Origin of the sequence: Streptomyces sp. NPDC020875 (assembly GCF_040641415.1) — a bacterium.
In the GTDB taxonomy this organism is placed as follows: domain Bacteria; phylum Actinomycetota; class Actinomycetes; order Streptomycetales; family Streptomycetaceae; genus Streptomyces.
The window spans coordinates 57672-112843 of sequence record NZ_JBFADP010000020.1; the positions used below are offsets into that span (position 1 = coordinate 57672).

General features: G+C 71.6%; 55 protein-coding genes and 4 tRNA genes (2 of these 59 cut by a window edge). 40 read left to right on the plus strand and 19 right to left on the minus strand.

What is annotated here, in order from left to right:
* From AB0G74_RS13915 to AB0G74_RS13935, 5 genes are all read left to right on the plus strand, one after another.
* A protein-coding gene (locus tag AB0G74_RS13915) for a polyprenyl synthetase family protein (RefSeq protein ID WP_361144882.1) crosses the window boundary here: on the plus strand, window positions 1–141 show its 3' portion. The gene continues 870 nt to the left of window position 1, outside the view; the window shows 141 of its 1011 coding nt (coding positions 871–1011); its start codon lies beyond the left edge, outside the window; it ends in the stop codon at window positions 139–141.
* Between the two features lie 6 nt (window positions 142–147).
* A complete protein-coding gene (locus AB0G74_RS13920; RefSeq protein WP_361144885.1) occupies window positions 148–969 on the plus strand; it encodes a nucleotidyltransferase domain-containing protein in 822 nt (273 codons plus the stop codon).
* Between the two features lie 160 nt (window positions 970–1129).
* Window positions 1130–2470: a DUF2092 domain-containing protein gene (locus AB0G74_RS13925; RefSeq protein ID WP_361144888.1), complete on the plus strand. Its 1341-nt coding sequence runs from the start codon at window positions 1130–1132 to the stop codon at window positions 2468–2470.
* Between the two features lie 217 nt (window positions 2471–2687).
* The gene (locus tag AB0G74_RS13930; protein WP_361144891.1) at window positions 2688–3647 is read left to right on the plus strand and encodes an ABC transporter ATP-binding protein; all 960 of its coding nucleotides are present in this window, start codon (window positions 2688–2690) and stop codon (window positions 3645–3647) included.
* Complete coding sequence (locus AB0G74_RS13935) at window positions 3634–4626, plus strand: ABC transporter permease subunit (protein WP_361144894.1); 993 nt, start codon at window positions 3634–3636, stop codon at window positions 4624–4626. Before AB0G74_RS13930 ends, AB0G74_RS13935 begins: the two co-directional genes overlap by 14 nt.
* 284 nt (window positions 4627–4910) lie before the next feature.
* Here AB0G74_RS13935 and AB0G74_RS13940 read toward each other — a convergent pair whose 3' ends face one another.
* A complete protein-coding gene (locus AB0G74_RS13940; protein WP_361144896.1) occupies window positions 4911–6278 on the minus strand; it encodes a M28 family metallopeptidase in 1368 nt (455 codons plus the stop codon).
* A 419-nt stretch (window positions 6279–6697) separates the two neighbouring features.
* Window positions 6698–7153, minus strand: coding sequence for a VOC family protein (locus AB0G74_RS13945; protein WP_361144899.1), 456 nt, complete (start codon window positions 7151–7153; stop codon window positions 6698–6700).
* Between the two features lie 21 nt (window positions 7154–7174).
* Here AB0G74_RS13945 and AB0G74_RS13950 point away from each other — a divergent pair, with 21 nt between their 5' ends.
* The gene (locus AB0G74_RS13950) at window positions 7175–7786 is read left to right on the plus strand and encodes an ABATE domain-containing protein (RefSeq protein WP_361144902.1); all 612 of its coding nucleotides are present in this window, start codon (window positions 7175–7177) and stop codon (window positions 7784–7786) included.
* 92 nt (window positions 7787–7878) lie between these two features.
* On the opposite strand, the gene AB0G74_RS13955 is transcribed toward AB0G74_RS13950, so the two are convergent.
* Complete coding sequence (locus AB0G74_RS13955; RefSeq protein ID WP_361144904.1) at window positions 7879–8676, minus strand: DeoR/GlpR family DNA-binding transcription regulator; 798 nt, start codon at window positions 8674–8676, stop codon at window positions 7879–7881.
* Window positions 8677–8986: 310 nt separating this feature from the next.
* On the opposite strand from AB0G74_RS13955, the gene AB0G74_RS13960 reads away from it, so the two are divergent.
* Both AB0G74_RS13960 and AB0G74_RS13965 read left to right on the plus strand, forming a co-directional pair.
* Entirely contained in the window at window positions 8987–9958 is a 972-nt protein-coding gene (locus AB0G74_RS13960; protein ID WP_361144907.1) for a sugar isomerase, read from the plus strand.
* A gap of 306 nt (window positions 9959–10264) precedes the next feature.
* Window positions 10265–11101: a class II fructose-bisphosphate aldolase gene (locus tag AB0G74_RS13965; RefSeq protein ID WP_361144910.1), complete on the plus strand. Its 837-nt coding sequence runs from the start codon at window positions 10265–10267 to the stop codon at window positions 11099–11101.
* A gap of 124 nt (window positions 11102–11225) precedes the next feature.
* Here AB0G74_RS13965 and AB0G74_RS13970 read toward each other — a convergent pair whose 3' ends face one another.
* Entirely contained in the window at window positions 11226–11669 is a 444-nt protein-coding gene (locus AB0G74_RS13970; protein WP_361145032.1) for a helix-turn-helix domain-containing protein, read from the minus strand.
* A gap of 318 nt (window positions 11670–11987) precedes the next feature.
* Here AB0G74_RS13970 and AB0G74_RS13975 point away from each other — a divergent pair, with 318 nt between their 5' ends.
* Window positions 11988–13490: an MFS transporter gene (locus tag AB0G74_RS13975; RefSeq protein ID WP_361145035.1), complete on the plus strand. Its 1503-nt coding sequence runs from the start codon at window positions 11988–11990 to the stop codon at window positions 13488–13490.
* A gap of 179 nt (window positions 13491–13669) precedes the next feature.
* Entirely contained in the window at window positions 13670–14062 is a 393-nt protein-coding gene (locus AB0G74_RS13980) for a DUF6401 family natural product biosynthesis protein (RefSeq protein ID WP_361144912.1), read from the plus strand.
* Between the two features lie 103 nt (window positions 14063–14165).
* Here AB0G74_RS13980 and AB0G74_RS13985 read toward each other — a convergent pair whose 3' ends face one another.
* The gene (locus AB0G74_RS13985) at window positions 14166–15011 is read right to left on the minus strand and encodes a hypothetical protein (protein WP_361144915.1); all 846 of its coding nucleotides are present in this window, start codon (window positions 15009–15011) and stop codon (window positions 14166–14168) included.
* Window positions 15012–15216: 205 nt separating this feature from the next.
* Window positions 15217–16245 carry an EamA family transporter RarD gene (gene rarD, locus AB0G74_RS13990; RefSeq protein WP_361144918.1) on the minus strand — a complete coding sequence of 343 codons (1029 nt, stop codon included), beginning with the start codon at window positions 16243–16245 and terminating at the stop codon, window positions 15217–15219.
* 95 nt (window positions 16246–16340) lie between these two features.
* On the opposite strand from rarD, the gene AB0G74_RS13995 reads away from it, so the two are divergent.
* Entirely contained in the window at window positions 16341–16562 is a 222-nt protein-coding gene (locus AB0G74_RS13995; protein ID WP_361144921.1) for a hypothetical protein, read from the plus strand.
* Here AB0G74_RS13995 and AB0G74_RS14000 read toward each other — a convergent pair whose 3' ends face one another.
* From AB0G74_RS14000 to AB0G74_RS14020, 5 genes are all read right to left on the minus strand, one after another.
* Window positions 16563–17651, minus strand: coding sequence for a 2-oxoacid:ferredoxin oxidoreductase subunit beta (locus AB0G74_RS14000; protein WP_361144924.1), 1089 nt, complete (start codon window positions 17649–17651; stop codon window positions 16563–16565).
* Window positions 17644–19644 carry a 2-oxoacid:acceptor oxidoreductase subunit alpha gene (locus AB0G74_RS14005; RefSeq protein WP_361144927.1) on the minus strand — a complete coding sequence of 667 codons (2001 nt, stop codon included), beginning with the start codon at window positions 19642–19644 and terminating at the stop codon, window positions 17644–17646. The genes AB0G74_RS14000 and AB0G74_RS14005 overlap by 8 nt, the downstream gene beginning before the upstream one ends.
* Before the next feature lie 260 nt (window positions 19645–19904).
* Window positions 19905–20564 carry a response regulator transcription factor gene (locus AB0G74_RS14010; protein WP_361145038.1) on the minus strand — a complete coding sequence of 220 codons (660 nt, stop codon included), beginning with the start codon at window positions 20562–20564 and terminating at the stop codon, window positions 19905–19907.
* Window positions 20565–20983: 419 nt separating this feature from the next.
* The gene (locus AB0G74_RS14015) at window positions 20984–22315 is read right to left on the minus strand and encodes a sensor domain-containing protein (protein WP_361144930.1); all 1332 of its coding nucleotides are present in this window, start codon (window positions 22313–22315) and stop codon (window positions 20984–20986) included.
* Between the two features lie 474 nt (window positions 22316–22789).
* Window positions 22790–24082, minus strand: a complete 1293-nt coding sequence (locus AB0G74_RS14020) for a sensor domain-containing protein (protein ID WP_361144932.1) — start codon at window positions 24080–24082, stop codon at window positions 22790–22792.
* 201 nt (window positions 24083–24283) lie between these two features.
* On the opposite strand from AB0G74_RS14020, the gene AB0G74_RS14025 reads away from it, so the two are divergent.
* The 13 genes from AB0G74_RS14025 (at window position 24284) to AB0G74_RS14085 (ending at window position 36622) form a co-directional block, all read left to right on the plus strand.
* A complete protein-coding gene (locus AB0G74_RS14025; RefSeq protein WP_358824386.1) occupies window positions 24284–24694 on the plus strand; it encodes an NADH-quinone oxidoreductase subunit A in 411 nt (136 codons plus the stop codon).
* Window positions 24685–25398, plus strand: coding sequence for an NADH-quinone oxidoreductase subunit B family protein (locus AB0G74_RS14030; protein WP_361144935.1), 714 nt, complete (start codon window positions 24685–24687; stop codon window positions 25396–25398). Before AB0G74_RS14025 ends, AB0G74_RS14030 begins: the two co-directional genes overlap by 10 nt.
* Complete coding sequence (locus tag AB0G74_RS14035; protein WP_361144938.1) at window positions 25395–26810, plus strand: NADH-quinone oxidoreductase subunit C; 1416 nt, start codon at window positions 25395–25397, stop codon at window positions 26808–26810. Before AB0G74_RS14030 ends, AB0G74_RS14035 begins: the two co-directional genes overlap by 4 nt.
* Window positions 26807–27772, plus strand: coding sequence for a complex I subunit 1 family protein (locus tag AB0G74_RS14040; protein ID WP_361144941.1), 966 nt, complete (start codon window positions 26807–26809; stop codon window positions 27770–27772). Before AB0G74_RS14035 ends, AB0G74_RS14040 begins: the two co-directional genes overlap by 4 nt.
* A gap of 2 nt (window positions 27773–27774) precedes the next feature.
* A complete protein-coding gene (locus AB0G74_RS14045; RefSeq protein WP_361144944.1) occupies window positions 27775–28473 on the plus strand; it encodes a 4Fe-4S binding protein in 699 nt (232 codons plus the stop codon).
* Window positions 28470–29066, plus strand: a complete 597-nt coding sequence (locus tag AB0G74_RS14050; protein WP_358824391.1) for an NADH-quinone oxidoreductase subunit J — start codon at window positions 28470–28472, stop codon at window positions 29064–29066. The genes AB0G74_RS14045 and AB0G74_RS14050 overlap by 4 nt, the downstream gene beginning before the upstream one ends.
* Window positions 29066–29467 carry an NADH-quinone oxidoreductase subunit NuoK gene (gene nuoK / locus AB0G74_RS14055; RefSeq protein WP_361144947.1) on the plus strand — a complete coding sequence of 134 codons (402 nt, stop codon included), beginning with the start codon at window positions 29066–29068 and terminating at the stop codon, window positions 29465–29467. Before AB0G74_RS14050 ends, nuoK begins: the two co-directional genes overlap by 1 nt.
* Window positions 29464–31476: an NADH-quinone oxidoreductase subunit L gene (locus AB0G74_RS14060; RefSeq protein WP_361144950.1), complete on the plus strand. Its 2013-nt coding sequence runs from the start codon at window positions 29464–29466 to the stop codon at window positions 31474–31476. The genes nuoK and AB0G74_RS14060 overlap by 4 nt, the downstream gene beginning before the upstream one ends.
* 3 nt (window positions 31477–31479) lie before the next feature.
* Window positions 31480–33063, plus strand: coding sequence for an NADH-quinone oxidoreductase subunit M (locus AB0G74_RS14065; RefSeq protein ID WP_361144953.1), 1584 nt, complete (start codon window positions 31480–31482; stop codon window positions 33061–33063).
* Window positions 33060–34667 (plus strand): NADH-quinone oxidoreductase subunit N, encoded by a 1608-nt coding sequence (locus tag AB0G74_RS14070; RefSeq protein ID WP_361144955.1) that lies wholly within the window; start codon window positions 33060–33062, stop codon window positions 34665–34667. The genes AB0G74_RS14065 and AB0G74_RS14070 overlap by 4 nt, the downstream gene beginning before the upstream one ends.
* Window positions 34668–34830: 163 nt before the next feature.
* The gene (gene htpX, locus AB0G74_RS14075; RefSeq protein ID WP_361144958.1) at window positions 34831–35688 is read left to right on the plus strand and encodes a zinc metalloprotease HtpX; all 858 of its coding nucleotides are present in this window, start codon (window positions 34831–34833) and stop codon (window positions 35686–35688) included.
* Window positions 35685–36077 (plus strand): YccF domain-containing protein, encoded by a 393-nt coding sequence (locus AB0G74_RS14080; protein WP_361144961.1) that lies wholly within the window; start codon window positions 35685–35687, stop codon window positions 36075–36077. Before htpX ends, AB0G74_RS14080 begins: the two co-directional genes overlap by 4 nt.
* Before the next feature lie 275 nt (window positions 36078–36352).
* Window positions 36353–36622, plus strand: a complete 270-nt coding sequence (locus tag AB0G74_RS14085; RefSeq protein WP_361144964.1) for a GlsB/YeaQ/YmgE family stress response membrane protein — start codon at window positions 36353–36355, stop codon at window positions 36620–36622.
* 41 nt (window positions 36623–36663) lie between these two features.
* On the opposite strand, the gene AB0G74_RS14090 is transcribed toward AB0G74_RS14085, so the two are convergent.
* The 3 genes from AB0G74_RS14090 to AB0G74_RS14100 all read right to left on the minus strand — a co-directional run bounded on the left by AB0G74_RS14090 (window position 36664) and on the right by AB0G74_RS14100 (window position 38676).
* Window positions 36664–37419, minus strand: coding sequence for an alpha-ketoglutarate-dependent dioxygenase AlkB (locus AB0G74_RS14090; protein WP_361144966.1), 756 nt, complete (start codon window positions 37417–37419; stop codon window positions 36664–36666).
* A complete protein-coding gene (locus tag AB0G74_RS14095) occupies window positions 37416–37982 on the minus strand; it encodes a methylated-DNA--[protein]-cysteine S-methyltransferase (protein ID WP_361144969.1) in 567 nt (188 codons plus the stop codon). The genes AB0G74_RS14090 and AB0G74_RS14095 overlap by 4 nt, the downstream gene beginning before the upstream one ends.
* Before the next feature lie 205 nt (window positions 37983–38187).
* Window positions 38188–38676, minus strand: a complete 489-nt coding sequence (locus tag AB0G74_RS14100) for a YajQ family cyclic di-GMP-binding protein (RefSeq protein ID WP_361144972.1) — start codon at window positions 38674–38676, stop codon at window positions 38188–38190.
* A gap of 212 nt (window positions 38677–38888) precedes the next feature.
* On the opposite strand from AB0G74_RS14100, the gene AB0G74_RS14105 reads away from it, so the two are divergent.
* Window positions 38889–38970, plus strand: a tRNA-Tyr gene (locus AB0G74_RS14105).
* Between the two features lie 80 nt (window positions 38971–39050).
* On the opposite strand, the gene AB0G74_RS14110 is transcribed toward AB0G74_RS14105, so the two are convergent.
* From AB0G74_RS14110 to AB0G74_RS14120, 3 genes are all read right to left on the minus strand, one after another.
* Window positions 39051–39635: a GyrI-like domain-containing protein gene (locus AB0G74_RS14110; RefSeq protein ID WP_361144974.1), complete on the minus strand. Its 585-nt coding sequence runs from the start codon at window positions 39633–39635 to the stop codon at window positions 39051–39053.
* 85 nt (window positions 39636–39720) lie between these two features.
* Window positions 39721–40377, minus strand: coding sequence for an SDR family oxidoreductase (locus AB0G74_RS14115; RefSeq protein WP_361144976.1), 657 nt, complete (start codon window positions 40375–40377; stop codon window positions 39721–39723).
* A 229-nt stretch (window positions 40378–40606) separates the two neighbouring features.
* On the minus strand, window positions 40607–41827 hold the full coding sequence (locus tag AB0G74_RS14120) for a hydrolase (protein WP_361144978.1): 1221 nt from the start codon (window positions 41825–41827) through the stop codon (window positions 40607–40609).
* A gap of 465 nt (window positions 41828–42292) precedes the next feature.
* Between AB0G74_RS14120 and AB0G74_RS14125 the strand changes: the two genes are divergently transcribed.
* From AB0G74_RS14125 to AB0G74_RS14160, 8 genes are all read left to right on the plus strand, one after another.
* Window positions 42293–42365, plus strand: a tRNA-Thr gene (locus AB0G74_RS14125).
* Between the two features lie 51 nt (window positions 42366–42416).
* Window positions 42417–42489, plus strand: a tRNA-Met gene (locus AB0G74_RS14130).
* A 98-nt stretch (window positions 42490–42587) separates the two neighbouring features.
* Window positions 42588–42752 (plus strand): 50S ribosomal protein L33, encoded by a 165-nt coding sequence (rpmG, locus tag AB0G74_RS14135; protein WP_006347275.1) that lies wholly within the window; start codon window positions 42588–42590, stop codon window positions 42750–42752.
* 136 nt (window positions 42753–42888) lie between these two features.
* On the plus strand, window positions 42889–43341 hold the full coding sequence (locus tag AB0G74_RS14140) for a MaoC family dehydratase N-terminal domain-containing protein (protein WP_361144981.1): 453 nt from the start codon (window positions 42889–42891) through the stop codon (window positions 43339–43341).
* The gene (locus AB0G74_RS14145) at window positions 43341–43769 is read left to right on the plus strand and encodes a MaoC family dehydratase (protein WP_361144984.1); all 429 of its coding nucleotides are present in this window, start codon (window positions 43341–43343) and stop codon (window positions 43767–43769) included. The genes AB0G74_RS14140 and AB0G74_RS14145 overlap by 1 nt, the downstream gene beginning before the upstream one ends.
* Before the next feature lie 185 nt (window positions 43770–43954).
* On the plus strand, window positions 43955–44533 hold the full coding sequence (locus tag AB0G74_RS14150; RefSeq protein WP_361144986.1) for a TetR/AcrR family transcriptional regulator: 579 nt from the start codon (window positions 43955–43957) through the stop codon (window positions 44531–44533).
* Between the two features lie 187 nt (window positions 44534–44720).
* A complete protein-coding gene (locus AB0G74_RS14155; protein WP_361144989.1) occupies window positions 44721–46217 on the plus strand; it encodes a DHA2 family efflux MFS transporter permease subunit in 1497 nt (498 codons plus the stop codon).
* A gap of 111 nt (window positions 46218–46328) precedes the next feature.
* Complete coding sequence (locus tag AB0G74_RS14160; protein WP_361144992.1) at window positions 46329–47384, plus strand: UDP-N-acetylmuramate dehydrogenase; 1056 nt, start codon at window positions 46329–46331, stop codon at window positions 47382–47384.
* Window positions 47385–47541: 157 nt separating this feature from the next.
* Here AB0G74_RS14160 and AB0G74_RS14165 read toward each other — a convergent pair whose 3' ends face one another.
* The gene (locus AB0G74_RS14165; protein ID WP_361144995.1) at window positions 47542–48567 is read right to left on the minus strand and encodes an adenosine deaminase; all 1026 of its coding nucleotides are present in this window, start codon (window positions 48565–48567) and stop codon (window positions 47542–47544) included.
* 129 nt (window positions 48568–48696) lie between these two features.
* On the minus strand, window positions 48697–49923 hold the full coding sequence (locus tag AB0G74_RS14170) for a pyridoxal phosphate-dependent aminotransferase (protein WP_361144998.1): 1227 nt from the start codon (window positions 49921–49923) through the stop codon (window positions 48697–48699).
* A 345-nt stretch (window positions 49924–50268) separates the two neighbouring features.
* Between AB0G74_RS14170 and AB0G74_RS14175 the strand changes: the two genes are divergently transcribed.
* The 7 genes from AB0G74_RS14175 to rplJ all read left to right on the plus strand — a co-directional run.
* A tRNA-Trp gene (locus AB0G74_RS14175) sits at window positions 50269–50341 on the plus strand.
* Between the two features lie 111 nt (window positions 50342–50452).
* Complete coding sequence (gene secE / locus AB0G74_RS14180) at window positions 50453–50734, plus strand: preprotein translocase subunit SecE (RefSeq protein WP_361145000.1); 282 nt, start codon at window positions 50453–50455, stop codon at window positions 50732–50734.
* A gap of 93 nt (window positions 50735–50827) precedes the next feature.
* A complete protein-coding gene (nusG, locus tag AB0G74_RS14185; protein ID WP_361145002.1) occupies window positions 50828–51739 on the plus strand; it encodes a transcription termination/antitermination protein NusG in 912 nt (303 codons plus the stop codon).
* Window positions 51740–51897: 158 nt separating this feature from the next.
* Window positions 51898–52332 (plus strand): 50S ribosomal protein L11, encoded by a 435-nt coding sequence (gene rplK / locus AB0G74_RS14190; protein ID WP_109295530.1) that lies wholly within the window; start codon window positions 51898–51900, stop codon window positions 52330–52332.
* Between the two features lie 168 nt (window positions 52333–52500).
* Window positions 52501–53223 (plus strand): 50S ribosomal protein L1, encoded by a 723-nt coding sequence (rplA, locus tag AB0G74_RS14195; protein WP_361145006.1) that lies wholly within the window; start codon window positions 52501–52503, stop codon window positions 53221–53223.
* Window positions 53224–53386: 163 nt separating this feature from the next.
* Complete coding sequence (locus AB0G74_RS14200) at window positions 53387–54337, plus strand: hypothetical protein (RefSeq protein WP_361145009.1); 951 nt, start codon at window positions 53387–53389, stop codon at window positions 54335–54337.
* A 323-nt stretch (window positions 54338–54660) separates the two neighbouring features.
* Window positions 54661–55172 carry the 5' portion of a 50S ribosomal protein L10 gene (gene rplJ, locus AB0G74_RS14205; protein ID WP_361145011.1) on the plus strand. The gene runs 19 nt beyond the window's last position, so 512 of the gene's 531 nt are visible here — the first part of the coding sequence; its start codon is at window positions 54661–54663; its stop codon lies off the right edge, out of view.

A 55172-nucleotide genomic window follows, 5' to 3' on the forward strand; every position in this document is an offset into this window, starting at 1 on the left:
CATCCGGCGCTGGAACAGGCCCGGAAGGACACCATCCGGTACGCCGAGGAGGCCCGCTCCATGCTGGGCCCGCTGCCCGAGTGCTATGCGAAGGCCGCACTCGAAGAACTCTGCGACGCCGTCGTGCACCGCGCGGGCTGACCGCCGATGACCGCCGAACACGCCCCGGGGCCTGGCCCGGCAGCCGACCCGGAGACCGAGCGGATACTCGCCCGCTACGCCGCCGAGCTGCCGGAGCCCGTACCGCTGATCGCCCTCTGGGTGCACGGCTCGATCGCGGAGGGGACCGACTACCGGCCGGGCCGCTCCGACCTCGATCTGATCGCCGTCCTCGAACGGCCCTGCGCCCCGGCGGAGGAGGAGCGGCTGGCCGGACTGCACCGGCGGCTGGCCGGCGACGAGCCCCTCGCGGCCCGGCTGCACTGCTCCTTCATGTCGGCGACGGAGCTGGCCGACCCCGGGCACGACCATCTGACCTGGGCCTTCAACGAACTCTTCCGGCGGCCGGTGAGCCCGGTGACCCGGGCCGAACTGCACCGGTTCGGCCGAGTCCTGTACGGCCGCCCGGTCGGGGGACTGCTCCCCGGGATGACGGACCGACAACTGAGGGAGTACGTCCACGGACAGCTCCGGGACGAGCTGCTGCCGCGCTGCGCCGACGAGGAGCTGTTCCGGCAGGACACCTGGGTCGACTACGCGATGCTGGCCCTGCCGAGGGCCGCCGTCACCCTCGCGGACGGGCGGCTGATCACCAAGGCCGAGGCATTCGGGGTGCTGGCCGAACTCGGGGCTCCCGCCGAGGTCGTGGCGGATGTCCGACGACGGCGGTACGGGGCACCGGGCGACGGCGAAGACCCTGGACCCGGCCCGGAGGGCGACGCCCCGTGGCTCACCCGGCGGGCCCGTCTGACGACGGACTTCCTGCGGTCCCGCGCGGAGACCCTGATCGCCGCCTACCACCCGGGATGACAAAGGTCTCGACGAGGTGTCACCGAATGGGGGAGCGTGTCGGGGGAACCCTCATCCCACAGTCGTACACCCATTTGCTCCCGGGGATTGACGCCCGGACGACGGTGATTTGGTCAGATGGATGCACTGCTCCTGACCGACCACGGAGGTAGTCCACACCATGGCACCGAACGACGACAGCGCACAGACCAACCAGGAGACGGGCGCGGTCACCGCGCGCCGCCGCCGCGCGGCGCGTTACGCCCTTCCGGTCGCGGTGGCAGGCGTGGCGGCGGCGACCATCGGTCTGGTCCCGGCCCTCGCCGCCTCCGGTGACCCCGATCTGCCCGACATCAGCGCGCAGGAGCTGGTCGAGCGGATCGCGGCCTCCGACACCGAGCGACTCTCGGGCACCATCAAGATCAGTACGGATCTGGGGCTCCCCGACTTCGGGGGCCTCGGCGAGTCCTTCCTGTCGGGCGCAGCCGCGGGCGCCGCGGAGGGCGGCGAGGAGACGGGGTCGTCGGCGGCCCCGGACGCCAAGCTGATGGAGCTGGCGACCGGCTCGCACACGCTGCGGGTCGCGGTCGACGGCCCCGACCGGCAGAAGATCTCGATCGTCGAGAAGACCTCCGAGTACAGCCTCATCCGCAACGGGGACGAGCTGTGGGCGTACGACAGCGCGTCGAACGAGGTCTTCCACCAGAAGGACGCCGGACCCGGCACCGCCGACGCCGGCAAGGACGGCAAGAGCGGCAAGGCCGCCGGGGCCCTCCCGGGACTGGCGGACGCGGGGACGGAGGCGCCGACGCCCCGGGAGCTGGCACAGGAGGTGCTGAAGGCCGCCGACGAGACCACGTCGGTCACCGTCGACGGCACCGCCCGGGTCGCCGGACGTACGGCCTACCAGCTGGTGGTCAAGCCCAAGCAGAACGACTCCACCATCGGCTCGGTGCGGATCGCGGTCGACTCCCGCACCGGGACGCCGCTGAAGTTCACCGTTGTGCCGTCCTCCGGCGGCAAGGCCGCGATCGACATCGGCTTCACCAAGGTGGACTTCGGCAAGCCCGCCGCCTCGACCTTCGACTTCACCCCGCCCAAGGGCGCCAAGGTGACGGGCCCCGAAGAGCTGCGCGCGGAGGCCGAGAAGGCCGGTGAGTCCCTGGAGCGGGAAGGCAAGGCGCTCGGGGAGGAGCTGGAGAAGGAGCTGAAGGGCGGGGCGAAGGACGGCAAGGGGCTGACCGGTCCCGAGGGCGTGAATGTGATCGGCGAGGGCTGGACCACGATCGTCAGGACCGGCCCCGCCGAGGGCGCGGGCGCCGTGGCCGGGGCCGAGGGCGGACTGCCGTCGGAGGTCGGCGATCTCCTGGGCGGGATGACCGACTCGGTGAAGGGCGACTTCGGTACGGGCACGGTCTTCAAGACCCGCCTGGTGAACGCGCTGATCACCGACGACGGCAGGGTTTACGCGGGCGCCGTCACCAAGGACGCGCTGGTCAAGGCCGCCAACGCCGACAAGTGACTCGGCCCGGGCCGCCGACGGGCGGCCCATGGTTCTGACGGGGGGCAAGGACGCCGGGGCCGCCGGGACGCCCGGGCCGCCGACGGGCGGACCGCTTCCCCACCGGGTCGCCGCGCCGACGGGCGGCCCGGTGGACGGGGGAGCGTCGCGGGCCGGGAGATCCGGGGACGCGAGGACCCGGGGGACCCGGAGTCCGAGGGAGAGGGTGGGGAAGAGGATGACAACTGCCGGGCCGGAGGCCGTGATCGAGACGAGCGGGCTCACCAAGCGGTATCGCGGTGGGCAGCTCGCCGTCGACCGGCTCGATCTCACCGTGCCCGCGGGCAGTGTCTTCGGCTTCCTCGGCCCCAACGGCTCCGGCAAGACCACCACCATCCGGATGCTGATGGGGCTGATCGAACCCACGGCCGGACGGGCGACCGTACTCGGCGGACCGATGCCCGGCGCGGCCCGGACCGTACTGCCGCAGGTGGGCGCCCTGATCGAGGGCCCGGCGCTCTACGGCTTCCTCAGCGGACGGGACAATCTGCTGCGGTTCGACGCCGCGGACCCCACCGCCGACCCCCGGACCCGCCGGGACCGGGTCGGTACGGCCCTGGAGCGGGTCGGGCTGACCTCGGCGGCCGGGAAGCGGGCCAGGGCGTACTCCCTGGGTATGAAGCAGCGGCTGGGGCTGGCCGCCGCCCTGCTCCGCCCCCGTCGGCTGCTCGTCCTGGACGAGCCGACCAACGGCCTCGACCCCCAGGGCATGCGGGAGATCCGGGCCCTGGTGCGGGAGCTGGCCGCCGACGGGACGACGGTCTTCCTCTCCTCCCATCTGCTGGACGAGATCGAGCAAGTCTGTACCCACGCGGCGGTGATGGCCCGGGGCAGACTGCTGACACAGGGGCCCGTCGCGGAGCTGGCCGCCCGGGCCCGGGGGAGGCTGACCGTCATCACCCCGGACACGGACGAGGCGGCCCGGCTGCTCAAGGAGCGGGGGATCACCGAGGTCGCCGTCGAACCGGACGGCGGCCGGGTCACCGGCGATCCGCCGGGACCGGAGACGGAGCTGGCCGAGCTGACCGCCGCGCTGGTCACCGCCGGGGTCCGGGTCCGCGGCTTCGGGGTGGAGCGGGCGTCGCTGGAGGACGCGTTCATGGCGCTGACGGGGGAGGGGTTCGATGTCGCGGGCTGAGCCGGAGACGGGCGCCGCGGCGGAAGCCGCGGAAGCCGTGGAGCCCGCGGCGTCAGGTGCCGTGGCGGAGCCCGCCGTGGCCGTGGCGGCTTCGGAGTCCGTGGCCTCCGGCGCGCCGGGGCGGGACGCCGGACCGGGCGCCGTAGCGGCGGCGCTGTCGCTCTTCCGGTCCGAGTTGGTGGTGACCCTGCTCCGCTGGCGGACGATCGCCCTGCTCGGGGTGTTGGCGGCGGTGCCGCTGCTGATCGGTATCGCCGTACGGATCGAGACCGGGGACGGCGGCCGGGTCGGCGGCGGGGCCGAGGAGGGCCCCGCGTTCATCTCCCAGATCACCAACAACGGACTGTTCCTGGTCTTCGCCGCGCTCGCCGCCACGCTGCCGGTCTTCCTGCCGATGGCGGTCGGGGTCGTCGCGGGCGACGCGATCGCCGGGGAGTCGGCGGCCGGAACCCTGAGATATCTGCTGGTGGCCCCCGCCGGAAGGACCCGGCTGCTGCTGGTCAAATACGCGACGACGCTGGTGTTCTGTCTGCTGGCGACCCTGGTCGTGGCGGTCTCCGCCCTGGCAGTGGGGGCCGTGCTCTTCCCGCTCGGCGACATCACCACGATCTCGGGGACCCGGATCTCCTTCGGGGACGGACTGATACGGGCCGCCCTGGTCGCCCTGGTCGTCGCGCTCTCCCTGGCCGGGCTCGCCGCGCTCGGGCTCTTCGTATCCACCCTCACCGGCAGCGGGATCGCGGCGATGGCCACCACGGTCGGTCTGCTGATCACGGTCCAGATCCTCGGCACCATTCCGCAGCTGGACGCGATCCACCCCTATCTCTTCCCGCACCACTGGCTGTCGTTCTCGGATCTGCTGCGGGAGCCGGTCCAGTGGGACGGGATCCAGCAGAACCTGGGGCTCCAGGCGCTTTACGCGGCGGTGTTCGGGTCGGCCGCCTGGGCGCGGTTCACCACCAAGGACATCACCGCCTGACGGTCGCCGCCGCGCGCCTGCCGCCGAGTGCCTTGTGCCGGGGCGGCGGGCGTCGAGGCCGGGCGTGGGGTGTGCCGTACGGCTCCGGAGCCGTACCCGGACATGGCTGCATGCGTGTGCGGTGGAGGCACACGCATGCAGCCGGTGGGGGGTGGCGGTTCCGAAGCGGCTCTCGGCGTCACAGCCGGGACGGTGCGGATCGCGGATCGTACGGATGGCGCGGGGCGGTGGTGCGGGGTGGTGGTGCGGGTGGCGGCACCCGGGTCACGGAGGCCGCCACCCGGTCAGAAGGTGAGCTTCCAGCTGTTGATGTAGCCGGTGTCCTGCGGTCCGACGTCCTGGACGCGTAGCTTCCAGTCGCCGTTGGCGGGCTCGGTGGAGGCGTTGACGGTATAGGTCGCGATGACGTCGTCCGCCGAGTCGTTGCCGCTGGAGTTCTTCAGCCGGTAGGCCGTACCGTCCGGCGCCAGCAGATCGATCACCAGATCGCCGCGCCAGGTGTGCCGGATGTCGACCCCGACGGAGAGGGTCGGCGGGGCGTTCCCGGTCCGGCCGGAGACGGTGACGGTCGAGGTGACGGCGGCGCCGTTGTCCGGGATCGCCACATCGGCGGTGTTCTCATAGCTGTCGCCCGGCGGGACGCTCCCGGCGCCCAGGGTCCAGATGGCGTGGGCGACCGCGTCGCTGTTGCGGTCGAGGGCGGTGTCGTTGATGTTCGCCGTGGTGTCGCAGGAGGAGTGGTAGCAGCGGTCGAACGCCTGGCCCGCCGTACCGCCCCACTTCTGGGCCTGGGCGGCGGTCTTCGTCCGGCCCGCGCCGGTGAACAGCCCGCCGACCCGGATGCCCGCGTTCTTGAAGGAGGCGTGGTCGGAGCGGCCGTCGCCCTCGGTCTCGATCTCGGTGGGGACCCCGAGCCCGGCGAAGTAGTCCTTGAAGACCTTCTCCAGCTGGACGTCGTCGTCATAGACGAAGTAGCCGGGGTTCGGGGAGCCGATCATGTCGAAGTTGAGATAGCCGGAGAACTTCGAACGCTCGGCGGCCGGAAGGTTGTTGACGTAGTACCGGGAGCCGACCAGGCCCTGCTCCTCGGCGCCCCACCAGCCGAACCGCAGATGCTTCCCGGACTGGAACCCGGTCCTGGAGACCGCGAGGGCCGTCTCCAGGACGGCGGCGGAGCCCGAGCCGTTGTCGTTGATCCCGGCGCCGGAGGAGACGGAGTCCAGATGCGCACCCGCCATGAGCACCTGGTTCGGGTCGCCGCCGGGCCAGTCGGCGATCAGGTTGTAGCCGGTGGCGCCGCCGTAGCTGAAGCTCTGGACCGAGGTGGTGTATCCGGCGGCGTCCAGCTTCGCCTTCAGATAGTCGAGGGACGCGCGGTAGCCGGGGCGGCCGTGGGCCCGGTTGCCGCCGTTCGCCGAGGCGATCGACTGGAGCTGGGTCAGATGCGCCTTCACATTGGCGAGGGGTATGTCGGGCGGGGCGAGTGCCGCCGCCGGGGAGACGGCCGCCGTCGCGGCGGTCGATGGCGCGGCCGGCGCGGGTGCCGTCGCCGCGGGTGCGGCGGTCGCCACCAGCCCGGCCAGGGCTATCGCCGCTCCGGCGATGCCCCGTCTGGGGAGACGGGGGAGCTGACGGGAAACGGAGAGTCTCATAGGGGGGCTCCGGAATTCCGTACGGGGACAGGACGGAACGAACGGGCCGCCCCGGAATGGCGGGTTCCAGGGCGCTGGAGCAGTGGTGCGCGGTGCTCAGAGTCCGGGAGAGCGTGATGGACCGTCAAGGGCGGAAATCGGTCAGCTGTGTTCGCATACAGAACAGAAGTGCCGACGAAGGCGGTTCTGGAACGATCGCTTCCGTGTCATTTTCCGTCGGAAGCGGACAGCAGGGCGCCCGCCTCCCGGTCGCTGTGACCGGTGGCGGGCGTTGTGGCGGGTCCCGGCGGCCGGGTGGTCTGCCGGGCCGACAGCGGGACGGTCGGGCCGGCAGCGGGGCGGCGGATCGGCGGGGCGACGGATCGGCGGGGCGGCGGGGTGGCTGGGCGGTCGGGTGGGGGAGGGCCGTCGGCGGGCCGTCACTCCACGCAGAACTCATTGCCCTCGGGGTCGGCCATCGTCGTCCAGACGCCCATCGGCTGCCGCTGCTCGTAGAGCACGGTGGCGCCGAGTCCGCGCAGCCGCTCGACCTCCGCCGGGATCCGTTCCGCTCCCACATGCAGATCGAGGTGGAGCCGGTTCTTCGCGGTCTTGGCCTCCGGGACCCGCTGGAACAGCAGCCGACGGCCCAGGCCCAGGTCCTTGTACTCGTCGAACGGGTCGTCCGGATGGCGGACGGCGGCCAGATCGAGCCAGACGTCCCGGCCGTACCGCTCGGTCGTCGCCCCCTCCGGCAGATGGCCCGCCTCGCGCAGTCCGGCGATCAGTCTGCTGTGGTCCTCGACCCGGTAGCCGAGGGCGGCGGCCCAGAAGTCGGCCTGGGCCAAGGGGTCGGCGGCGTCGATGGTGAGCTTCCAGTGGAGTGGCGCAGTCATGTAACCGTTTATAGTGGTTACATGGTTGATGTTGCAAGAGGATTCCTCCTCAGTCCCCCGTCCGGCGGCTCCTTCCGCTTCGACGCCGGGACGCTCTGTCTGGAGCTGCTGCTCACCGGCGGCCCCGGCGAACTGGCCCGGTGGGAGTCGCTCTACGCCCCCGCCGACCTGGTGGAATGGGCCGGGCGGAGCAGGCTTCCGGACGGGCTCGCCCCCCGGGTCGTCCCGGCGGAGGTGACGGCCGCCCGGGCGCTGCGGGACGCGGTGTACCGGCTGGCGTCCGCGCGGATCCACGACCGGGAGCCGGACGCGGCGGACCTCGCGACCGTCGACGCCGCCGCCGCGCAGCCGCCGCCGGTACCCCGGTTCGGACCCGCCGGTACCCGGGCGTGGGCGCCCGGCGCGACCGGCGCCCAACTGCTGTCGGCGGTGGCGCGGGACGCCCTGGACCTCTTCACCGGCCCCTACGCCGACCGGATCCGGGAGTGCGGCGCGGACGACTGCCAACTGGTGTTCGTGGACGCGTCCCGCCCGGGCCGCCGCCGCTGGTGCTCGATGGAGCGCTGCGGCAACCGGCACAAGGTCCGGGCGCACCGGTCCCGCCGCCCCGAGGAGGCCGAGGGGGACGGCTGAGACATGTGCTGAATTGTGGGGGCGGCGACCCGGGGCGGCCGGGGCTGCGGGGGCGCCGCGGGTAACGGGGGGCAGCGGCGCCGTAGCCGTGTCTAGACGGTCAGTACCCGGATGCCGAGGTCCCCGAGGCGGGCGACCGTGTCCGCCGGTGCCGTCGAGTCGGTGACGATGATGTCGACCCGGTCCAGTCCGCAGATCCGGGCGAAGGCCCGTCTGCCCAGCTTCGAGGCGTCGGCGACCACGACGACCCGCTGGGCGCGCTCGGCGAACAGTCGGCTGATGCTCGCCTCCTCCTCCTGGTGGGTCATCAGGCCCAGTTCGGGGTCGAGACCGTCGACCCCCAGTACGGCGACGTCGAGGACGACCTCCTTCAGTACCCCGGCAGCCAGCGGGCCCACCAGTTCGTACGTCTGGGGGCGGGCCACTCCGCCGGTGGCCACGATCTTGATCTGGGGCCGTACGGCCAGCTCGCCCGCGATATTGAGGGCGTTGGTGACGACGGTGTACATCGGTGCCGTGGCCTCGGTACCGCCGTGCCGCCCACCGGCGGTCCGCAGGGCCAGGGCGCGCGCCACCTCGGTCGTGGTCGTCCCCCCGTTGAGGCCGACGACCTCGCCCTCGCCGATGAGTTCGACGGCCGCGGCGGCGATGCGCTGTTTCTCCGTGGCGCGCCGGGACGACTTGTACCGGAGGGGCAGTTCGTACGAGACCCCGTGCGCGACGGCCCCGCCCCGGGTCCGGACGAGCATCTGCTGCTCCGCCAGTTCGTCGAGGTCCCGGCGGACGGTGGCGGGCGAGACCCGCAGCTCCGCGGCCGTCTCGTCGACCTCCAGCCGGCCCTTGGCCGCCAGCAGCTCCAGCAGTCGGCTCCACCGCTGATGTTTGGACATGCTCCGGACTCCCTGGACGTCGATCCGCGCGCGCGGGTCGTGGGGTGCCCCGGTGTTCCTTCGCGGGGGCGCCCCGTTCGAAGAGCGTAGCCGGTGGGACGGAGGGCTCCCGAGCCGAGCCGGGCCCGGCCGGGTGGGGAGTGGGCGGGGGTGGGGCGAGATCCGGACAGGGGTGGAGGCCGGCGGTTCGCGAGCATATTTCCTGCAAGATTTTGCTTGAAGATGCTCGAACCGACTCGCTAGTGTGCAGATTAATGCATCCGGTGAGTCTGCGGGTGTACGGCCCGATCGACTGAAGGAGCCCTTCGGTATGTCCGCCTCAGCCTCGTCCCGTACCGCCGCCCCGTCCCGTACCGCCGTCGAGATCGCCTCACAGCCCGACAACTGGCTGCGGGCCCGGGATTCCCTGGAGTCGTACCGCGATGTCCTGCCCCGCCGGGGCGAGCGGGTCGCCGTCGTCGGCTGCGGCACCTCCTGGTTCATGGCCCGGGCGTACGCCTCCCTCCGCGAGCTGGGCGGACACGGCGAGACCGACGCCTGGGCGGCCTCGGAGTTCCCGTACGGCCGCCGCTACGACCGGATCCTCGCCATCACCCGGTCCGGTACGACGACCGAGGTCCTCGACCTGATCACCCGGGTGAAGGGTGCCGTACCGGTCGGAGCGATCACGGCCGTCGCCGGGACTCCCGTCCCCCGGGAGGCCGACGGCGCCGCCGTACTCGGCTTCGCCGACGAGGAGTCGGTGGTCCAGACCCGCTTCGCCACCACCGTGCTGGCGCTGCTGCGCGCCCAGCTGGAGGCGGAGGGCGCGCTTCCGGCAGGCGTGCGCCCGCTGGAACAGGCGATCTCGGACGCGCGGCAGGCGGTCGTCCGGGAGTTGGCCCCCGGGGTGCCCGCCGCCGGGCAGTTCACCTTCCTCGGCAGTGGATGGACCTGCGGCCTGGCGCTGGAGGCCGCCCTCAAACTGCGCGAGGCCGCCGGGGCGTGGACCGAGGCGTACCCCGCGATGGAGTACCGGCACGGGCCGATCAGCGTCACCGGCCCCGGCCGGGTCGTCTGGATCTTCGGCCCGACGCCCCCGGGGCTGGCCGACGACGTCGCCCGGGTCGGCGGGACGCTCGTCGCGAACTCGGACGGCGGGCTTTCCACCGGCCTCGACCCGCTGGCCGATCTCGTGCTGGCCCAGCGGCTGGCCGTGGCGCTGGCGGAGGCGCGGGGCTGCGACCCCGACCGCCCGCGCAATCTGACCCGTTCCGTGATCCTGACGAGCGGCCAGATGTGAGAAACCCCGGCGGGCGACCGCAGGATCGCCCTGGGCATGGGCACGACGTACGGGCAGCCGGGGCCGCCGAGTTCCTGCTCGACGCGGGCCGGGGGCCCGACGCTGCCCGGGACGCCCGGGACACCTGGTTCGTCCCCATCGGCACGTACATCACCGCAGGGCTCCGCACCGACGGGCCGTTGCCGGTCGCCCCGCGGGAGGCCCGTGGCGCTCCCGGCGGCGGCCGTACCCCGCCCCGTGGCCGGTGACTTCGACGCCGACCTCTCTACCGCCAGTTCCGTACCACCGTCTCCGTGGAGAGCATCGATGCCTCTTTCGACCACCGACGAGATCATGGCTCCCGCCTACCGGGACCTGTCCGGCGTCGGGGCGTTCAACGTGGTCCAGATCGAACACGCCCACGCCGTCGTCGCCGGAGCGGAGGCGGCCGGCCTCCCCGTCATCCTCCAGATCAGTGAGAACACCGTCCGCTACCACGGATCGCTCGCCCCGATCGGCCTCGCGTCACTCGCCGTCGCCCGGGCCGCGAGCGTCCCCGTGTCGGTCCATCTCGACCACGCGACCTCGCCCGAACTGATCCGGGAAGCCGTCGGCCTCGGGTTCCCGTCCGTCATGTTCGACGGGTCCGGGCTGCCCTACGAGCGGAATGTGGCCGCCACCCGCGAGATCACCGACTACTGCCATCGCGCGGACGTCTGGGTCGAGGCGGAGCTGGGCGAGATCGGCGGCAAGGACGGCGCGCACGCGCCCGGGGTCCGTACCGATCCGGAGGAGGCCGGGGCGTTCCTCGCCGAGACCGCCGTGGACGCCCTGGCCGTCGCCGTCGGCAGCTCCCACGCCATGCTCACCCGGGACGCCGTACTGGACTTCGACCTCATCGCCCGCCTCCGGAAAACCCTCCCCGTCCCCCTCGTCCTGCACGGCTCCTCCGGGGTCGGCGACGACGATCTCGCCACGGCGGTCTCGGCGGGGATGACCAAGGTGAACATCTCCACCCATCTGAACAAGACGTTCACCCGGGCCGTACGGGAGTGTCTCGGCGCCCGTCCCGACGTCGTCGACCCCCGGATCTACCTCGGTCCCGCGCGTACGGACTTCGCGGCGGAGGTGACCCGGCTCCTGCGGGTCCTCGCGCTCCGCTGACCCCGGCGCGGGCGCGTATCCCCGGAGCGGACCCGTCGGCGACGGCCGCGAGTCCGGGGCCGAGTCCGGCTCCGGCTCCGGGTCCCGGGCCGGGTCCGGGTCCGGGGTCGGGGCCGGGTCCGGGTCAGAGCTGGGGGGCCGCGGTCCGGTCGGCGGGCCGCGGCTCCCCTTGGGCGGTGTCGTCGCGGGCGTCGTACGAGGCCCGGGCCGCCGCGATCTCGTTCTGGTGCCGCTCGGTCCAGGTGACGAGCGAGCGGATGGTGGTGTGCAGGGTGCAGCCCAGCTCCGTGAGGGCGTACTCCACCCTGGGCGGTACGACCGGATGCACCGTACGGCTGACCAGTCCGTCCCGCTCCAGCTGGCGCAGGGTCACCGTCAGCATCCGCTGACTGATCCCGTCGATCTCCCGGCGCAGCTCGGTGAACCGGACGACCCTGCTGTCGAGCAGGGCGATGACCAGGAGCGACCACTTGTCCGCGATCCGGTCGAGGATCTGGCGGACCTCGCAGTCCTCGCGGGCGTCCCACTGGAACGGGTCCGGGTCGCCGTCGTCCTCGAACTCGGTCACTCCCAGGTAACCGGGTGACTTCAAAGTGCCTCCTTCCGCCGGACCCCATCCTGCCGGAGGATCGAGTCGGTTACCAGAGGGAACCGACCCTCAGGTGAGTAACCAGCTTCCCTTCCTCCGGCATGTCCGTCTCCCCGGCATGCCCCGATGGCGTACGCCCGGAGTCTGCCGATGTCCGCATCCCCGCCCCTGTCCGAGCCCCCGTCCCCGTCGCCCCCCGCCGAGACCGCCGAGTCCGCCGAGACCGCCGAGTCCGCCGAGTCCGCCGGATCCGCCGGATCCGCCGGATCCGCCGAGGCCGCCGAGCGGTCCCCGGCCATGTCCGGGCGGGCCCGGGCGATGCTCGCCGTTCTGTGCGGCACGGTCTTCCTGGAGGGCATCGACGTCGCGATGCTCGCCGTCGCCGTCCCCGCCATCCGGGCCGATCTGGGCCTCTCCACCGGTACCGCCGCCTGGGTCGTCAGCGGTTACGTCCTCGGCTACGCGGGCTTCACCCTGCTCGGCGGCCGGGCGGCCGATCTGCTGGGCCGCCGCCGGATGTTCCTGCTCTGGCTGGTCGTCTTCATCGCCTTCTCGGGTCTCGGCGGTTTCGCCACGGAGGGCTGGATGCTGGTGCTCTCCCGGTTCGTCACCGGGGTGGCCGCCGCCTTCATGACCCCCGCGTCGCTCTCCCTGATCACCACCTCCTACCAGGCGGGCCGACAGCGGAACAAAGCCCTGATGATCTACGCCGGAACGTCGGCGGGCGGCTTCTCCCTCGGTCTGGTCATCGGTGGTCTCCTCACCGAGATCGGCTGGCGCTGGGTCTTCTTCGCCCCCGTCGTCCTCGCCGTACTGATCCTCATGGGGGCGCTCCGGCTGCTGCCCGCCGACCGGATCCCGCCCCGTACCGGCGGCTTCGACCTGCCCGGCGCCGTCACGGCCGCCGGAGCGATGCTGCTCCTGGTCTACGGCATCATCCGGCTCGAACACGGTCTCGCCGGGTGGGGGTTCACCCTCGCCGTGATCGCCGCCGGGTCGCTGCTGATCCTGATGTTCGTCCGGATCGAGCGCCGGACCGCCGTTCCCCTGGTCCGGCTGGGCATTCTGCGGAACGCGGCCATGGTCCGGGCCGACACCGGGATGATGCTCCTCTTCGGCGCGTTCTTCGGCTTCCAGTTCATGGTCACGCTCTACCTCCAGGAGGAGCGGGGCTGGACGTCCCTCCAGACATCGCTCGCCCTGCTGGTCGCCGGGATCGACGTGATCCTCGCGCCGACCGTCACCCCGATCCTGGTGAACCGTTTCGGCACCGCCCGGGTGATCTTCTCGAGCTTTGTCGTCGCGGTCGTCTCGTACGCCCTGTTCCTGCCGGTCGGCGACGACTGGTCGTATCTCGCCATGCTGCCGGCGCTCACCCTCGCCGGGGTCGCGTTCGGGCTGGGGATCGGGCCGATGACCATCGCCGCCACCGACGGGGTCCCGGCCGAGGAACAGGGGCTCGCGGGCGGACTGCTCCAGACCGCGATGCAGTTCGGCGGTGCGGTCGGCATCTCGGCGGTGACGGCGGTCTACGGGCTCATGGGCGGCGGCGGGCGGATGGAGGCGTTCCGCGCGGGGCTCGTGGTGCCGCTGGTGATGGTGATCGCCGGAACCGTGGTGGCGGCCGTGGGCCTGCGCGCCGACCGGTCGACCGGGCCGACCGCGCCCGGCGGGGACAGCGGTCCGGCCGGTGATCCGTACCAAGGTGCGGGCGCGCTCGGCGGTACGGGCCGGGTCGCGACGGCCGGGGAGCCCCCGGAGGGCGGGATTCCGTCCGGGCCGGTACGGGTCGGGAGCTGACCGCCCCCGGGCCGGGCCATCCGGCGGCGGCCGGGCCCGGGCGGCGGGGCGGCGAACCGGGCGGCCGCGGAGGCGGCTCCAAGGGGGGGCCGTACCGGGTAGGAATCGGCTGGCAGCCGGGCCGGAGCTGCGACGAATGTCACGTATGCCCCTACTTGTTGGGCGCGTACGGTGGGACGATGGACCAGCCCCCACCCCCTTCGCCCGGCCCGGGACCGGCCGCCGACTGTCCGCTGGTGGGTGTCGTCGCGACGTATCTGCCCCGGCTCTCGGAGTTCACCTTCGATCCCGGGCTCGTCGCCGCCGTCGACCAGCACGCGGCCGATGTCCGCGACGCGCTGGTGCCCCGGCAGCGGTGCGGGGCACGGGGCGCGGGCGGAGGTGGGGACGCGCGGGAGATCTGGACCGACTCCGGTGACGTACGGCGGGAGGATCTCGCCGACTACGCCCTCGGTTTCACGGACTGGCTCACGGAGACCGAGTGGACCGAGCCGGTCGGCTACGACTTCGCGACGCTGCGGCTGACCGCGATCTGCTGGCTGGTACGCGAACACGATCTGCTCGGCCGCTGACCCGTCCGTCCGGCAGCCTCCGAAGCCGCCTGTCGGAGCCGCTGGAGCCGCCGGGGACGTACGGTCCGGTCCGTACGCCCCGCCGACGGCGCGACGGTCCGGACTACATCGGGTCGTACGGACCGTCGTCGCCACGTCGTCCCTGGTCGCCCCGGGCGTCCGGGCGGCCGGTGGTCCCGGGCGTCGTCCTCGTCCCGGGTGCGGGCTGACCGGCCGCCGCGTCCGAACGGCCCCGCTGGTACGCGCCGAGACTGTCCCGCGCGCCCGCCGTCTCCGACTCGGCCCGCGTCAGCCAGTTCTCCCAGCGCGAGCGCATCGGCCCGATGAGTCCGCCGCCGACCCCCACGATCAGGATGCCCGCGACCGTGCCGAGCGTCGCCAGCAGCAGGGGACCGGTGATCGCGGTCGCGATCCCGGCCTGGCCGAGGGCGGCGATCGCGCCGAGCGCCACGATGAACGCCCAGGCGATCGTGGCGAGGACCTTGCCGTACGAGGTACCGCTGAGCGCGTCGTTGATGATCTCGCGCACCGCGCGGGCGATGGCCATCGCGACCACGACGATCACCAGCGCCACCACGGCCCTGGGCAGCCAGGCGACCACGGCCTGGATCATCACACTGATCGGGTTGGGGCCGAAGACCCCGAAGGCCAGCTGGAGCACGATCAGCAGCAGCCCGAAATAGATGACCTTGGTCAGAATGCCGGTGGCGTCGTACGAGGAGTTCCGCAGGGCGTGCGCGGCGCCGCTGCGCTCCGCGAGCTTCTCGGAGCCGACCCTGCGCAGCAGCCGGTCCACCACCCGGGCTATCAGCTTGGCGATGAACCAGCCTATGAGCAGGATGGCGAGGAAGCCGATGAACTTGGGTATGAAGGCGGCCACCGCGTTCCACGCCTGGGAGAAGCCCGCGCCGAAGTCGACGTCGAGGGCCAGGGGCAGGGGCTGGGACATGTGGGCACTCCGTCCGCTGACGGCCCCGGCGTACCCGGGACCCGTACTCCGGTCGTAACACCGGCGTGGGACGGCGGCCCGGGGTGGAGCGGACGGGTGGGCCGGTCGGGTGGCGGATTGGGCCACTGCGGTGGGGCCGGGAGTACGGCCCCGGACGCGCCGACTCCCCGGACCCGCAGTCCGCCGACTCGCCGTCCGCCGGACTTCAGGAGGCCGGTTCGGTCCGGACCGTCGGCTCGGGCGGCGGCGCGGGCGCCTCGGGCGGTACCGGAATCCCGGGCGGTGCCGCGACGGCCGGTGCCGGGACGGCCGGGTCGCCCGCCGTCCGCAGCTCCTCGGCCCGCTCCCTCGAACGCCGGGCCGTCCGCAGCGCGTCCCAGGTCAATACGGAGAGCGCCAGCCACACCAGCCCGAACCCGGCCCAGCGCTCGGCGGGCATCGCCTCGTGGAAGTAGAGGACACCCAGCAGGAACTGGGAGACCGGCGCCAGATACTGGAGCAGCCCCAGCGTCGACAGCGGTACCCGGATCGCCGCCGCGCCGAAACAGACCAGCGGTACGGCGGTCACCAGGCCGGTCGCCGCGAGCAGCAGCATGTGCCCCGTGCCCTCGGCACCGAACGACAGCCCGCCCCGGGCCGCCAGCCAGACCAGATAGCCCAGCGCCGGGAGGAAGAGGATCGCGGTCTCGGCAGCCAGCGACTCCAGCCCGCCGATATTCGTCTTCTTCTTCGCCAGACCGTAGGTGGCGAAGGAGAAGGCGAGGACGAGGGAGATCCACGGCGGCTGGCCGTAGCCGACCGCCAGGACCAGGACCGCCGAGAAGCCGATCCCGACCGCCGCCCACTGCGCGGGCCGCAGCCGCTCCTTCAGCAGCAGAACGCCCATGGCTATGGTGACCAGCGGGTTGATGAAGTAGCCGAGGGACGCCTCCACCACCCGGCCGTTGTTCACGGACCAGATGTAGAGGCCCCAGTTGACGGAGATGACCACGGCCGCCACCGTGATCAGCCCCAGCTTGCGGGGATCGCCGAGGAGTTCCCGGATCCAGCGCCACCGCTTCAGCGCCAGCAGCGCGAGCGCGACCACCACCAGGGACCAGGTCATCCGGTGGGCCAGGATCTCGGTGGCCCCGGCCGGCTTCAGCAGCGGCCAGAAGAGGGGGACGAGCCCCCACATCCCGTAGGCGCCGATCCCGTACAGCAGACCCGCGCGCTGCTCTCCGTCCGATGACACTGATCCCCCCGACACCAATTCCCCCGGTCCCTCGTCGCACCGCGCGTGCCGTACCCGTACCGCGACGACGGTACGCCCCCGGAGACCGGGCTGTCATGCCCGTACCGAAATACGGTCATGACGGGACGGACGGGATGGGCGAGGGGATGTACGAGCGGGACGGCCGGGGCGGGGGCGCGGAGGTCGCGGGGCGGGGGCGCGGCCGGATCGACCGTGTACGACGAAGCCGCCTCCACCGCGCGGAACGCGTGGTGGAGGCGGCTTCGACCAGCTCGGGCGGTGGCCGCCGGGTCGCCCCGGCGGCTGTCACCCGATGATCAGCCCACGACCGTCCAGGTGTCATTGCCCTGGAGCAGCGACGACAGATCGCCCTTGCCGTACTGCTCGACGGCCCGGTCCAGCTGGTCCGCCATCAGCGTGTCGTACACCGGGCGGCGGACGGAGCGCAGCACACCGATCGGGGTGTGGTGCAGGGTGTCCGCGTCGGCCAGCCGGGAGAGCGCGAAGGCCGTGGTCGGCGAGGTGCTGTGGGCGTCGTGGACCAGCACCTGGGACTCGTTCTCCGGGGTGACCTCGACGACTTCGAGATCGCCCGTCGCCGGGTTCCGGACGACTCCCTTGGCGCCTTCGGCGCCGAAGCGGATCGGCTGACCGTGCTCCAGCCGGATCACCGCCTCCTCCGCCTGCTGCTTGTCCTTGAGGACCTCGAAGGCGCCGTCGTTGAAGATATTGCAGTTCTGGTAGATCTCCACCAGGGCGGTGCCCTCGTGGTCCGCGGCGGCGCGCAGGACCGAGGTGAGGTGCTTGCGGTCGGAGTCGACCGTACGCGCCACGAAGGTGGCCTCCGCGCCCAGCGCCAGCGACACCGGGTTGAACGGGGCGTCCAGCGAGCCCATCGGGGTCGACTTGGTGATCTTGCCGACCTCGGAGGTGGGGCTGTACTGGCCCTTGGTCAGACCGTAGATCCGGTTGTTGAAGAGCAGGATCTTCAGATTGACGTTCCGCCGCAGGGCGTGGATCAGATGGTTGCCGCCGATGGAGAGCGCGTCTCCGTCGCCGGTGACCACCCAGACGCTGAGGTCGCGGCGGGAGGTGGAGAGCCCGGTCGCGATCGACGGCGCCCGGCCGTGGATCGAGTGCATCCCGTAGGTGTTCATGTAGTACGGGAAGCGGGAGGAGCAGCCGATGCCGGAGACGAAGACGATGTTCTCCTTGGCGAGGCCGAGTTCGGGCATGAAGCCCTGGACGGCCGCCAGGATGGCGTAGTCACCGCAGCCCGGGCACCAGCGGACCTCCTGGTCGGACTTGAAGTCCTTCATGGACTGCTTGGCCTCGGCCTTGGGGACCAGGGAGAGCAGACCGGACCCGGGGCCCGTGGTCGCGGGATGCGCGGCGGTCTCAGTCATCGATGGCCTCCTTGAGAGCCGTGGCGAGCTGCTCGGCCTTGAACGGCATGCCGTTGACCTGGTTGTAGCTGATCGCGTCGACCAGGTACTTCGCCCGGATCAGGGTGGCGAGCTGGCCGAGGTTCATCTCCGGCACGACGACCTTGCGGTAGTGGCCGAGCACCTCACCGAGGTTCTTCGGGAAGGGGTTGAGATGGCGCAGATGGGCCTGGGCGATCGGGGCGCCCGCGGCCCGCAGCCGGCGGACGGCCGCGGTGATCGGGCCGTAGGTGGAGCCCCAGCCGAGGACCAGGGTCGTCGCGCCGTCCGGGTCGTCGACCTCCAGGTCGGGCACGACGATCCCGTCCACCTTGGCCTGGCGGGTGCGGACCATGAAGTCGTGGTTGGCCGGGTCGTAGGAGATATTGCCCGTACCGTCCTGCTTCTCGATACCGCCGATGCGGTGTTCGAGACCGGGGGTGCCCGGTACGGCCCAGGGGCGGGCCAGCGTCTCCGGGTCCCGCTTGTAGGGCCAGAAGACCTCGGTACCGTCGGCCAGTTCGTGGTTGGGGCCGGTGGCGAAGCGGACCCGGAGATCGGGCAGCTCGTCCGGCTCCGGGACCCGCCACGGCTCGGAGCCGTTGGCCAGATAGCCGTCGGAGAGCAGGAAGACCGGGGTGCGGTAGGCCAGGGCGATCCGGGCGGCGTCGACGGCGGCGTCGAAGCAGTCCGCGGGGGTGCGCGGGGCGACCACGGGCACCGGCGCCTCGCCGTTGCGGCCGTACATCGCCTGCAGCAGATCCGCCTGCTCGGTCTTGGTCGGCAGACCGGTGGAGGGGCCGCCGCGCTGGATGTCCACGATCACCAGCGGCAGCTCCAGGGAGACCGCGAGCCCGATCGTCTCGGACTTGAGGGCGACACCGGGGCCGGAGGTGGTGGTGACCGCGAGGGACCCGCCGAAGGCGGCGCCGAGCGCCGCGCCGATTCCGGCGATCTCGTCCTCCGCCTGGAACGTCCGCACACCGAAGTTCTTGTGCTTGGACAGCTCGTGCAGGATGTCGGAGGCCGGGGTGATCGGATACGAGCCCAGGTAGAGCGGCAGATCCGCCTGGCGGCCCGCGGCGACCAGGCCGAGCGACAGCGCCAGATTGCCGGAGATATTGCGGTACGTCCCGGTGGGGAACGCCTTGGTGGCGGGCGCCACCTCGTACGAGACGGCGAAGTCCTCGGTCGTCTCGCCGAAGTTCCAGCCCGCGCGGAAGGCGGCGATATTCGCCTCGGCGATGGTCGGCTTCTTGGCGAACTTGGTCCGCAGGAAGGCTTCCGTGCCCTCGGTGGGCCGGTGGTACATCCAGCTCAACAGGCCGAGGGCGAACATGTTCTTGGAACGCTCGGCCTCCTTGCGGGAGAGCCCGAAGTCCTTCAGCGCCTCGATCGTGAGCGTCGTCAGCGGCACCGGGTGGACGTGATAGGCGTCGAGGGAGCCGTCGTCCAGCGGTGAGACGTCATAGCCGACCTTGGCCATGGCCCGCTTGGCGAACTCGTCCGTATTGACGATGATCTCGCCGCCGCGCGGCACGTCACCGATATTCGCCTTCAGGGCGGCCGGGTTCATCGCGACGAGCACATTGGGCGCGTCACCGGGCGTCAGGATGTCGTGGTCCGCGAAGTGCAGCTGGAAGCTGGAGACCCCGGGCAGGGTCCCGGCGGGGGCGCGGATCTCGGCGGGGAAGTTGGGCAGCGTCGAGAGGTCGTTACCGAAGGACGCGGTCTCGGAGGTGAAGCGGTCGCCGGTGAGCTGCATACCGTCGCCGGAGTCGCCCGCGAACCGGATGATCACCCGGTCCAGCTTGCGAACCTCCTTCACGGGCGGTTCTCCGGCCGGGGACGGCTCGTCGCCGTCCGCGCCGGGAACGCGCTGTCCACCGACAACCGCCTCGGTGGCGTCGCCGGTCCCACTGACCCCGTCAGCCTCGTCGGCATGCTCGGCTGGGCTACTGACCTGGCTGGTCACTGAACTGGACCTCCCTTGAGGCGGCTGCTGGGGCCGGCCGTCCCACTGGCCGTTCCACGTGCAACCCTACGTCGGTAAGGGTCACCTTCCCCGTACCGCTCATATGCTGGACTGGGAAATGAGACAAGAATTTGTTGTGGTATGTCATATTTCACCCCACCTCGGGGCTCTGTCCGGGCGGACACTCCCCGCTCGTCCCTGCTCGTCCTTTGGTAGTAGGACCCGCCACCCGGCCCGGGCGCTGACGAAGAATCAGGCCACTACGAGTTGAGATACGTCAGCACGGCCAGCACCCTGCGGTGATCCCCGTCACTGGGCGACAGGCCGAGCTTCTGGAAGATGTTGCTCACATGCTTCTCGACCGCCCCGTCGCTCACCACCAGCTGCTTGGCGATCGCCGAGTTCGTCCGGCCCTCCGCCATCAGACCGAGGACCTCCCGCTCCCGGGGCGTCAGCTTCGCCAGCACGTCCTGCTTACGGCTCCGGCCCAGCAGCTGGGCCACCACCTCGGGGTCCAGCGCCGTACCGCCCGTGGCCACCCGGACCACCGCGTCCACGAACTCGCGGACCTCGGCGACCCGGTCCTTCAGCAGATAGCCCACACCGCGGCTGCTGCCCGCCAGCAGCTCCGTCGCGTACCGCTCCTCCACGTACTGCGAGAGGACCAGGACCCCTATCCCCGGATGATCCCGGCGCAGCCGCACCGCCGCCCGGACTCCCTCGTCCGTATGCGTCGGCGGCATCCGGACATCCGCCACCACCACATCCGGCAGCGCGCCCGCCGCCGCCAGCTCGCCCACCTTCTTCACCAGGGCGTCACCGTCACCGACGCCCGCGACCACCTCGTGCCCGCGGTCCGTCAGCAGCCTCGTCAGGCCCTCCCGCAGCAGCACCGAATCCTCGGCGATGACCACCCGCACCCTGCCGTCTACCACCACTGCCCCGTTCCCCCATGTCGATCCGTACCGGCCCGCCGCTTCACACGACTTCTTCCGCTCCCCAGCATCCCAGTATTCGGATCGGGCGTGGGGAGCCTGTGGACAACGCACCGCGATAGGGGGGAAACGGCCACCGGAAGCCCGCCGGAATAGGGGTACGAGGAGCCCGCGAACGCCAAGACGAAGCCGGTCGGGCACCCGGTGATCAGGCACCCTGCGGCCCGCTGGTGGCCCGCTGGTGGCTCGGTGGTGGCTCGATGGTGACCGGTGACCGGTGACCAGATGGCCTGGTGGCCGGCAGCCGGTGGCCCGTGCCCGGGGGCCGGTGACCCGTACCGCACATACGGCCGCGGGCGCCGGGGGAACAGCCCGTCCCCGGCGCCCGCCGCCGTACCCCCGCCTCAGCCGCGCCAGGGCAGCTCCGCGGTCACCGTCGTCGGACCGCCCACCGGCGAGTCCACCGCCAGAATCCCGTCCACCGAGTCCAGCCGCTCCGCCAGCCCCGCCAGACCACTGCCCGCGGTCACATCCGCCCCGCCCCGCCCGTCGTCCAACACCTGGATCATCAGCCGGTTCTCCGACCGCCACACCTCGACACTCGCCTTACGGGCCCCCGAATGCTTGCTGACGTTCTGCAGCAACTCCGACACCGTGAAGTAGGCGATCCCCTCGATCGCCGGAGCGGGCCGCGCCACCAGATCCACATCCACCGACACCGGAACCGTGCACCGCGACGCCACCGACGAGAGCGCCGCGTCCAGACCACGGTCCGTCAACACCGCCGGATGGATCCCCCGAGCCAGATCCCGCAGCTCCTGAAGCGCCAGCTTCACCTCGCCGTGCGCCTCGTCCACCATCGACGCCGCCGCGTCCGGGTCCTCCAGCAGCTTCTCCTTCGCCAGCCCCAGATCCATCGCCAGCGCCACCAGCCGGGCCTGCGCACCGTCATGGAGATCCCGCTCGATCCGGCGCAGATCAGCCGCCGCCGTATCCACCACGACCCCCCGGTCCGACTCCAGCTCCACCACCCGCTCCGCCAGCCGCGACGGCCCCAGCAGCCCGCCCACCATCACCCGGTCCACATAGGCGAAGCCCCTGATCAACTGAGCCGTCACCAGTACCAGCGCCAGCCCGCCCGCCGACGTCAGAGCGACCTCGAACGGAGTGTCCAGAAAGACCGCCGTACCCTCCCCGTCGCCGTACAGCTGAATCCCCGGCTGATCGCCGTACTCCGGCAACGTCCACATCCACAGCGGATACGCCAGCATCGACCAGCCCACCGACCACAACGTCAGCGCCGCCGTGAAAGCCGTCACAGCCCACGGGAAATGCAGCAGCGCATACAGCAGATGCCGCCACGACGTGCCGCTCTTCAGCACCGCCCCGATCCACGCCATCATCCCGCCCGACCGAGGCCGCAACGGCTCCGGAGCATCCACATGGTGGCCCAGCAACAGCCGCGCCCGAGTCCGCTCCAACGCCCCGAACCCCCGGCCCGCCGCCAGGCTCGCCGCCAGGATCGGCACACCCACAAAAGTGATCAGCAACCCGGCACTCAGCGAGAGCGCCGTCACCGCGAAAGTGAAGAAAACAATGCTGATCGGCAAGCTCAGCATCAAATACCAGAACTCGCGCCACGTACGCCCCTCGAACGGCGCGCGCAGAGCCCCCGGCACAATCCGCCGCCGGTCCGCGCGCTCGTCGTAACGCCCGGGTCGGTGGTCCGTGGCCATGGGCACTGTCCGTTCTACGAGTCGGGTTCCAGTCATGAGACCAGCATGCGGGGAAGCGGGCAGAGGCGGCCATGGTGTTCATGGGCCTGTTCGAAGGGGGGTTAACCCCACCCTCTTTATTTGTGGCTCGGTTCGCCTCCGGGGCGCTTCAGCGGTTTCCATCGGTCGATCGTGCTCGATCGCTCATACCTCGCGATCTCCGCGCGTTCTCCCTGCTGAAATCCGCGCGCCCCTTCGGCTCACTCGCCTCTCCGGCGCGACGGCAAAGCGAGGCGCCCCGGGGCACGGGGCTTGAGAAGTGGGGGTCGTATGGGGCGCGTCCCTACGGCCCCCGCCCTCCGGCGCGACGGCAAGACGAGGCGCCCCGGGGCACGCGGCTTGAGAGGTGTTGCGGGGTTGTCCCGGCCAGGCCCTTACGGCTCACCTTCTACGCCCCGCCCCCGCGACGGGCACCGCACGTCCCCCGGCTCCCGCCTACTTGCGGCCCGGCCTGACCTGCGGCGTATGCCGGTCGCGCCAGGGGATCTCCACCGTGACCATCGTCGGCCCGCCCACCGGCGAATCCAGGACGAACAGCCCGTCCACCGCGCCCAGCCGCTCCGCCAGACCCGCCATCCCCGTCCCGCCTTCCAGCCGGGCACCGCCCTGCCCGTCATCCGTGACCTGGATCATCAGCCGACTCTCCACCCGCCACACGTCCACCGCCGCCGACCGGGCCCGGGAGTGCTTGCTGACGTTCTGCAGCAGCTCCGACACCGTGAAGTAGGCGATCCCCTCGATCGCCTCCGCCGGGCGCTCCGCCAACTCCACCGAAACCGACACCGGGACCGTGCAGCGGGACGCCACCGACGAGAGCGCCGCGTCCAGGCCGCGGTCCGTCAGCACCGCAGGATGGATCCCGCGCGCCAGATCCCGCAGCTCCTGAAGCGCCAGCTTCACCTCGCCGTGCGCCTCGTCGACCATCGCGGCCGCCGCGTCCGGGTCCTCCAACAGCTTCTCCTTCGCCAGCCCGAGCCCCATGGCGAGCGCCACCAGCCGGGCCTGGGCGCCGTCATGGAGATCGCGTTCGATCCGGCGCAGATCCGCCGCGGCCGTGTCCACCACGACCCCCCGGTCCGACTCCAGCTCGGCGATCCGCCGCTCCAGCTCGTCCGACGGCGACAGCAGCCCGCGCACCATCACCCGGTCCGCGTTGGACAGCCCCCGGACCAGAAAGCCCAGTACGGGCCAGACCGCGGCCACCCCGGCGACCGTCACCGCGAACGACGCCACACCCCACGGCAGCCGGACCGCGCAGTACAGCACCGCCCGCCAGGCCACCGGATCCCGCAGCGTCGTCCGGATCCAGGTGACGAGCCCCCGCCCCCGGGTCGCGCCCCGCAGCGGGCTCGGCTCGTCGATCCGTACCCCCAGCAGACGACGGGCCCGCGCCCGTTCCGACCGGCCGATCCCGCGCGCGCCCTGCAACCCGAGCGCCAGCAGCGGCAGCCCGATCACCGTCACCGAAAGCGCCGCGCCGACGGCGATCATGAACGCCACGTAAACAAAATGGAGGATCGCCAGCGGCATATTCAGCAGCAGATGCGCGACCTCCTGCCACGTACGGGCCCCGAAGGCGAACCCCGGCGACGGCAGCGGGGCGCCGTCCCCGCCCGGACCCGGTCGGGCGGCGGGCGGACCGGCCGCGCCGGGACGGAACGTGGCACCGCCGGAGCGAATCCCCTCGGGGCCCTGGGCGGTATCGGATGCGAGATGGCCGGCAGTCATACCCGCCAGCCTGCCCGGCCGGGCCGGGCCACGCCATGGGGGTACGGGGCCGGGCACCGGTGGGGATAACCCCACCTCTGCCCGACGCGACTGCTTACGCTCCATTTAGCAGGGCCTAGACTCCCGTGCGTACAGAACTCGGATCCGGCTCGGATCCCGAGAGTTCCCCCATCGGACGAGGTCAGGGAGCGAGGGGCTGACGTGCCGGAACCCACCGTGGCCGGGCTCGCGGCGGAACGCGCCGACGACTATTTCGCCAGCTATTCGGTCGTCGGACTGCTCGCGCTGATCGGTGTGATCTTCGTGGCCGTCGCCTTCGGCGCCGGACGGCTGCTGCGGCCCGTCGTGCCGACCCCGGAGAAGCTGCTCACCTACGAATGCGGGGTCGACCCCGTCGGCGAGGGCTGGGCGCACACCCAGGTCCGCTACTACGTCTATGCGTTTCTGTACGTGATCTTCGCGGTCGACTCGATCTTCCTCTTCCCCTGGGCCACGGTCTTCGCCGCTCCCGGGTACGGGGCGACGACCCTCGTGGAGATGTTCATCTTCCTCGGCTTCCTGGCCGTGGGCCTGCTGTACGCGTGGAAGAAGGGCGTCCTGACATGGACGTGACCCCGTCCCCCTCCGGAACGTCGGACTCCGGAACGTCGGACTCCGGTCCGCCGGACCCCGGAACGCCGGAATTCGGAACACCTGGCTCCGGTACGCCGGTGCTCCTCCCGGAACCCAAACGGCTCGGAGTCCTCTCCCGGCTCGCGCCGGAGCCGATGAAGGTCGTACTCAACTGGGGCCGCCGCTACAGCCTCTGGGTCTTCAACTTCGGGCTCGCCTGCTGCGCGATCGAGTTCATCGCCGCGTCCATGTCCCGGCACGACTTCATCCGGCTCGGCGTGATCCCCTTCGCCCCCGGCCCCCGCCAGGCCGATCTGATGATCGTCTCGGGGACCGTCACGGACAAGATGGCCCCGGCCGTGAAGCGGCTCTACGAGCAGATGCCCGAGCCCAAGTACGTGATCTCCTTCGGTGCCTGCTCCAACTGCGGCGGCCCGTACTGGGACTCGTACTCGGTCACCAAGGGCGTCGACCAGATCATCCCCGTCGACGTCTACGTACCCGGCTGCCCGCCCCGCCCCGAGGCGCTGCTCCAGGGCATCCTCAAGCTCCAGGAGAAGATCGCCCGCGAGTCGCTGGCCGAGCGCTACGGCTCCGGAACCGGTCCCGGCCGCCCCACGACGGCCCAGCTGACCAGCGGACTGGTCACCCCGCCCGCCGCGCCCGCCGGATCCGGTACGGGCCCGGGAGAGGACGCCTCGTGACCGCCGCGTACGACCGGCTGCCCGACGCCGTCACCGAACTCTTCGGCCCCGACGCCACCGCCGAGTCCGCGTACGACCTGCTCACGGTCGACGTCCCCGCCGACCGCTGGCTCGCCGCCCTCGAAACCGCCCGCGACACCCTGGGCTGCACCTACTTCGACTGGCTGAGCGCCGTCGACGAACCCGGTACCGGCTTCCGGGTCTGCGCCCATGTGGCGGCCGTCCCGGACGGGCCCGGCGGCCGGGTCCTGCGGCTACTGCTGCGGACGACCGTCCCCCACGAGGCGCCCGCCCTGCCGACGGCCGTCGGCGTGTACGCGGGCGCCGAATGGCACGAACGCGAGACGTACGAGATGTTCGGCGTCTCCTTCACCGACCATCCGCACCTCGCCCCGCTGCTGCTGCCCGAAGGGTTCGAGGGGTATCCGCTGCGGAAGGACTTCGTCCTCGCGGCCCGGGTCGCCAAGGCATGGCCCGGCGCGAAGGAGCCGGGGGAGTCCGGGGCCGGACACGGCGGACCCAAGCGGCGCCAGATGCTGCCTCCGGGCGTACCCGACCCCAACGAGTGGGGCCCCCTCAAGGGCCAGCTGCCCCCCGCGCCCGCCCGCCCGGCCCGTACGCCCCGCGCGGCGGCGGCCGGAGCCGGTGCCGCGGCCGGGGAACGGCCCGCCCGGCGTACCCGGACCGCCGGCGAGGGCTCCGCGAGCCAGGCCGCCGCGCCCGGCGCCGCTTCCGCCCCCGAGGCCCCGGCCCGCCCGCCGCGCCGTACCCGCAGCTCGGCCGACGGCTCGGCGAGCCAGGCCCCGGCGACGGGCCCCGGCGAGGGCGCCGGACCGTCCGTGCCGCGCCGTAGCCGCAGCGCCGCCGACGGTTCGGCGAGCCAGTCGTCCGGGGCCGGTACGGGTACGGGCGCGTCGCGCCGTAACCGCTCGGCCGCCGACGGGTCCGCGAGTCAGTCCGGGCCGGAACCCGACGCCACCGCCGGAACCGGCGGAACCGCCGAAGGATCCCCTAAGGGGCAGGGCCCCGGCTCCCAGCGGCCGGGCGGCCCCCCGGCATCGCCTGCCCGCAGCCCGGACGCGCCGTGGCACCACGCGCGCCCCGCCTTCGACCCGGCGGACCCCGCCTCCACGCCCGCGCCGGAACCCGATTCCGGGCGCGGCTCCGACTCCGCGTCCGGTACGGCTGCCGAGCCGGAGCCGGAGCCGGAGCCGGAGCCGGAGCCGGAGCCCGAGCCGGAGCCCGCGTCCGAGGCCGGAGGCGACGGCGATCGGGCCGCCGAAGGACCGGCCGAGTCCGGGAAACCCGCCACGCCCTCCGCACCCCCCGCGTCCCCCAACCCCGACCAGCGCCGTTCCCCGTCCGACCAGGGCGACGGAACGGCCGAGAACACCGGAGGCGAGCCCGCGTGAACGACGCTCTGGACGTCGCCGTCCGGCTCCTGATCGTCTTCGCCGTGTTCCTGGCCTTCCCCTTGATCATCGGGCAGACCGAGCACAAGGTCATGGCGCATATGCAGGGCCGGCTCGGACCCATGTACGCCGGTGGCTTCCACGGCTGGGCCCAGCTCGTCGCGGACGGGGTGAAGTTCGCGCAGAAGGAGGACATCGTCCCGGCGGGCGCCGACCGCAGGGTCTTCCAGCTCGCGCCCGCCGTCGCCCTGCTGCCGTACCTCCTCGTACTGCTCGCCATCCCGATCGGCCCCGGCGAGGGCGCCGTCGGACAGGTCGTCGACGCGGGCATCTTCTTCGTCCTCGCCGTGATGGGCGTCGGGGTGCTCGGCTCGCTGATGGCGGGCTGGGCCTCTGCCAACAAGTTCTCCCTCCTCGGCGGCCTGCGCACGGCCGCCCAGCTGCTGGCGTACGAGCTGCCGATGCTGCTCGCCGCCGCGTCCGTGGCGATGGCCGCCGGGACCGTCTCCCTCGTCGGCATCCTCGACGCCTTCGAGTGGTGGTGGCTGCCCTGGCAGATCACCGGCGCCCTGGTCTTCTTCGTCGCCGGACTCGCCGAGCTGCAACGCCCGCCCTTCGACATGCCGGTCGCCGACTCGGAGATCATCTTCGGCGCGTACACCGAGTACACCGGACTGCGGTTCGCCCTCTTCCTGCTCGCCGAGTACGCCGGGATCGTGGTGCTCTGCGGGCTGACCACCGTCCTCTTCCTCGGCGGCTGGCACGGCCCCCTCGGCGCCGACGGCCTCGGCTGGGTCTGGACCCTGCTGAAGACCGCCGTCCTGGCGTTCGTCGTGATCTGGCTCCGCGTCTCCTACCCGCGGATGCGGGAGGACCAGCTCCAGAAGCTGGCCTGGACCGTCCTCGTCCCCCTCGCCCTCGCCCAGATCGCCCTCACGGGCATCGTGAAGGTGGTGATCTGACCGTGCCCCCGATCCCCGGCTCGGGTCTGGCCAAGGGCCTCGCCCTGACCCTGCGCACCATGACGCGGAAGACCGTCACCGCGCAGTACCCCGAGGTCCAGCCCGAACTCCCGCCCCGCACCCGCGGGGTGATCGGCCTGTTCGAGGAGAACTGCACCGTCTGCATGCTCTGCGCCCGGGAATGCCCCGACTGGTGCATCTACATCGACTCCCACAAGGAGACGATCCCGGCCGCCGCCCCCGGCGGCCGGGAACGCAGCCGAAACGTCCTCGACCGCTTCGCCATCGACTTCTCCCTCTGCATGTACTGCGGGATCTGTATCGAGGTCTGCCCCTTCGACGCGCTGTTCTGGTCGCCGGAGTTCGAGTACGCGGAGACCGACATCCGCGAACTCACCCATGAGCGCGACAAGCTCCGCGAGTGGATGTGGACGGTCCCCGCGCCGCCCGCCCTCGACCCCGCGGCCGAGGAACCCAAGGAGATCGCCGCCGCCCGCAAGGCCGCCGAGAAACTGGCCGCCACCCGGGCCGCCGAAGCCCCGCCGACCCCCGACACCCCGGCCGCCCCCGAAACCCCCGGCGGCCCCAAGGGCCCCGAAACCCCCAGTGGTGCCAAGGGCCCCGAAGCCCCGGACGGCCCCGGCGGCACGGACACCCCGCCCGGGAAACCGGCCGGGCCCGGCGAAGGAGGCCCGGCATGATCCCGTACGCCGCCACCGCGCCCCAGGGCTTCCTCTCACCCACCGGCGTCGAGATCGTCTTCCTCCTCGTCGGACTGGTCACCCTCGGCGCCGCCGTGATGACCGTCACCACCAAGCACCTGGTCCACGCAGCCCTGTGGCTGGTCGTCGCCCTCGGCGGGCTCGCCGTCGAGTACCTGCTGCTGACCGCCGAGTTCGTCGCCTGGGTCCAGGTCCTCATCTACGTCGGCTCCGTCGTCGTCCTCCTCCTCTTCGGACTGATGCTCACCAAGGCCCCCATCGGGCCGTCCCCGGACGCCGACTCCGGCAACCGGCCGGTGGCGCTCGCCGTCGCCGGTACCGCCGCCGTCGCCCTGGTCTGGGTCGTCGTGGACGCCTTCCGCACCACCTGGATCGACCTCGACGGACCCGCCCAGGGCACCACCTCCATCACCGGCGAAGCCCTCTTCCGGCACTGGGTACTGCCCTTCGAGGCGCTCTCCGTCCTGCTGCTCGCCGCCCTCGTCGGCTCCATCGTCCTCTCCCGCAGGCGCGCCGAAGGCGACCCGGCCGACCCGCCCGCCACCGGACCGGCACCCGAGGGGAAGAACTGATGCACCTCGCCTACCCCGCCGTGCTCTCCGTCCTCCTCTTCTGTATCGGCGTCTACGGTGTCCTCGCCCGCCGCAACGCGATCCTCGTCCTGATGTCCGTCGAGCTGATGCTCAACGCCGTCAACCTCAACCTGGTCGCCTTCGACGTCTGGCTCCGCGACGCCCTCCACTCCGGCCAGGCCCTCACCCTCTTCACCATCGCCATCGCCGCCGCCGAGATCGGCATCGGCCTGGCGATCGTGCTGATGGTCTACCGCAACCGCGGCACCTCCGACATCGACCGGCTCCGCGACACCGCCGAACCCCCCGACGGCCGGCCGGACGCCCCCGACCTGACCGGCGCCGAGGCCGGACCCGGCACCACAGCCCCGGCGACGCAGAAGGCCGAGGCCACCGCGTGACCACCACCACCCTCGCCGTTCTCGTCCCCCTCCTGCCCTTCCTCGGCGCCGTCGCCGGACTGCTGCTCGGCCGGACCGCCCCCGGCTTCGTCCGCCCCCTGGCCGTACTGCCGACCCTGACCGCCGCCGTCCTCGCGGTCGTCGTCGCCGTCCGCCAGGGCGGCGGCGAACCCGTCCAGGCGGCCACCCGGCTCACCCCCACCGGCTCCGTCCCGATCGACCTCGCGCTCTACCTCGACGGCTTCGCCGTCCTCGTCGCGGCCCTCGTCGGAGTCGTGGCGACCTGTGTGCAGATCTACTCCACCGCCTATCTGCGCGAAGACCCCCGCTACCCCTCCTATGCCGCTCTCGTCTCCCTCTTCACCTCCGCGATGCTGCTCGTCGTCTACTCCGGCGACCTGATGGTACTGCTGGTCGGCTGGGAGATCATGGGCATCTGCTCGTACTTCCTCGTCGGCCACTACTGGGAGACCCCCGAAGCCCGGGCCGCGTCCCTCAAGGCGTTCCTGGTCACCAAACTCGGCGACGTCCCCTTCCTGATCGGCCTCTTCGCCCTCGCCACCGACGCGGGCACCTTCCGGATCACCGGCGTCCTCGACACCGTCGCCACCGGCGGACTCGACCACCCGACCCTGATCGCCCTGCTGCTCCTCGCGGGCGTCGCGGGCAAGTCCGCGCAGTTCCCGCTGCACATCTGGCTGCCCGACGCGATGGCGGGCCCGACGCCCGTCTCCGCGCTCATCCACGCCGCGACCATGGTCGCCGCCGGTATCTACTTCATCGCCCGGCTCCTCCCCGTCTTCACCGCCTCCGCGGCGGCCCTCGTGGTCCTCGCTGTCATGGCCGCGATCACCATGACCGGCTCCGCCCTCGCCGCCCTCGCCCAGGACGACATCAAACGCGTCCTCGCCTACTCGACCATCGGCCAGCTCGGCTACATGGCGGGCGCCCTCGCCGTCGGCGACCGCGGCGCCGCCGTCTTCCACCTCATCTCCCACGGCGCCTTCAAGGCGCTGCTGTTCCTCGCCGCCGGAGTCGTCATCCACGCCGCCGGAACCAACTCCCTGGCCGCCATGTCCCGGATGAGCGGACTGGCCCGCCGGATCCCCGACGCCTACTGGACGATGACCATCGCCCTGCTCGCCCTCGCCGCCGTACCCCCCTTCGCGGGCTTCTTCTCCAAGGAAGCCGTCCTCGTCGCCGCCGAACACACCGCCATCGGCGAATCCGGGGCCGCCCCCGGCGCCGCGGGCTGGACCGTACTGATCGCCGGACTCGTCACCGCCCTCCTCACCGCCGCCTACGCGACCCGGCTCTGGCTGCTCGCCTTCCGCGGCCACGGCACCGAAGCCCCCGACCACGGCCGCGAACCCCTCGCCATGACCTCCGTCCTCTGGCTGCTGGCGATCCCCTCCCTCGGCTTCGGCACCACCTACGGCTACTTCGACGGCTGGTTCGACGGCCACGACCTCGCCCCCACCACGACCACCGCCGTCCTCGGCACCGGAGTCGCCGTGATCGGCGGGCTGCTCACCTACGCCGCCTGGCGCTCCCGCGCCCCGCGCGCCGCCGCCCTCCCCGAAGCGGCCACCGCCGCCGCCCACGCCGCGCACCCCGACGCGCCGCCGTCCACCGTCGAGGCCGAGGCCATCGCGGCCCACACCCCGGCGTACGGCTCGATCGCCTCGGCGCCCGACCCCGCGGACCCCGGCCGGACCCTGCTCGGACCCCTCCACCGCCACGCCGCGTCCGGCTTCCACCTCGACGCCGCCGCCCGGGCCCTCCTCATCCGCCCGGTCATGGCCGCCGCCCGGCTGGTCGGCTTCCTGGACCGCGAGGTGGTCGAGACCTACGTCCGGGGCGCCGCCCTCGGCGTCAACGGCCTCGGCCGCCTCGTCCGCCGCGCCCAGACCGGCAATGTGCAGACCTACGCCGGCTGGCTGCTGGCGGGCACCGCCGTCCTGGTGATCGCCGCCGTCGTCCTGTCCACCGTCAACGCGGGGTCGTGAGCCGTGATCGATATCAGCGAGTCCGTGATGCAGGCCCTTCTCGCGTTCATCGTCGTCGCCCCGCTCGCCGGGGCCGCCGCGGCCGTACTGCCCGCACCGCCCGGACTACGCGGCCGCAGCCCCGAACAGGCCGTACTCCGCCACGGCGTCACCATCACCGGGGCCGTCCTCGCCGCGACCGTCGTCCTCGCCATCGGCTTCGACCACGACCAGCCGTCGAGGATGCAGGCCACCACGGACATCAGCTGGATCCCCGCCCTCGGCGTCCGTATCCACCTCGGTGTCGACGGCATCTCCCTCCCCCTTCTGGTCCTCACGGCGCTGCTGACCTTCCTCTGCGCCCTCCACGCCTACTTCAAGCCGCCCGCGGGACCCTCCCCGAAGGCGTTCGTGGCGCTGGTACTGCTGCTTGAGACCGGGACGCTCGCCACCTTCGCCGTCCTCGATCTGCTGCTGTTCTTCCTCGCCTTCGAGACCGTGCTCGTCCCCATGTACTTCCTCATCGCCCGCTGGGGCGGCGCGGAACGACGGGCCGCCGCCTGGAAGTTCATCCTCTACACCCTGCTCGGCTCCGTCGTCATGCTCCTCGGCTTCCTGCTGATCGGCCTGAAGGCGGGCACGTTCGACATGGTGGCACTCGCCACTGACAACGGCCGGGGCCTCACCACGACGACGCAGGTCATCGCCGTTCTGGCGATCGGTATCGGCTTCGCCGTGAAGACCCCGATGTGGCCGCTGCACAGCTGGCTGCCCGCCGCCCACACCGCCGCCCCCACCATCGGCTCCGTCCTCCTCGCCGGAGTCCTGCTGAAGATGGGAACGTACGGCTTCGTCCGGATCGTCCTCCCGGCCGCGCCGGACGGCATGCGGACCTTCGCGCCCTATCTCGCCGCCTTCGCCGCCGTCGGCATCGTCTACGGATCCCTCGCCTGCCTCGCCCTCGCCCGCGAGGGCGCGTCCGGCGACCTGAAGCGGCTGATCGCGTACTCCTCCGTCGGCCACATGGGCTTCGTCCTGCTCGGCATCGCCACCATGACCCCGACCGGAGTCAACGGCGCCCTCTTCGCCAACATCGCCCACGGACTCATCACCGGCCTGCTGTTCTTCCTGGTCGGCGCAGTGAAGGACCGGTACGGCACCGCCGACCTCGACACCCTCGCCGGGGCCACCGGAGCCGCCCTCTACGGCCGTGCCCCCCGCCTCGGCGCCCTCCTCGCCTTCGCCGCCGTGGCCTCCCTCGGACTCCCCGGCCTCGCCGGGTTCTGGGGCGAGATGCTCGCCCTGTTCGGCGCCTTCGACCCGGCGGACGGACTCAACCGCCCCGCCTTCCTCGTCTTCATGGTCATCGGCGGCATCGGCACCCTCCTCACCGCCGCCTATCTGCTGATCGTCGTACGCCGGGTCTGCATGGGCGTCCCCCCGGCCGCCGCCGAAGGCATCCGGACCGTCCCCGACGTCCGGGGGTACGAGCTGGCCGCGTGGACCCCGCTCGTCGCCCTCACCGTCCTCGCCGGGCTGTGGCCCGCGATCCTCCTCGGCCTCACCGACCCGGCCGTACAGAAGCTCCTCTCGGGAGGCTCGTCATGACCCTCGCCACCGCCATCGCCGCCGACGGCCAGGTCGCCTCCCTGGTCCAGAACGTCGACTGGGTCACCATCGCGCCCCCCGTGATCGCGGCCGTCACCGGTCTGCTGATCCTCGTCGCCGACCTCTTCGTCCCCGAACACCGCAAGGGCCTCCTCGGCCTCGGCGCCGTCGCCGGACTGCTCGCCGCCCTCGCGTCCCTGATCCCCCTGCGCGACGGCGGCCACCGCACCTTCTGCCTCAACACGGACCCCACGACCTGCAGCTACGTCGCCGACCGCTTCACCATCGCGATCCAGCTCCTGGTCCTCGGCGGCGCCCTCCTGACAGCCCTGCTGTCCCTGCGCGAGACCCGCCGCAGGCTCCCCGCCGGGGAGTTCTGGTTCCTGCTGCTGTCCTCCGCCGCCGGGGCCGCCCTGCTGCCCGCCTCCCGCGATCTGGCGACCATCGTCGTCGCCCTCGAAGTGGCGTCCCTGCCCGCCTTCGCCCTCGTCGGCCTCCGCCGGGGCGACCGCCGCTCCAGTGAGGCGGCGCTGAAGTTCTTCCTGACCTCGGTCACCGCGACCGCCGTCACCCTGCTCGGCGTCAGCTTCGTCTACGCCGCCACCGGCAGCCTCCACCTCAGCCGGATCGCCGGCGCGGACGTCCCCGGCGAACTCGACACCCTGCTGCGGACCGGAGTCGCCCTCACCCTCGTCGGCTTCGCCTTCAAGACCGCCGCCGTGCCGTTCCACTTCTGGGTCCCCGACACCTATGTCGGCGCCCCGCTGCCCGTCGCCGCCTATCTGTCCGTCGTCGGCAAGGCCGTCGGCTTCTCCGGACTCGTCCTCGTCACCGTGATCGCCTTCCCGCGCCACGCCGGTGTCTGGGGCCCGGCGATCGCCGTACTGGCCGCCGTCACCATGACCGCGGGCAATGTGGCGGCCGTACGCCAGCGGGCCGACCGCGCCCTCGGCGCCGTACGCCTGCTGGCCTGGTCCTCCGTCGCCCAGGCCGGATTCCTCCTGGTCCCGATCGCCGCCGCCGGATACAGCAGCGACGACCAGATCGGCGCCACCGTCGCCTACGCCCTGATGTACGCGGTGGTGAACCTCGGCGCCTTCGCCGTGGTCGCCGTGGTCGCCCGGGTCCACCGGCTCAACCGCCTCGCCGACTACCGGGGCCTCTACGCCACCAGCCCCCTCACCGCCCTCGCCCTCGGCTTCTTCCTGCTCTGCCTGGCCGGACTGCCCCCGGGGATCATCGGCCTCTTCGCCAAGGTGACGGTCTTCTCCTCGGCCGTCGACGCCGGGCTCGGCTGGCTGGCCGTCGTCATGGCCGTGAACGTCGCCATCGGGCTCTTCTACTACCTGCGCTGGACCGCCCTCCTCTTCGCCGCCCCCGAAGGCGCCCCGGCGCCCGTCCCCACGACGGCCCCCGCCGCCCCGGCGGACCCGCCCGCGACGACCGGCGCCCCCGTACCCGTATCCGGCCCGGCCGCCGCCGCCCCGCCGACGGCCGTACCCGCCCCCTACGCCGTCGCCATCGCCCTCACCGCCGCCGCCGGTGTCCTCCTGTCCGGCTACCCCCAGCTGGTACTCCGCTTCGCCGCCACCCAGCTGTTCTGACCGGACCACCGGCGGTCGCTCACCCGTTCGGACCTCCCGCGCGCCCGGAGCGCCGGGGAACTCGCCCCCTTCGCCTGGCGTTGACCAGTACAGAAGGGTCCACTGGAAAGTGGAGCACCCACCAGCAGAGGGGTTCCCCGCCGCACCACCAGGAGGGCGTAGCGTGCACCGCCGGCACAACGGGCTGAAGACCGCCGTACTCCTCGGGGGACTGTCCGCACTCATCCTCGTCATCGGCAGCTTCTTCGGCCGTACGGGGCTGATCGTCGCGCTCGTCGTGGCGCTCGGTACGAACGCGTACGCGTACTGGAACAGCGACAAGCTGGCTCTACGCGCGATGCGGGCCCGCCCCGTGAGCGAATTCGAGGCCCCGGCGCTCTACCGCATGGTCCGCGAGCTGTCCACGGCCGCCCGCCAGCCGATGCCCCGGCTCTACATCTCCCCGACCCAGGCGCCCAACGCCTTCGCGACCGGCCGCAACCCGCGCAACGCGGCCGTGTGCTGTACCGAGGGCATCCTCCAGATCCTCGACGAACGAGAGCTGCGCGGAGTCATCGGCCATGAGCTGAGCCATGTCTACAACCGCGACATCCTGATCTCGTCCGTCGCCGGAGCCCTCGCCTCCGTGGTGATGTTCCTGGTCAACTTCGCCTGGCTGATCCCGGTCGGCCGCTCCGACGACGACGGCCCCGGCCTGCTCGGCATGCTGCTGATCATGATCCTGGGCCCGGTCGCCGCCGCCATCATCCAGCTCGCCGTCAGCCGGTCCCGGGAGTACGAGGCCGACGCCTCGGGCGCCCAGCTCACCGGCGACCCCTTGGCCCTCGCCAGCGCCCTGCGCAAACTGGACGCCGGTACGAAGCAGCTTCCGCTTCCTCCGGAGCCCCGGCTGGAGACCGCGAGCCATATGATGATCGCCAACCCCTTCCGGCCGGGTAAGGGAGCCAAGCTCTTCTCCACGCATCCGCCGATGGCGGAGCGTATCGCCCGACTCGAAGAGATGGCAGGTAGACAGCGATGAAGACCGTCCTGAACATCATCTGGCTCATACTGTGCGGCTTCTGGATGTTCCTGGGCTACCTGTTCGCGGGTGTCCTGCTCTGCATCACGATCATCGGAATCCCGTTCGGTATCGCCGCCTTCCGGATCGGTGTCTACGCCCTCTGGCCCTTCGGCCAGACCGTCGTGGACCGCTCCGACGCGGGCGCGCCGTCCTGTATCGGCAATGTCCTCTGGCTGATCCTCGCGGGCTGGTGGCTGGCGCTCGGACACATCGTCACCGGTGTCGTCCTCTGCCTCACCATCATCGGCATCCCGCTCGGCCTGGCGAACTTCAAGCTGATCCCGGTCTCCCTGATGCCGCTGGGCAAGGAGATCGTCCCCACCGACCAGCCCTTCGCCGCCCGCTGAGCCCGGCTCCGCCCCGCTGCCCCGCTCCCACCGCTTCCCGGCCCGGGTCCGGCGGGCGCCGATCCCCGCTCGTACCGATCTTCGTCACTCGAACGGGTGTATTCCTCCGGTTCGGGGATAGAAGCCCGACACGGACACGTTGACCAGGGTGTAACAGACGCGTCCCACCGCACCGACCGCTCGCAACTACCGGTCGGACACCCGGCGTCTTCGCCTGTGAGAGACCGCTACCCCAGCGCGTCGTCGCGATCTACGGACGAAAGGAAGTCCACAGCATGAGCGTTCTCGGCTGGATCGTCCTCGGGCTGCTCGCCGGAGCCATAGCCAAGCTGCTGCTTCCCGGCCGAGACCCGGGCGGTCTGATCATCACCACCCTCCTCGGAGTCGTCGGCGCGTCCCTCGGCGGCTGGATCTCGGCCGAGTTCTTCGACCGCTCCATCAGCAAGCAGTTCTTCGACGGACCGACCTGGATAGCCGCGATAGGCGGCTCCCTGGTGCTGCTGATCGGCTACCGCCTGCTCTTCGGCAACTCCCGCTCACGCTGACCTGACCTGACGGTGCCGCCCCGCCGCCCGGCCCCGCGCGGTCAGTTCGGCGGCGGGCCCGGCGGGCGGCCCTCGGGCGGCTCCCCGTCCCGCAGACCCGTCTCGCGCAGGGTGATGTTCAACCGCCCCCGCAGCAGCCCGCATTCGGGGTCCGCCGTCCCCGGGTACACCTTCGGCACCCCGTGATAGGCGAAACGCGCGGGCCCGCCGAAGACCAGGAGGTCCCCGGAGACCAGCTCCACATCCGTATGGGGACGGCCGCGCGAGACGGAGTTGCCGAGGCGGAAGAGACAACTGTCGCCGATGCTCAGGGAGACCACCGGAGCGCCCGACCGCTCCTCCTTGTCCTGGTGCATCCCCATCCGGGCCGTGTCGTCATAGAAATTGATCAACGCGGTATCGGGGGTGTACCCGCAGCCGGACCCGGCGCCGAGGTCCCCGGCCGGGCCGCCAGCAGCCCCGGGGCCGCCGCGTCCGTAAGCGGCCACCAGCGCCGACCGGCCCAACTCCACCAGCCAGCCGGGGAGACCGGCCACCCGCGCGCCGTTCACATCATCGGCCGTACGGCTGTAGCGATAGGGCTGCCAGTGCCAGCCGAGACAGACCGTACGGACCGACATCACCCCACCGCCCGGCAGCCGGGTGTGCCGGAAGGGAACGGGCCCGCGCCCCCACTCCCGGCAGGCGGCCACCAGTTCCCGCTGCCGCTCCGGCGACAGCCAGCCGGGCACATGAACGGCCCCGGGCGCGATCACCGAGGTCTCGCGGGGAAAGAGCGCCCCGTCGCGGGCCGTCATGACGGCAGCGCGCCCTCGAGAGCCAGGAGGTGTTCCTTGCGTTCCAGCCCCGCCGCGTAGCCGCGGAGCCCGCCGTCCGCCCCGATGACCCGGTGACACGGCCGGACCACCAGCAGCGGATTGCGTCCGATCGCGGTGCCCACCGCCCGTACGGCGGCACCCGAGGACCCGATCCGCCGGGCGATCTCGCCGTAGGTGGTGGTCGTGCCGTACGGAACGGCGTCCAGGGCCCGCCAGACCCGGCGCTGGAAGTCGGTGCCCTCGTCGGCGTACTCGATGGTGAACCCGGTCAGCCAGCCGTCGAAGTACGCGGTCAGCTGGGCCGCGATCCGGGTGAAGGCGGCCGGGTCGTGACGCCAGCCGTCCCGTACGGTCGAGGCGCCCTTCTGTCCGGCGAGGGAGAGCGATACCAGGGCCGTGCCCCCGGACGCCGCGGTGGACGGCGTACCGACGAGCAGGACGTCCCCCAGCGGACTGCCGACGGTCGCCCAGGTCCGGACACGGGATCCGGCCGGTGAGACGACGGGGGATACCTCGACGGTGGTCGCCGGGACGGGGGTCATGGCTCGTTCCTCTCCTCGGGGCGGGTCCAACTGCCGCACACCCCGAGTCTGCGCCGCCCGGCCCCGCCGTGCTGGCGGGAAACGGACATCACGTCGGCCCGGTGCGAACCCGCCCCGGGCCCGCCCGGCGACCACCCGTCCGGCATCCCGGGGGGCAGCCGTCCGGGCGGCGGCGGGAAGGCCCGGCCGGGCCGTCGGAAACGGTTCAGCGGTAGTTCACGAACTGGAGCGCGAAGTCGAGGTCCTGGTCCTTCAGCAGGGCGATCACGGACTGGAGGTCGTCCCGGCTCTTCGAGCTGACCCGCAGCTCGTCGCCCTGGACCTGGGCCTTCACGCCCTTGGGACCCTCATCGCGGATGATCTTCGCGACCTTCTTCGCGTTCTCCTGGGAGATGCCCTCCTCGATCGACGCGAAGATCTTGTACTCCTTGCCGGAGAGCTGCGGCTCACCCGCGTCCAGCGCCTTGAGCGAGATGCCCCGCTTGATCAGCTTCGACTGGAACACATCGAGGATCGCGGAGACCCGCTCCTCCGAGTTCGCCTGCATCAGGATCTTCTCGCCGGACCAGGCGATGGACGCCCCGACGTTCTTGAAGTCGTAGCGCTGGGAGATCTCCTTCGCGGCCTGGTTGAGGGCGTTGTCGACCTCCTGCCGCTCGACCTTCGAGACGATGTCGAAACTGGAGTCGGCCATGTCCTGTGGCTCCTTGTATCGAGATGCGGATCACGCGGCCCGGCGCCCGGACCACCCGGACAAGCCTAGTCACCCGCGACCCCCTCGGGCGCTGATCAATCCGGTGGTGGAGCACCCCTGTCCATCGGGTATCGTTTACGACGTCGCCACGGAGTACCGCACGACAAGCGGTGTTCGACGACCCTCGTCCAGAGGTTCACGGCGATTCCCATGGCGGTGTGCCCGAGTGGCCAATGGGAGCGGACTGTAAATCCGTCGGCTTAGCCTACCCAGGTTCGAATCCTGGCGCCGCCACGCGAATGGACCCCCGTCCTCTGCGATTCAGCAGAGGGTGGGGGTCTTCGCATTTCCGGGGACGAGTGGGGCGGGCGGGGTCAGGCGGGCGGGGGGTCCGTCAGGCGGAAGGCCAGCTCGATCTCCCATTTCTCCATATCGGGCTCGACCCTCGGATCCGTCAGATACGACTCCAGCCGGCAGCCCCAGCGCTCCGCGCCGCCCTCCAGCGGGGTCATGTCCCAGGCCAGGCCCTCACGGTCGGCCCAGACCCGCAGTTCGGTGATCGTGTCGAAGAGCCGGTCGGGGTGGCCGGTGTGGACGACGGTGACATAGCGGCCGGCCGGGAGGGTGCCCGCCCGTACGTCGCCGTCGGGGGTCAGCGGCTCCACCAGCGGGATCCCGGCCTCGACATCGGACTCGCCCGTCAGGTCGACCGTACGGAAGCGGAAGAACGGGGCGCCGGCGAACTCGCCGCCCCGGGCCAGCGCCCAGCCGATCAGTTCGCCGAGCCGGTCGGCGATGACGGCGAAGTGGTCCATCCGGACCGAGGCGCGGAAGGAGACGTACGGCTGCTCGGGACGGTCGGCGACGACGGGCGCGAGCGGCGGAATACCCGCCCCGGAGCCGGAGCCGGAGCCGGAGCCGGAGCCGGGCTCGGGCTGCTCGGGGTGCTGAGTGTTCATGACGGGTGGACCTCCACGGGGTCGCGTACTCATCGCCCGGGGCGCCGGAGACCGCGGCGCCGGAGACCGGGCGGTTCCCGGCCGGTCAGTTCCCGGCGATGTCGGCCACGGCGACCTTGACCGGGACCGAGCCGCCGATCAGCTCCAGGGTCAGCCCGGCGGTGGCCGGGGTCTCCAGCAGTTCCACGAGGACCGCGGCCACGTCGTCCCTGGTCACCCGGGACCGGCCGGTCGAGGCGGCCAGCCGGACGAGCCCGGTCCCGGGGTCGTCGGTGAGCGCGCCCGGCCGCAGGATCGTCCAGTCGAGGCCGGACCGGGCCCGTACGTCGTCGTCCGCGGCCCCCTTGGCCCGCAGGTAGACGTCGAACTGGCCGTCGCCCGGGTGTCCGGCGTCGGCGCCCATGGAGGAGATCACCACGAACCGGCGGACGCCCGCGCGTTCGGCCGCGTCCGCGAAGAGCACGGCGGCCCCCCGGTCGACCGTGTCCTTGCGGGGGATCCCGCTGCCGGGTCCGGCGCCCGCCGCGAACACGGCCGCGTCGGCGCCCCTCAGCACCTCGGCGACCTCGTCCGGCCCGGCCGACTCCAGGTCCAGTACGACCGGTTCGGCACCGGCGTCCCGCAGGGCGTACGCCTGGCCGGGGGAGCGGATCACGCCCACCGCCCGGTGCCCGCCCGCCGAGAGCAGCCGCTCCAGCCGCAGGGCGATCTGACCGTGTCCTCCAGCGATCACAATGCGCATGTCCCCGACCGTACGCCCGAACCGCCCCACCCGCCCGGCCGCACCGCCCCCGGCCCACCCGCTTTCGGCCAGGTCGCCGTCGGCCCGCCGCGAAGCCGCGCCGGGCCGGAACCGCGCCGGGCCGGGGCCGCGCGGGACCGGAGCCGTACCCGCTACGGATGCCGTACGACCGGGACCGGAGCCGTACGACCGTTACCGGTACTGGTACCGGAGCCGCGCCCGTCCCGGGTCAGGGGCGGCCCTGGCGGGGGAGTTCCAGGGCGACCGCGACCGCCGAGTCGCAGTACTCGCGGACGGCGCTGGTCCGGGCCACCACCCGGCCCCGGTGGATCACGATCCGGCTGTACGCGAGCGACAGCGCGCCGGAGATCCGCTCGCCGCGCACCGCCAGCAACTCGGCCGGGAACCCCGCCTCCACCCGGACCTCGGGCAGGCCCATCGCCTCCCGGGCCGCCGCCGCGACCGCCGCGTACGCGTCCTCGGCGCGCAGCCCGTCCCGGGAGGCCAGCAGATAGGCGGCCTCCAGCGGATCGCCCCGGCCGACCGGGTTGGAGACGTCCCGCAGCGCCCCGCTGCCCGCCGCCACCCGCACCCCGGCGGCCCTGAGCAGCCGTACGGGCGCGGCGCCCCGCTGCTCCATCACCCCGCAGCCGCCCTGCGGCAGACAGACGACGGTGATCCCGGCCGCCGCGATCCGGTCGGCGGCGCGGGCGGCGACGGAGTGGGGCAGCCGGGCGAGCCCCGCGCAGGGGCCGATGGAGACCCCGGGCCGTACCCCGGCGGCCATCGCCGCCAGCCGGGCGAGCCGGGCCGGTTCGTCGGCGTGGGTGTGCAGATCGACCGGGCAGCCGTGCTCGGCGGCGACCTCCAGCAGGGCCTCGGTGTATCCGGCCGGGTCGGGGTCGGCGTCCGGGCAGCCGCCCACCACCGCCGCGCCCATCTTCACCGCGTCCCGCAGCATCGCGAGTCCGTCGGCGCCCGCGAGTCCGGTCAGCAGCCGGGGCACGGCCACCGCCGTCAGATCGGTCAGTCCGCGCAGCGAGCGGCGGGCCTGGAGGACCGCCTCCAGCGGCCCCAGGCCCTGGACGTCCCCGATCCTGACGTGCGATCGCAGCGCCGTCGCGCCGTGGCCGAGCTGGAGCAGTGCGGCCTCGGTGGCGCGCCGCTGGACGTCGTCGGAGTCGTACGAGACGGGCCCCACCGTGTCGGCGGTCAGGGCCGTGTCGCCGTGGCCGTGCGGCTCGGCGGGCGCGGGGAGCAGCAGATAGCCGCCGAGGTCGACCCGGGAGCAGTGGGGCGCGAGGCTGCCCGCCGTCCCGACGGCCTCGATCCGGCCGCCGCCGAGCCGAACGTCGACCGTGCGGCCGTCCGTCAGCCGGGCGCCGCACAGCAGCAGGGCGGAGGAGTCGGCGGTCGCGCCGTCGGGAGGCCGCGGCTGGCGGTCGGGCATGGCGCTCCTGTGCTTCGCGGGTGGGTCGGGCCCCCGGGGATCTCCTGCGGACCGGGCCGACCGCGTGAGCCGTGCGGGTGCGGGCACGAGCGGGGAAGATCACGCGGCACGGGTCGAGCCTAGGGGCGCCGGGGGCCTGCTTCGCGGAGGAGCGGAATAGTCGTACCGGTGGCGCCACGTGTGGCGTACGAGGCGCGGGGGCCCGGCCCGGCACCGCGCTCCCCGCGTGGCGCCCGAGGGGCTTCCGGGGCCGTACGGAACGGTCTCCTCCGGCCTCGGGACGGCGCCCGCGCCGGGGTGCGGCGGCCGGTGCGAGCGGGCCCGCGGACCCCGGGCGCGCGGCCGGATCCGGGCTTCCGCGCCACCGGCCGGATGGCTCGGACGAGGTGTGGGGCACGTTCGGGACGGGTACGACGAAACGGATTTGGGCTAACGGCGACCGACCGTGTAATGTCTTCCTCGCTCGCCCCAATAGCTCAGTCGGTAGAGCGTCTCCATGGTAAGGAGAAGGTCTACGGTTCGATTCCGTATTGGGGCTCTGATGTCGGAGAACCCCCGTCTCACCCGGGCGGGGGGAATCCGAGATCATAGCGGTGTAGCTCAGTCGGTAGAGCAAGCGGCTCATAATCGCTGTGTCACCGGTTCAAGTCCGGTCACCGCTACACACGGTAGCCGATTGTGGGGTCGGTCCTTCGATCGGCTACCCTTTCATGCGTTCGTAATTTAAGTAAGTCCATCCGTCCGTCTTAGGAGCACTCACGTGGCTGCCACCGACGTCCGCCCGAAGATCACGCTGGCCTGCGTGGAGTGCAAGGAGCGGAACTACATCACCAAGAAGAACCGGCGTAACAACCCGGACCGACTGGAGATGAAGAAGCACTGCCCGCGCTGCAAGGCGCACACCGCGCACCGCGAAACGCGCTGAATCAGGCTCGTACACGAGGCCGTCCCCTTCCGGGGGCGGCCTCGTGTCGTTTGATCGCCGTGATCACCGTACGATCCCGGTCATTCGACGCGGAGATCGTTTCCAGGAGCACAGGAGCAGGAGGGAGAGCCAGCCGATGGCGCTCGACCAGTCCTTCGTCGGGCGGAGTTATCCGCCCACCCCGCCCTATGAGGTCGGCCGGGAAAAGATCCGTGAATTCGCGGACGCGGTCGGGGACGCGCATCCCGCCTATCGCGACCCGGAGGCCGCGAAGGCCCTGGGGCACGCCGATGTGATCGCTCCGCCGACCTTCGCCTTCACGATCACCTACCGGGCCGCCGCCGTCGTGGTCCAGGACCCCAAGCTCGGGCTGGACTACAGCCGGGTGGTGCACGGCGCGCAGCGCTTCGCCTACACCCGGCCGCTCCGGGCGGGCGACCGGCTCTCGGTGGTCTCGACGATCGAGAGCATCAAGTCGCTCGCGGGCAATGACGTACTGGAGATCCGGGGCGAGGTGAGCGACGCGTCGGGTGAGCACGTCGTGACCGCCTGGACCAAGCTGGTGGCGCGCGCCGCCGAGGAGGCGTGATGGCGGCGGTGATCTCCTTCGCGGACGTCGAGGTCGGGACCGAACTGCCGGCCGGGTCCTTCCCGGTGGACCGGGCGACCCTGGTCCGGTACGCGGGCGCGTCCGGCGACTTCAACCCGATCCACTGGAACGAGCGGTTCGCCCGTGAGGTCGGACTGCCGGATGTGATCGCCCACGGCATGTTCACCATGGCCGAGGCGGTCCGGGTGGTCACGGACTGGGCCGGGGATCCGGGCGCCGTCGTCGACTACACGGTCAAGTTCACCAAGCCGGTGGTGGTGCCCGACGACGAGCAGGGCGCGCTGGTCGAGGTGAGCGCCAAGGTCGCGGCGCTGCTGGAGGACAACCGGGTCCGGGTGGACCTGACCGCGACCAGCGCCGGGGACAAGGTGCTGGGGATGGCCCGCGCGGTCGTCCAGCTGGTCTGATCCTGCCCGTCAGCCGGTCTGATCCTGGTCCGTACGGGCCTTTTCGTACGACGGTACGCATGCCGGGCGGGTCCCGGCCGCGCCTTCGGGGGCGCCCCTTCGCGGGGGCGCCCCCGCCGTGCGTTCGCCCCGCCCCGCCCTGCCGGGGGTTGACGAGTTAGTAATTGGTCACTAACTTACTCTCCATGGTGAGGATGAGCGCCGAAGAGCGGCGGGAGAGCGTGATCAGGGCGGCGACCGCCGAGTTCGCCGTCGGGGGGTACAACGGCACCTCGACGGAGGTGATCGCCCGCCGGGTCGGGGTCTCCCAGCCCTATCTGTTCCGGCTCTTCAAGAACAAGCGGGAGCTGTTCCTCGCGGTGGCCCGGCGCTGTATGGCGGATCTGGCCCGGGTCTTCGCGGACGCGCTGGCCGAGTCGCCCGACGGCGATCCGGAGATCGTGATGGCCGAGGCGTACCGACGGCTCATCGACGGCAATCGCGACATGTTGCTGATGCAGACACAGATCTATGTGGCCGTGGCGACGGCCGAGGCGGCGGGGGATGCCGAGTTCGGTGAAGCCGTACGACGCGGCTGGCTCGACATCGCCGAGCTGACGGGCGACGCCCTCGGGAGCGGCGCGGAGGCGGGCCGGTTCCTGGGGTACGGGATGCTGATCAACGCCCTGGTGTCGCTGGGGTTCCCCGGGGACCACCGGGTGTGGCGCGAGTACTTCGCGGTTCCGCCCGGAAGTGGCGGCGGAGGCGGAGCGGGGGGCCGGTAAGTCCCGGGGCTGCCCCTTATTAATAAGGGCCCGCGCCCTAAGAGCCCGCGTCCGGCCATCCGTGCCTGCCGTGCCCCCGTCCCGCCTGCCCTGTTGAGGTGGTCCCGATCGTGGCGGAGCCCTGGGTGACGTATGCCCAGGAAAGTTAGTGATCAATAACTAATTAAGTTTTCCGGAGGAGAGAGACATGTCTGCACCGAAGACGAAGGACCGGACGGCGCGACAGCGGCCCCAGGACCCGCGCACCGCGCGCTGGACCCTGATCGTCACCAGCGTCGCCGGATTCATGGCCGCCCTCGACAACCTGGTGGTCACCACCGCCCTCCCGGCCATCCGGGACGATCTCGGCGGCGGCCTCGCCGACCTCGAATGGACCGTGAGCGCCTACACCCTCACCTTCGCCGTACTGCTGATGCTCGGCGCCGCGCTCGGCGACCGCTTCGGCCGTCGCCGGTTGTTCATCACCGGAATCGGGGTCTTCACCGTCGCCTCCGCCGCCGCCGCGGTCGCCCCCGGGATAGAGGCCCTGATCGCCGCACGGGCCCTCCAGGGCGTCGGCGGGGCGATCATGATGCCGCTCACCCTGACCCTGCTGACCGCCGCCGTCCCCGAGGCCCGCCGGGGCGCCGCGCTCGGGATCTTCGGCGCCGTCACCGGAGTCGCCGTCGCCTGCGGCCCCCTCGTCGGCGGCGTACTCACCGAACACCTGTCCTGGCAGTGGATCTTCTGGCTGAACGTCCCCGTCGGCGCGGTGCTGATCCCCCTCGCCCGGCTGGGGCTCGCCGAGTCGTACGCCCCCGCCGCCCGGCTCGACGTCCCCGGCACACTGCTCGCCGGAGGTGGCCTGTTCGGCATCGTCTACGGGCTGGTCAGCGGCCATGTCGAGGGCTGGACCAGCACCCCCGTCCTGGTCGCGCTGACCGTCGGTGTCCTCCTGCTCGCCGCGTTCGTCCGGCACGGCGTGGTCGCCGCCCACCCCGTACTGCCCATGCGGCTCTTCCGCGACCGGGGCTTCGCCGCGATCAACGCGGCGAGCACCCTCATGTTCCTCGGCATGTTCGGCGCGATCTTCCTGCTCAGCCAGTACCTCCAGAACGCCGTCGGCCACTCGCCCACCCAGGCCGGACTGCGGATGCTGCCGTGGACCGCGATGCCGCTGGTCGTCGCCCCCTTCGCCGGACTGCTCTCGGACCGGATCGGCGGACGCCCCGTCGTCGTCGCCGGGCTCGTACTCCAGTCCGCCGGGCTGGCGCTCTACGCCCTCGTCCTCGACCCCGGGATGTCGTACGCGGCGCAGCTCCCGGCGCTGATCGTCGGCGGATTCGGCATGGCCCTCTTCTTCGCCCCCGCCATGAGCGTCGTGATGTCCGCCGTCCGCCCCGCCGAACAGGGCGTCGCCTCCGGCGCCAACACGGCACTGCGGGAGGTCGGCGGCGCGCTCGGGATCGCGGTACTCGGCGCGGTCTTCGCCGCCGCGGGCGGCTACGGCGGCCCGCGCGCCTTCACCGACGGGGTCGTCCCGGCGCTCTGGACCGGCGCGGGCGCGGTGGCCGTCGCGGCGCTCGCCGCCCTGCTGATCCCGCGCGACTCCCGGGCGCGTACGGCGCCGGTAGCCGTCCCCGAGCCGGTGCCCGCGTCCGGCCCGAAGGCCGTGGACCGGACCCCGGAGCGGGCCGGCGTCTGAGCGGAGCCCGTACGGTACGGAGCCCTCACCCGGCTCCGTACCGTACGGGCCGCTCCGGCTCGGCCCCGGGGATGCGCGGGGGACCCGGCGCCGTTTCGTACCCTTGTCCGCGTGCAGGAACTCCATGACGCCCCCCTCGCCCCCCTGACCACCTTCCGGCTCGGCGGCCCGGCCACCCGCCTGCTGACGGCGACCACCGACGACGAGGTGGTCGCCGCGGTGCGCGAGGCAGACGCCACCGACACGCCCCTGCTCCTCATCGGCGGCGGCAGCAACCTGGTCATCGGCGACAAGGGCTTCGAAGGTACGGCCCTGAGGATCGCCACCACCGGCTTCCGGCTCGACGGCACCCGGCTCGAACTCGCCGCGGGCGAGAACTGGAGCGACGCGGTCGCCCGGACCGTCGCCGCCGGGCTCGCGGGCGTCGAATGCCTCGCGGGCATCCCCGGCTCGGCGGGCGCCACGCCCGTCCAGAACGTCGGCGCGTACGGCCAGGAGGTCTCCAGCACCATCACCGAGGTCGTCGCCTACGACCGGCGCGCGGGGGAGACCGTCACCCTGACGAACGGGGAGTGCGACTTCTCCTACCGCCACAGCCGCTTCAAGGAGCGGCCCGACCGCTATGTCGTGCTGCGGGTCCGGTTCGGGCTGGAGGACGCGGGCGGGCTCTCCGCGCCGGTCCGGTACGCCGAGACCGCGCGGGTCCTCGGCGTCGGCGCCGGTGAGCGCGCCGACCTCGAAACCGTCCGCCGTACGGTGCTCGCGCTCCGCGGCGGCAAGGGCATGGTCCTCGACCCGGACGACCACGACACCTGGTCCGCGGGATCCTTCTTCACCAACCCGATCCTCGACGACACGGCGTACGAGACCTTCCTCGGCCGGGTCCGTGACCATCTCGGCGCCGACGCCGTGCCGCCCGCCTACCCCGCGGGCGAGGGCCGTACCAAGACCTCGGCGGCCTGGCTGATCGACAAGGCGGGCTTCACCAAGGGATACGGCTCCGGCCCGGCCCGGATCTCCACGAAGCACACCCTGGCCCTGACGAACCGCGGCGAGGCCACGACGGAGGATCTGCTGGCACTGGCCCGGGAGGTCGTGGCGGGGGTCCACGACGTCTTCGGCGTCACCCTGATCAACGAGCCGGTCACGGTGGGCGTCCAGCTCTAGCCACCGGCGGTTCCCTGGTGTGCCGGGTCCCGCCCGGGTGCCTGGTGTTGTTCGCGGTCTGCGGATCGTGGGTGGCTGCTCTCGCAGTTCCCCGAGCCCCTAAATGCTCTCCCCAGCACCGGCCCTGGAAAGGGGCCCGTCCTCCTCCTGGGCCGGGCTACGCCGGGGCGGAGAGCCAGGTGTCGACGGACGAGAGCAGACGGGCGCGGACCGGCTCCGGGGCCGCCGACGCGCGGATCGACTGGCGGGCCAGCTCCGCCAGCTCCTCGTCCGTGAAGCCGTGGTGCCGCCGCGCCAGCTCGTACTGCGCCGCCAGCCGCGAGCCGAAGAGCAGTGGATCGTCCGCGCCCAGCGCCATCGGCACCCCCGCCTCGAACAGGGTCCGCAACGGGACGTCCTCCGGCTTGTCGTAGACGCCCAGTGCCACATTCGAGGAGGGGCAGACCTCGCAGGTCACCCCGCGTTCGGCCAGTTTCCGCAGCAGCCGCGGGTCCTCCGCCGCGCGGACCCCGTGCCCGATCCGGGCGGCCCGGAGGTCGTCGAGGCAGTCGCGGACCGACGCGGGCCCGGTCAGCTCGCCGCCGTGCGGGGCGGCCAGCAGCCCGCCGTCCCGGGCGATCGCGAAGGCCCGGTCGAAGTCACGGGCCATGCCCCGGCGCTCGTCGTTGGAGAGCCCGAAGCCGACGATGCCGCGGTCGGCGTACCGTACCGCCAGCCGGGCCAGGGTCCTGGCCTCCAGCGGATGCTTCATCCGGTTCGCGGCGACCAGGACGCGCATCCCGAGCCCGGTCTCGCGGCTCGCGGAGTCCACCGCGTCCAGGATGATCTCCAGCGCCGGGATCAGCCCGCCGAGCATCGGCGCGTACGAGGTGGGGTCGACCTGTATCTCCAGCCAGCCCGAGCCGTCCCTGACGTCCTCCTCGGCCGCCTCGCGGACCAGCCGCCGGATGTCGTCCGGTTCCCGGAGGCAGGAGCGGGCGATGTCGTACAGCCGCTGGAACCGGAACCAGCCGCGCTCGTCGGTGGCCCGCAGCTTGGGGGGCTCGCCACCGGTCAGCGCGTCGGGCAGGTGGACGCCGTACTTGTCGGCCAGTTCGAGCAGTGTCGACGGCCGCATCGAGCCCGTGAAGTGGAGATGCAGATGGGCCTTGGGGAGCAGGCTGACGTCACGTACGCGTTCCATTCTCGGATCCTGCCGTAATGCCGGGCCGCGCGGCAGCCGTTTTCCCTGATCGGGCGCTTGCCCGAACGAAAGAACGGCCCCGGGGCGCGGAGAGTTCCGCGCCCCGGGGCCGTTCGGCGGCCGGACGGGTCAGTCCCGCGCCTCGGCCAGCAGCTTCTGGATCCGGGACACGCCCTCCGCCAGGTCGTCGTCGCCGAGCGCGTACGACAGCCGCAGATAGCCGGGGGTGCCGAACGCCTCACCGGGTACGACGGCGACCTCGACCTCGTCGAGGATCAGCGCCGCCAGCTCGACCGAGGTCGCCGGGCGCTGTCCCCGGATCTCCTTGCCGAGCAGGGCCTTCACCGAGGGGTAGACGTAGAACGCGCCCTCGGGCTCCGGGCAGACCACACCGTCGATCTCGTTGAGCATCCGGACGATCGTCCGGCGGCGGCGGTCGAAGGCGGTCCGCATCTCGGCGACGGCCTCCAGATCGCCGGAGACCGCGGCCAGCGCCGCGACCTGGGCCACGTTGGAGACGTTCGACGTGGCGTGCGACTGGAGGTTGGTCGCGGCCTTGATCACGTCCTTGGGGCCGACGATCCACCCCACGCGCCAGCCCGTCATGGCGTACGTCTTCGCCACCCCGTTCACCACCAGGCACCGGTCACGCAGACCGGGCACGACGGTGGGCAGGGACGTGAAGGCCGCGTCGCCGTAGACCAGGTGCTCGTAGATCTCGTCCGTGAGCACCCAGAGGCCGTGCTCCTCGGCCCAGCGGCCGATCGCCTCGGTGTCCTCCCGGCTGTAGACGGCACCGGTCGGGTTGGACGGGGAGACGAAGAGGACGACCTTGGTCCGCTCGGTCCTGGCGGCCTCCAGCTGCTCGACGGAGACCCGGTAGCCGGTGGTCTCGTCGGCCACGACCTCGACCGGGACACCGCCCGCGAGCCGGATGGACTCCGGGTACGTGGTCCAGTACGGCGCCGGGACGATCACCTCGTCGCCCGGGTCGAGGACCGCCGCGAACGCCTCGTAGATCGCCTGCTTCCCGCCGTTGGTCACCAGGACCTGCGCCGGATCGACCTCGTAACCCGAGTCCCGCAGCGTCTTCTCGGCGATCGCCTTCTTCAGCTCGGGCAGCCCGCCGGCCGGGGTGTAGCGGTGGTACTTCGGCGTCCGGCAGGCCTCGACGGCCGCTTCGACGATGTAGTCGGGGGTCGGGAAGTCGGGCTCGCCCGCGCCGAAGCCGATCACCGGACGCCCGGCGGCCTTGAGGGCCTTGGCCTTGGCGTCGACGGCGAGGGTCGCGGACTCGGAGATCGCGCCGATGCGCGCGGAGACCCGGCGCTCGGTGGGAGAGGATGCAGCGCTCATACCGTCCATCGTCCCAGACGCCAAACCCCCGCGGCACAGGTGTTCCGAGGCCCGGACACCGGGGCGGGCCCCGACCGGTCCCGACCGGCCCCGGGCCCCGCCGGACGCTCCGCCGGACGTCTCCCCGGGCCTCGCGCCGGTCCCTCGCGCCGGACGTTCCGCCGCAGGCCCCGCCGGGGGCGGCCGGACCGGCCGGGGCGGCCCTCACGTGCGGGTGAGCAAGACCCCTTGGGGCGTTGTCTGTTCGACGTCGGCCCCCGGAACACGTACACTCACTCGTCGTTGGCCCTCACCCGACGGTTTCACCGGATCACCCGGGGATGCTGTAGGTTGGGGGAGCCACAAAGGGTCGTAGCTCAATTGGTAGAGCACTGGTCTCCAAAACCAGCGGTTGGGGGTTCAAGTCCCTCCGGCCCTGCTACACACACACCTTCGCCAGGATGTGTGCGCATGTACGCAGATTTATTTCAACGCCGTGCGGCTCCACCGGGCGCGGCACGGCCACGACCCGGGAATCAGGTGAAAGAAAGTGACGGACGCCGTGGGCTCCATCGACACGCCTGATGCCGAGGACGAGGCTCCCAAGGAGAAGTCCCGCAAGGGCGGCAAGCGCGGCAAGAAGGGCCCCTTCGGCCGTCTCGCGCTTTTCTACCGGCAGATCGTCGCCGAGCTCCGTAAGGTCGTCTGGCCTACGAAGAGCCAGCTGACGACGTACACGACCGTGGTCATCATCTTCGTCGTCATCATGATCGGCCTGGTGACCGTGATTGACTATGGGTTCCAGGAAGTCGTCGCGTACGTCTTCGGCTGATCCCGCGACAAGGGCGGCGTCACCGGTGTACGTACCGGGGCGGCGTCCTTTCCGCATGTTCCACCCATCTGTATCCAGGAAGAAGCAGCCACCGTGTCTGACCCGAACCTGAACGAGGCCGTCGAGCCGGACGACGCGAGCTTCGAGTCCGTGGAGTCCGCCGAGGACGAGCAGGACATCGTTGAGGCTGCTGACTCCGTCGACCCGGACGAGGCGGAGGCCGCCGACGCCGCCGCCGGTGAGCCGGCCGAGGAAGCCGCTCTGCACGTCGAGGACGAGGCGGCCGACGCCGAGGACGACGACGCCACCGAGGGTGCCGAGGACGACGACGAGGCCGCCGAGGCTGACGAGGCCGCTGAGGCCGTTGTCGAGGTTGCCGAGGAAGCGGTCGACCCGATCGCCGCGCTCCGTGAGGAGCTGCGCACCCTCCCCGGCGAGTGGTACGTGATCCACACGTACGCCGGGTACGAGAAGCGGGTCAAGGCCAACCTGGAGCAGCGCGCCGTCTCGCTCAACGTCGAGGAGTTCATCTACCAGGCCGAAGTGCCCGAGGAAGAGATCGTCCAGATCAAGAACGGCGAGCGCAAGAACGTCCGCCAGAACAAGCTTCCCGGCTACGTCCTGGTCCGGATGGACCTCACCAACGAGTCCTGGGGCGTCGTCCGGAACACTCCGGGCGTCACCGGCTTCGTGGGCAACGCCTACGACCCGTACCCGCTGACCCTGGACGAGATCGTGAAGATGCTCGCCCCGGAGGCCGAGGAGAAGGCCGCCCGCGAGGCCGCCGAGGCCAAGGGCGAGCCGGTCCCGTCCCGCAAGGTCGAGGTCCAGGTGCTGGACTTCGAGGTCGGCGACTCGGTCACCGTCACGGACGGTCCGTTCGCCACCCTCCAGGCCACGATCAACGAGATCAACGCGGACTCGAAGAAGGTCAAGGGTCTCGTCGAGATCTTCGGCCGCGAGACCCCGGTCGAGCTGAGCTTCGACCAGATCCAGAAGAACTGACACAGAGCTTCCGACCAGGTCAGAACGTCCCCTCGGGGCCGTTCTGACCTGTCGGTTTTTAACCGTACGGCTATACCCGTTATCGTTGTGCGGTATGCCTCCATCCGGTATGGATCGGATGGAGTGCTGGAAACTCTCACTAGGACCCGGAGAGAGCAATGCCTCCCAAGAAGAAGAAGGTCACGGGGCTTATCAAGCTCCAGATCCAGGCCGGCGCGGCCAACCCGGCTCCGCCGGTCGGCCCGGCTCTGGGTCAGCACGGCGTCAACATCATGGAGTTCTGCAAGGCCTACAACGCCGCGACCGAGTCGCAGCGTGGCATGGTCGTGCCGGTGGAGATCACGGTCTACGAGGACCGTTCGTTCACCTTCGTCACCAAGACTCCGCCTGCCGCCAAGCTGATCCTCAAGGCCGCTGGTGTGGACAAGGGCTCCGGCGAGCCGCACAAGACCAAGGTCGCCAAGCTCACGCGCGACCAGGTCCGCGAGATCGCCACGACGAAGATGCCGGACCTGAACGCGAACGACCTGGACGCCGCGGAGAAGATCATCGCGGGTACGGCTCGTTCGATGGGCGTCACCGTCGAGGGCTGACGAACGAACTCGCGCAGTGGCCGGCCGAGGAACGAGGCCGTCCGCGAAGCGAGTGAGTGAGGAAGCCCGAGCAGAAGACGCCGCGGGCTGAGCCCCATGACCTTTGAGTGGTAGGACCAGCGCTGGTCCGGACCACGACTCCACACCCTGAAACACACAGGAGCAGCAGTGAAGCGCAGCAAGACTCTCCGCGCTGCGGACGCCAAGATCGACCGGGAGCGTCTGTACGCCCCCCTCGAGGCCGTCCGTCTCGCCAAGGACACCTCGTCCACGAAGTTCGACGGCACCGTCGAGGTGGCCCTGCGGCTGGGCGTCGACCCCCGCAAGGCCGACCAGATGGTCCGTGGCACCGTGAACCTTCCGCACGGCACCGGCAAGACCGCCCGGGTCCTGGTCTTCGCGACCGGTGACCGTGCCGAGGCCGCGCGTGCCGCGGGCGCCGACATCATCGGCGCCGACGAGCTGATCGACGAGGTCGCGAAGGGCCGTCTGGACTTCGACGCCGTCGTGGCCACCCCGGACCTCATGGGCAAGGTCGGCCGTCTCGGCCGGGTGCTCGGTCCGCGTGGTCTGATGCCGAACCCGAAGACCGGTACGGTCACCCCGGATGTCGCGAAGGCTGTGACCGACATCAAGGGCGGCAAGATCGAGTTCCGTGTCGACAAGCACTCGAACCTGCACTTCATCATCGGCAAGGTCTCTTTCGACGAGGCCAAGCTGGTGGAGAACTACGGGGCGGCGCTGGAGGAGATCCTCCGTCTGAAGCCGTCCGCCGCGAAGGGCCGCTACATCAAGAAGGCGACCCTGACCACCACGATGGGTCCCGGCATTCCGCTGGACTCCAACCGGACCCGCAACCTCCTCGTCGAGGAGGACCCGGCTTCCGTCTGATCTGACGGTAGTCGCGGGTTCACGCAGGGCTGACAGGCCGGTCCCCGTACCTCTTTCGAGGTACGGGGACCGGCCCGTTTACCGACGAACGGCCGATCGGCGCTGTCGGTCGTATGGGTTACCGTTCAAGAGTTCACAGCAGAGAAATAAAAGGGGCGGGGACATGAGCAAGTCCATATGGAGGCGTGCGGGCCTTTCGCTGACGGCCGTGGCCGTGATCGCCGGTGCTTCGGCCTGTGGCGGCGAGGACGACAAGAAGAAGTCCGCCGACAACGGCTCCCAGACGAAGATCCAGTCGGGTGCCGAGGTCACGAAGGTCCTCCAGGCCGCGTACAAGAAGACCGACGAGGCCAAGACCGCCAAGGTCAACATGGTCATGACCATGCCGAAGATGGGCGATGAGCCCGGCGGTCAGATGACGATGGACGGCGTCATGGGCTGGGACCCGATGATGATCGACGTCACGGCCAAGGGTGAGGCCCTCGCGGCCGGTGCCGGCGCGGGCGGGCCCGAGCAGATCCGTATGGTCTGGCTGAAGGACGTCATGTACATGGACATGGGCGCCGCGGCGGCCAAGGAAATGGGCATGGACGGCAAGCGCTGGATGAAGATGGACCTGGCCGCGCTGGCCAAGGAGTCCGGCGACCCGGCGATCCAGAAGCAGCTCACCGGCGGCCTGGACAGCATGGACCAGAGCCCGGCCGAGCAGCTCGCCGTACTGCTGGAGTCCAAGAGCATCAAGCACGTCGGTCCCGCCAAGGTGGGCGGTGTCGACACCCAGCACTACAAGGGCACCATCTCGGTCGCCGAGATGCTGAAGGCCAACAAGTCCCTGGTGCTCGACGAGACCGAGCGCAAGCAGCTGACCGACGGCATGAAGGAGGCCGGGATCTCCTCCTACGACACCCAGGTCTGGGTGAACGGGGACGGCTTCCCGGTCAAGATGGACGTCTCCATGGCCACCAAGGAGGGTCCGGTCAAGATGGTGTCCAACTACTCCGACTACGGCACCAAGGCGTCCGTGACGGCTCCGCCCGCGAACCAGACCTTCGACTTCGCGGCCATGATGAAGGAGATCGGCGCCGCGATGGAGGAGGAGGGGGCGACCCCGTAAGGTCTCCCCGTCCGGTGCGCGCACCGACCCGATCGCCTTCTGTCCGGACCCCGGGCGGGAGGCGATTTGCGTCGGCTCGCCCCCGTCGCGTACGCTTCCCTGGAAGCCAAAGACCGCTGGTTGTTGCCGCGTGCTCGTAAGAGGTCGCGGCGGCCGAAGGATCCGCTAGCTGCGGACGGCCCGCGCAGGTGATTGTGGAGCAGCTCCCGGATTTCCGTCCGGTCGAGCCACGCCCCGTGCGCCTGCGCCGGGGCGTTTCGTTTTGCCCAGTCTCCTCCTTCGGGTCCGCGCGGTCCTCATCACCCGGAAGGAGGCCGACGCCCATGGCTAGGCCCGACAAGGCTGCCGCGGTAGCCGAGCTGGCGGACCAGTTCCGCGGCTCGAACGCCGCCGTGCTGACCGAGTACCGGGGTCTCACCGTGGCGCAGCTCAAGCAGCTGCGCCGTTCTCTCGGTGAGAACGCCCAGTACGCCGTGGTGAAGAACACGCTGACCAAGATCGCGGCCAATGAGGCCGGGATCACTTCGCTCGACGACCTGTTCAACGGTCCGACGGCGGTTGCCTTCGTCACCGGTGACCCGGTGGAGTCGGCGAAGGGTCTTCGTGACTTCGCCAAGGACAACCCGAACCTGATCATCAAGGGCGGCGTGCTCGACGGCAAGCCGCTGTCCGCCGATGAGATCAAGAAGCTCGCGGACCTCGAGTCCCGCGAGGTTCTGCTCTCCAAGCTGGCGGGTGCCATGAAGGGCAAGCAGTCGCAGGCTGCCTCCCTCTTCCAGGCGCTCCCGTCGAAGCTCGTCCGCACCGTGGACGCGCTTCGCGCCCAGCGCGACGA

What these genes read in the sequence shown, in the direction of transcription:
- AB0G74_RS13920 (WP_361144885.1), top strand. Translation starts at nt 148, where the DNA reads ATGACCGCCGAACACGCCCCGGGGCCTGGCCCGGCAGCCGACCCGGAG.
- AB0G74_RS13925 (WP_361144888.1), top strand. Translation starts at nt 1,130, where the DNA reads ATGGCACCGAACGACGACAGCGCACAGACCAACCAGGAGACGGGCGCG.
- AB0G74_RS13930 (WP_361144891.1), top strand. Translation starts at nt 2,688, where the DNA reads ATGACAACTGCCGGGCCGGAGGCCGTGATCGAGACGAGCGGGCTCACC.
- AB0G74_RS13935 (WP_361144894.1), top strand. Translation starts at nt 3,634, where the DNA reads ATGTCGCGGGCTGAGCCGGAGACGGGCGCCGCGGCGGAAGCCGCGGAA.
- AB0G74_RS13940 (WP_361144896.1), bottom strand. Translation starts at nt 6,278, where the DNA reads ATGAGACTCTCCGTTTCCCGTCAGCTCCCCCGTCTCCCCAGACGGGGC.
- AB0G74_RS13945 (WP_361144899.1), bottom strand. Translation starts at nt 7,153, where the DNA reads ATGACTGCGCCACTCCACTGGAAGCTCACCATCGACGCCGCCGACCCC.
- AB0G74_RS13950 (WP_361144902.1), top strand. Translation starts at nt 7,175, where the DNA reads ATGGTTGATGTTGCAAGAGGATTCCTCCTCAGTCCCCCGTCCGGCGGC.
- AB0G74_RS13955 (WP_361144904.1), bottom strand. Translation starts at nt 8,676, where the DNA reads ATGTCCAAACATCAGCGGTGGAGCCGACTGCTGGAGCTGCTGGCGGCC.
- AB0G74_RS13960 (WP_361144907.1), top strand. Translation starts at nt 8,987, where the DNA reads ATGTCCGCCTCAGCCTCGTCCCGTACCGCCGCCCCGTCCCGTACCGCC.
- AB0G74_RS13965 (WP_361144910.1), top strand. Translation starts at nt 10,265, where the DNA reads ATGCCTCTTTCGACCACCGACGAGATCATGGCTCCCGCCTACCGGGAC.
- AB0G74_RS13975 (WP_361145035.1), top strand. Translation starts at nt 11,988, where the DNA reads ATGTCCGGGCGGGCCCGGGCGATGCTCGCCGTTCTGTGCGGCACGGTC.
- AB0G74_RS13980 (WP_361144912.1), top strand. Translation starts at nt 13,670, where the DNA reads ATGGACCAGCCCCCACCCCCTTCGCCCGGCCCGGGACCGGCCGCCGAC.
- AB0G74_RS13985 (WP_361144915.1), bottom strand. Translation starts at nt 15,011, where the DNA reads ATGTCCCAGCCCCTGCCCCTGGCCCTCGACGTCGACTTCGGCGCGGGC.
- AB0G74_RS13995 (WP_361144921.1), top strand. Translation starts at nt 16,341, where the DNA reads ATGCCCGTACCGAAATACGGTCATGACGGGACGGACGGGATGGGCGAG.
- AB0G74_RS14000 (WP_361144924.1), bottom strand. Translation starts at nt 17,651, where the DNA reads ATGACTGAGACCGCCGCGCATCCCGCGACCACGGGCCCCGGGTCCGGT.
- AB0G74_RS14015 (WP_361144930.1), bottom strand. Translation starts at nt 22,315, where the DNA reads ATGGCCACGGACCACCGACCCGGGCGTTACGACGAGCGCGCGGACCGG.
- AB0G74_RS14020 (WP_361144932.1), bottom strand. Translation starts at nt 24,082, where the DNA reads ATGACTGCCGGCCATCTCGCATCCGATACCGCCCAGGGCCCCGAGGGG.
- AB0G74_RS14030 (WP_361144935.1), top strand. Translation starts at nt 24,685, where the DNA reads ATGGACGTGACCCCGTCCCCCTCCGGAACGTCGGACTCCGGAACGTCG.
- AB0G74_RS14050 (WP_358824391.1), top strand. Translation starts at nt 28,470, where the DNA reads ATGATCCCGTACGCCGCCACCGCGCCCCAGGGCTTCCTCTCACCCACC.
- nuoK (WP_361144947.1), top strand. Translation starts at nt 29,066, where the DNA reads ATGCACCTCGCCTACCCCGCCGTGCTCTCCGTCCTCCTCTTCTGTATC.
- AB0G74_RS14070 (WP_361144955.1), top strand. Translation starts at nt 33,060, where the DNA reads ATGACCCTCGCCACCGCCATCGCCGCCGACGGCCAGGTCGCCTCCCTG.
- AB0G74_RS14080 (WP_361144961.1), top strand. Translation starts at nt 35,685, where the DNA reads ATGAAGACCGTCCTGAACATCATCTGGCTCATACTGTGCGGCTTCTGG.
- AB0G74_RS14085 (WP_361144964.1), top strand. Translation starts at nt 36,353, where the DNA reads ATGAGCGTTCTCGGCTGGATCGTCCTCGGGCTGCTCGCCGGAGCCATA.
- AB0G74_RS14090 (WP_361144966.1), bottom strand. Translation starts at nt 37,419, where the DNA reads ATGACGGCCCGCGACGGGGCGCTCTTTCCCCGCGAGACCTCGGTGATC.
- AB0G74_RS14095 (WP_361144969.1), bottom strand. Translation starts at nt 37,982, where the DNA reads ATGACCCCCGTCCCGGCGACCACCGTCGAGGTATCCCCCGTCGTCTCA.
- AB0G74_RS14100 (WP_361144972.1), bottom strand. Translation starts at nt 38,676, where the DNA reads ATGGCCGACTCCAGTTTCGACATCGTCTCGAAGGTCGAGCGGCAGGAG.
- AB0G74_RS14110 (WP_361144974.1), bottom strand. Translation starts at nt 39,635, where the DNA reads ATGAACACTCAGCACCCCGAGCAGCCCGAGCCCGGCTCCGGCTCCGGC.
- AB0G74_RS14115 (WP_361144976.1), bottom strand. Translation starts at nt 40,377, where the DNA reads ATGCGCATTGTGATCGCTGGAGGACACGGTCAGATCGCCCTGCGGCTG.
- AB0G74_RS14120 (WP_361144978.1), bottom strand. Translation starts at nt 41,827, where the DNA reads ATGCCCGACCGCCAGCCGCGGCCTCCCGACGGCGCGACCGCCGACTCC.
- AB0G74_RS14140 (WP_361144981.1), top strand. Translation starts at nt 42,889, where the DNA reads ATGGCGCTCGACCAGTCCTTCGTCGGGCGGAGTTATCCGCCCACCCCG.
- AB0G74_RS14145 (WP_361144984.1), top strand. Translation starts at nt 43,341, where the DNA reads ATGGCGGCGGTGATCTCCTTCGCGGACGTCGAGGTCGGGACCGAACTG.
- AB0G74_RS14150 (WP_361144986.1), top strand. Translation starts at nt 43,955, where the DNA reads ATGGTGAGGATGAGCGCCGAAGAGCGGCGGGAGAGCGTGATCAGGGCG.
- AB0G74_RS14155 (WP_361144989.1), top strand. Translation starts at nt 44,721, where the DNA reads ATGTCTGCACCGAAGACGAAGGACCGGACGGCGCGACAGCGGCCCCAG.
- AB0G74_RS14165 (WP_361144995.1), bottom strand. Translation starts at nt 48,567, where the DNA reads ATGGAACGCGTACGTGACGTCAGCCTGCTCCCCAAGGCCCATCTGCAT.
- AB0G74_RS14170 (WP_361144998.1), bottom strand. Translation starts at nt 49,923, where the DNA reads ATGAGCGCTGCATCCTCTCCCACCGAGCGCCGGGTCTCCGCGCGCATC.
- rplK (WP_109295530.1), top strand. Translation starts at nt 51,898, where the DNA reads ATGCCTCCCAAGAAGAAGAAGGTCACGGGGCTTATCAAGCTCCAGATC.
- AB0G74_RS14200 (WP_361145009.1), top strand. Translation starts at nt 53,387, where the DNA reads ATGAGCAAGTCCATATGGAGGCGTGCGGGCCTTTCGCTGACGGCCGTG.